This window comes from Promicromonospora sp. CA-289599, from assembly GCF_050936155.1.
Taxonomy (GTDB): domain Bacteria; phylum Actinomycetota; class Actinomycetes; order Actinomycetales; family Cellulomonadaceae; genus Promicromonospora.
On record NZ_JBNJNI010000001.1, the window covers coordinates 1 to 57,671 of the forward strand.

47 protein-coding genes (1 of these 47 running past the window's edge) are annotated in these 57,671 nt (G+C 71.5%); 14 read left to right on the plus strand and 33 right to left on the minus strand.

Annotated elements, in window-relative coordinates; all coding sequences use genetic code 11:
* Positions 1-276: cupin domain-containing protein (locus ACQEVI_RS00005; RefSeq protein ID WP_432893314.1), on the minus strand; the 276-nt coding region annotated here is incomplete at its 3' end.
* 84 nt (positions 277-360) lie between these two features.
* Here ACQEVI_RS00005 and ACQEVI_RS00010 point away from each other — a divergent pair.
* The gene (locus tag ACQEVI_RS00010; protein ID WP_432893316.1) at positions 361-1,392 is read left to right on the plus strand and encodes an ArsR/SmtB family transcription factor; all 1,032 of its coding nucleotides are present in this window, start codon (positions 361-363) and stop codon (positions 1,390-1,392) included.
* A gap of 181 nt (positions 1,393-1,573) precedes the next feature.
* A complete protein-coding gene (gene poxB, locus ACQEVI_RS00015) occupies positions 1,574-3,307 on the plus strand; it encodes a ubiquinone-dependent pyruvate dehydrogenase (protein ID WP_432893319.1) in 1,734 nt (577 codons plus the stop codon).
* A gap of 33 nt (positions 3,308-3,340) precedes the next feature.
* Here poxB and ACQEVI_RS00020 read toward each other — a convergent pair whose 3' ends face one another.
* From ACQEVI_RS00020 to ACQEVI_RS00050, 7 genes are all read right to left on the minus strand, one after another.
* Positions 3,341-4,015 (minus strand): hypothetical protein, encoded by a 675-nt coding sequence (locus ACQEVI_RS00020; protein WP_432893321.1) that lies wholly within the window; start codon positions 4,013-4,015, stop codon positions 3,341-3,343.
* Positions 4,016-4,219: 204 nt separating this feature from the next.
* Positions 4,220-8,593, minus strand: a complete 4,374-nt coding sequence (locus ACQEVI_RS00025) for a ThuA domain-containing protein (RefSeq protein ID WP_432893323.1) — start codon at positions 8,591-8,593, stop codon at positions 4,220-4,222.
* A 135-nt stretch (positions 8,594-8,728) separates the two neighbouring features.
* Positions 8,729-9,625 (minus strand): sugar phosphate isomerase/epimerase family protein, encoded by an 897-nt coding sequence (locus ACQEVI_RS00030; RefSeq protein WP_432893325.1) that lies wholly within the window; start codon positions 9,623-9,625, stop codon positions 8,729-8,731.
* A gap of 12 nt (positions 9,626-9,637) precedes the next feature.
* Positions 9,638-10,861 carry a substrate-binding domain-containing protein gene (locus ACQEVI_RS00035; RefSeq protein WP_432893328.1) on the minus strand — a complete coding sequence of 408 codons (1,224 nt, stop codon included), beginning with the start codon at positions 10,859-10,861 and terminating at the stop codon, positions 9,638-9,640.
* A 59-nt stretch (positions 10,862-10,920) separates the two neighbouring features.
* The gene (locus ACQEVI_RS00040; RefSeq protein ID WP_432893330.1) at positions 10,921-11,946 is read right to left on the minus strand and encodes an ABC transporter permease; all 1,026 of its coding nucleotides are present in this window, start codon (positions 11,944-11,946) and stop codon (positions 10,921-10,923) included.
* The gene (locus ACQEVI_RS00045; protein ID WP_432893332.1) at positions 11,943-12,977 is read right to left on the minus strand and encodes an ABC transporter permease; all 1,035 of its coding nucleotides are present in this window, start codon (positions 12,975-12,977) and stop codon (positions 11,943-11,945) included. Before ACQEVI_RS00045 ends, ACQEVI_RS00040 begins: the two co-directional genes overlap by 4 nt.
* Positions 12,974-14,524 (minus strand): sugar ABC transporter ATP-binding protein, encoded by a 1,551-nt coding sequence (locus tag ACQEVI_RS00050; RefSeq protein WP_432893335.1) that lies wholly within the window; start codon positions 14,522-14,524, stop codon positions 12,974-12,976. Before ACQEVI_RS00050 ends, ACQEVI_RS00045 begins: the two co-directional genes overlap by 4 nt.
* A 230-nt stretch (positions 14,525-14,754) precedes the next feature.
* On the opposite strand from ACQEVI_RS00050, the gene ACQEVI_RS00055 reads away from it, so the two are divergent.
* Both ACQEVI_RS00055 and ACQEVI_RS00060 read left to right on the plus strand, forming a co-directional pair.
* Entirely contained in the window at positions 14,755-15,942 is a 1,188-nt protein-coding gene (locus tag ACQEVI_RS00055; protein ID WP_432893337.1) for an ROK family protein, read from the plus strand.
* Positions 15,943-16,081: 139 nt separating this feature from the next.
* Positions 16,082-17,743, plus strand: coding sequence for a glycoside hydrolase family 13 protein (locus ACQEVI_RS00060; RefSeq protein WP_432893340.1), 1,662 nt, complete (start codon positions 16,082-16,084; stop codon positions 17,741-17,743).
* A gap of 15 nt (positions 17,744-17,758) precedes the next feature.
* Here ACQEVI_RS00060 and ACQEVI_RS00065 read toward each other — a convergent pair whose 3' ends face one another.
* On the minus strand, positions 17,759-18,685 hold the full coding sequence (locus ACQEVI_RS00065) for a hypothetical protein (protein ID WP_432893343.1): 927 nt from the start codon (positions 18,683-18,685) through the stop codon (positions 17,759-17,761).
* Between the two features lie 68 nt (positions 18,686-18,753).
* Here ACQEVI_RS00065 and ACQEVI_RS00070 point away from each other — a divergent pair, with 68 nt between their 5' ends.
* From ACQEVI_RS00070 to ACQEVI_RS00080, 3 genes are all read left to right on the plus strand, one after another.
* Positions 18,754-19,413 (plus strand): hypothetical protein, encoded by a 660-nt coding sequence (locus tag ACQEVI_RS00070; protein WP_432893345.1) that lies wholly within the window; start codon positions 18,754-18,756, stop codon positions 19,411-19,413.
* Positions 19,410-20,084 (plus strand): hypothetical protein, encoded by a 675-nt coding sequence (locus ACQEVI_RS00075; RefSeq protein ID WP_432893348.1) that lies wholly within the window; start codon positions 19,410-19,412, stop codon positions 20,082-20,084. Before ACQEVI_RS00070 ends, ACQEVI_RS00075 begins: the two co-directional genes overlap by 4 nt.
* Before the next feature lie 306 nt (positions 20,085-20,390).
* The gene (locus tag ACQEVI_RS00080) at positions 20,391-22,139 is read left to right on the plus strand and encodes a DUF222 domain-containing protein (protein WP_432893351.1); all 1,749 of its coding nucleotides are present in this window, start codon (positions 20,391-20,393) and stop codon (positions 22,137-22,139) included.
* A 213-nt stretch (positions 22,140-22,352) separates the two neighbouring features.
* On the opposite strand, the gene ACQEVI_RS00085 is transcribed toward ACQEVI_RS00080, so the two are convergent.
* The 5 genes from ACQEVI_RS00085 to ACQEVI_RS00105 all read right to left on the minus strand — a co-directional run bounded on the left by ACQEVI_RS00085 (position 22,353) and on the right by ACQEVI_RS00105 (position 28,498).
* Positions 22,353-23,597 carry an MFS transporter gene (locus ACQEVI_RS00085; protein ID WP_432893354.1) on the minus strand — a complete coding sequence of 415 codons (1,245 nt, stop codon included), beginning with the start codon at positions 23,595-23,597 and terminating at the stop codon, positions 22,353-22,355.
* Between the two features lie 106 nt (positions 23,598-23,703).
* Entirely contained in the window at positions 23,704-24,792 is a 1,089-nt protein-coding gene (lgt, locus tag ACQEVI_RS00090) for a prolipoprotein diacylglyceryl transferase (RefSeq protein ID WP_432893356.1), read from the minus strand.
* Between the two features lie 130 nt (positions 24,793-24,922).
* A complete protein-coding gene (gene der, locus ACQEVI_RS00095; protein ID WP_432893359.1) occupies positions 24,923-26,497 on the minus strand; it encodes a ribosome biogenesis GTPase Der in 1,575 nt (524 codons plus the stop codon).
* A gap of 91 nt (positions 26,498-26,588) precedes the next feature.
* The gene (locus tag ACQEVI_RS00100) at positions 26,589-27,260 is read right to left on the minus strand and encodes a response regulator (protein WP_432893361.1); all 672 of its coding nucleotides are present in this window, start codon (positions 27,258-27,260) and stop codon (positions 26,589-26,591) included.
* Positions 27,245-28,498: a sensor domain-containing protein gene (locus ACQEVI_RS00105; RefSeq protein ID WP_432893364.1), complete on the minus strand. Its 1,254-nt coding sequence runs from the start codon at positions 28,496-28,498 to the stop codon at positions 27,245-27,247. Before ACQEVI_RS00105 ends, ACQEVI_RS00100 begins: the two co-directional genes overlap by 16 nt.
* Positions 28,499-28,605: 107 nt before the next feature.
* Here ACQEVI_RS00105 and ACQEVI_RS00110 point away from each other — a divergent pair, with 107 nt between their 5' ends.
* Together ACQEVI_RS00110 and ACQEVI_RS00115 are read left to right on the plus strand one after the other, a co-directional pair.
* Entirely contained in the window at positions 28,606-29,349 is a 744-nt protein-coding gene (locus ACQEVI_RS00110) for an ABC transporter ATP-binding protein (protein ID WP_432893367.1), read from the plus strand.
* Complete coding sequence (locus ACQEVI_RS00115; protein WP_432893370.1) at positions 29,346-31,211, plus strand: FtsX-like permease family protein; 1,866 nt, start codon at positions 29,346-29,348, stop codon at positions 31,209-31,211. Before ACQEVI_RS00110 ends, ACQEVI_RS00115 begins: the two co-directional genes overlap by 4 nt.
* Positions 31,212-31,244: 33 nt before the next feature.
* Here ACQEVI_RS00115 and cmk read toward each other — a convergent pair whose 3' ends face one another.
* The 8 genes from cmk to ACQEVI_RS00155 all read right to left on the minus strand — a co-directional run bounded on the left by cmk (position 31,245) and on the right by ACQEVI_RS00155 (position 38,944).
* Positions 31,245-31,970 (minus strand): (d)CMP kinase, encoded by a 726-nt coding sequence (cmk, locus tag ACQEVI_RS00120; RefSeq protein ID WP_432893373.1) that lies wholly within the window; start codon positions 31,968-31,970, stop codon positions 31,245-31,247.
* An 86-nt stretch (positions 31,971-32,056) separates the two neighbouring features.
* Positions 32,057-32,980: a pseudouridine synthase gene (locus ACQEVI_RS00125; protein WP_432893376.1), complete on the minus strand. Its 924-nt coding sequence runs from the start codon at positions 32,978-32,980 to the stop codon at positions 32,057-32,059.
* A 102-nt stretch (positions 32,981-33,082) separates the two neighbouring features.
* Positions 33,083-33,754 carry an SMC-Scp complex subunit ScpB gene (gene scpB, locus ACQEVI_RS00130; protein ID WP_432893379.1) on the minus strand — a complete coding sequence of 224 codons (672 nt, stop codon included), beginning with the start codon at positions 33,752-33,754 and terminating at the stop codon, positions 33,083-33,085.
* Positions 33,751-34,782, minus strand: a complete 1,032-nt coding sequence (locus ACQEVI_RS00135) for a segregation and condensation protein A (RefSeq protein ID WP_432893382.1) — start codon at positions 34,780-34,782, stop codon at positions 33,751-33,753. Before ACQEVI_RS00135 ends, scpB begins: the two co-directional genes overlap by 4 nt.
* A complete protein-coding gene (locus ACQEVI_RS00140) occupies positions 34,766-35,662 on the minus strand; it encodes a ParA family protein (RefSeq protein ID WP_432905718.1) in 897 nt (298 codons plus the stop codon). Before ACQEVI_RS00140 ends, ACQEVI_RS00135 begins: the two co-directional genes overlap by 17 nt.
* A gap of 125 nt (positions 35,663-35,787) precedes the next feature.
* Positions 35,788-36,744 (minus strand): site-specific tyrosine recombinase XerD, encoded by a 957-nt coding sequence (gene xerD, locus ACQEVI_RS00145; RefSeq protein WP_432905720.1) that lies wholly within the window; start codon positions 36,742-36,744, stop codon positions 35,788-35,790.
* A 103-nt stretch (positions 36,745-36,847) separates the two neighbouring features.
* Positions 36,848-37,699, minus strand: a complete 852-nt coding sequence (locus ACQEVI_RS00150; protein ID WP_357510340.1) for an HpcH/HpaI aldolase/citrate lyase family protein — start codon at positions 37,697-37,699, stop codon at positions 36,848-36,850.
* A gap of 234 nt (positions 37,700-37,933) precedes the next feature.
* Positions 37,934-38,944 (minus strand): heme o synthase, encoded by a 1,011-nt coding sequence (locus ACQEVI_RS00155; RefSeq protein ID WP_432893385.1) that lies wholly within the window; start codon positions 38,942-38,944, stop codon positions 37,934-37,936.
* A gap of 366 nt (positions 38,945-39,310) precedes the next feature.
* Between ACQEVI_RS00155 and tkt the strand changes: the two genes are divergently transcribed.
* The 5 genes from tkt to pgl are packed head-to-tail and all read left to right on the plus strand — an operon-like array spanning position 39,311 to position 45,888.
* Positions 39,311-41,416 (plus strand): transketolase, encoded by a 2,106-nt coding sequence (gene tkt, locus ACQEVI_RS00160; protein ID WP_432893388.1) that lies wholly within the window; start codon positions 39,311-39,313, stop codon positions 41,414-41,416.
* A 37-nt stretch (positions 41,417-41,453) separates the two neighbouring features.
* Entirely contained in the window at positions 41,454-42,611 is a 1,158-nt protein-coding gene (gene tal / locus ACQEVI_RS00165) for a transaldolase (RefSeq protein ID WP_432893390.1), read from the plus strand.
* The gene (zwf, locus tag ACQEVI_RS00170; protein ID WP_432893393.1) at positions 42,608-44,170 is read left to right on the plus strand and encodes a glucose-6-phosphate dehydrogenase; all 1,563 of its coding nucleotides are present in this window, start codon (positions 42,608-42,610) and stop codon (positions 44,168-44,170) included. The genes tal and zwf overlap by 4 nt, the downstream gene beginning before the upstream one ends.
* Complete coding sequence (opcA, locus tag ACQEVI_RS00175) at positions 44,171-45,100, plus strand: glucose-6-phosphate dehydrogenase assembly protein OpcA (RefSeq protein ID WP_432893396.1); 930 nt, start codon at positions 44,171-44,173, stop codon at positions 45,098-45,100.
* Entirely contained in the window at positions 45,100-45,888 is a 789-nt protein-coding gene (gene pgl / locus ACQEVI_RS00180; RefSeq protein ID WP_432893398.1) for a 6-phosphogluconolactonase, read from the plus strand. The genes opcA and pgl overlap by 1 nt, the downstream gene beginning before the upstream one ends.
* 87 nt (positions 45,889-45,975) lie before the next feature.
* Here pgl and ACQEVI_RS00185 read toward each other — a convergent pair whose 3' ends face one another.
* The 11 genes from ACQEVI_RS00185 to uvrA all read right to left on the minus strand — a co-directional run.
* Positions 45,976-46,338, minus strand: a complete 363-nt coding sequence (locus ACQEVI_RS00185) for an RNA polymerase-binding protein RbpA (RefSeq protein WP_432893401.1) — start codon at positions 46,336-46,338, stop codon at positions 45,976-45,978.
* A 54-nt stretch (positions 46,339-46,392) separates the two neighbouring features.
* On the minus strand, positions 46,393-46,635 hold the full coding sequence (secG, locus tag ACQEVI_RS00190) for a preprotein translocase subunit SecG (RefSeq protein WP_020014806.1): 243 nt from the start codon (positions 46,633-46,635) through the stop codon (positions 46,393-46,395).
* Positions 46,636-46,890: 255 nt separating this feature from the next.
* Positions 46,891-47,661 carry a triose-phosphate isomerase gene (gene tpiA, locus ACQEVI_RS00195; RefSeq protein WP_432905722.1) on the minus strand — a complete coding sequence of 257 codons (771 nt, stop codon included), beginning with the start codon at positions 47,659-47,661 and terminating at the stop codon, positions 46,891-46,893.
* Positions 47,662-47,742: 81 nt separating this feature from the next.
* Entirely contained in the window at positions 47,743-48,942 is a 1,200-nt protein-coding gene (locus ACQEVI_RS00200) for a phosphoglycerate kinase (protein WP_432893406.1), read from the minus strand.
* Between the two features lie 132 nt (positions 48,943-49,074).
* Positions 49,075-50,079: a type I glyceraldehyde-3-phosphate dehydrogenase gene (gene gap / locus ACQEVI_RS00205; RefSeq protein ID WP_432893410.1), complete on the minus strand. Its 1,005-nt coding sequence runs from the start codon at positions 50,077-50,079 to the stop codon at positions 49,075-49,077.
* A 368-nt stretch (positions 50,080-50,447) separates the two neighbouring features.
* Positions 50,448-51,428, minus strand: a complete 981-nt coding sequence (gene whiA, locus ACQEVI_RS00210; protein WP_116675604.1) for a DNA-binding protein WhiA — start codon at positions 51,426-51,428, stop codon at positions 50,448-50,450.
* Between the two features lie 91 nt (positions 51,429-51,519).
* On the minus strand, positions 51,520-52,530 hold the full coding sequence (locus ACQEVI_RS00215; RefSeq protein WP_432893413.1) for a gluconeogenesis factor YvcK family protein: 1,011 nt from the start codon (positions 52,528-52,530) through the stop codon (positions 51,520-51,522).
* Entirely contained in the window at positions 52,527-53,465 is a 939-nt protein-coding gene (rapZ, locus tag ACQEVI_RS00220; RefSeq protein ID WP_432893415.1) for an RNase adapter RapZ, read from the minus strand. The genes ACQEVI_RS00215 and rapZ overlap by 4 nt, the downstream gene beginning before the upstream one ends.
* Before the next feature lie 19 nt (positions 53,466-53,484).
* Positions 53,485-55,461: an excinuclease ABC subunit UvrC gene (gene uvrC / locus ACQEVI_RS00225; protein WP_432893418.1), complete on the minus strand. Its 1,977-nt coding sequence runs from the start codon at positions 55,459-55,461 to the stop codon at positions 53,485-53,487.
* Between the two features lie 68 nt (positions 55,462-55,529).
* Complete coding sequence (locus tag ACQEVI_RS00230; protein WP_432893420.1) at positions 55,530-56,015, minus strand: OsmC family protein; 486 nt, start codon at positions 56,013-56,015, stop codon at positions 55,530-55,532.
* 90 nt (positions 56,016-56,105) lie between these two features.
* Positions 56,106-57,671, minus strand: the 3' portion of a protein-coding gene (gene uvrA / locus ACQEVI_RS00235; protein ID WP_432893422.1) for an excinuclease ABC subunit UvrA. The gene runs 1,380 nt beyond the window's last position; the window shows 1,566 of its 2,946 coding nt (coding positions 1,381-2,946); its start codon lies off the right edge, out of view; it ends in the stop codon at positions 56,106-56,108.

A 57,671-nucleotide genomic window follows, 5' to 3' on the forward strand; every position in this document is an offset into this window, starting at 1 on the left:
GGGTGCGACGGCGGTGTCGCCGGCCCGGGCCACGAACGTCCGGTCGCCGACGACGATGGTCGCCTCGCCCTCGAGCACCGACCAGGTCTCGTCGTAGGGGTGGCGGTGCAGGCCCGGACCCTGCCCGGGGTCCGACGTGACGAGGAAGAACGACACGTTCGACCCGTACCGGGCGCCCTCGAACCGGAGGGTGCGGCTCTCGCCGATGCGGATGTCGTCGGCGGGGATCGCCGCGGGGGCGGCGGCAGTGGCGGCGGCGGCTGCGGAGCTGTTCATGGTGGGTACTTCCTCTCGGTGAAGGCTGCGTCCTGATGAGCCCTACTCTCCGCCGCCCGCGCACCCACTGACTACGCTTTCGACGTGGATCGAAAGTTCGTCGAGTTCCGGCTCGGCTCCAGCGACATCTCAGCGGTGCGGTTCGGCATCTCCCCCGGTCATGAGCTCGTGCACGCCGTGCGCACCATCCTTCGCCCGCAGAGCGCGCCGCTGCACTGGGGCTGGTTCCGCAGCGTCCAGGCTGGCATTCAGGGCAGCGCCCAGGGCGGTGCACAGAGCAGCGGCAAGCCACCCACCGAAGCCTTTCGCCTGATGGCGGTCATCAGCGGCGTCGAGGGCTACATGCCCGACTTCCTCACCGCGACGCCGTCGGGCGACATGACTCCCGAGGAAGAGGCCGAACGGCTGCGTCAGGTCCCCGACGAACGGCTCCGGTTCGACCTGGAGAAGATGGTGCTTCGCTCGACCGGCGCCCGGCAGCAGGAGATCCGCGACCTGATCGCGGCACCGGACCACGCCCGGAGGGTGATCGTCGAGGCCTGGCAAGAGGTCTGGGACACGCTGCTCGCGCCTGTCTGGCCGCAGATGCTCCGCCTGCTGCGGGCCGACATCGGTGTCCGCGCACGCCGCAGCAGCGACGCCGGGCTCGCGGAGATGGCGAGCACCCTGCACTCCACGGTGACCTGGGCCGACGAGATAGTGCGCGTCCAGATGAGCCGGCACGAGGAGATCGTCGACTGCGGCGGCACCGGCCTGGTGCTCGTCCCGTCGGTCATGATGGCGACGCGCGGCTGCGCCGTGCTGACCGAGCGCCCCGCACAGCCGACGATCTTCTACCCGGCCCACGGGGTGTCCGAGACCTGGCACCGCGACGGCGCGGACGCCCTCGCCGCGCTCTCCGCCCTGCTCGGGCCGACCCGCGCCCGCCTCGTCCTCGAGCTCCAGCAGCCCCTGTCGACCTCCGAGTGCGCGGCACTGACCGAGCTCGCGGTGTCGACGGCGTCGCACCACCTCACCGTCCTGCGGGACGCCGGCCTGATCGACAGCCGCCGCAACGGCGTCCGCGTCCTGCACACCCGCACGCCGCTGGGCGAGGCGCTGGCGGGCATCGGCTGACCCCTGCCCCGGGCGTGTCCAGGGTCTGGGGCGACTGCGGTCCGGGCGCGTCCGCGGCTGGCCGCGTCGCACGCTTGGCACACTTTTTCTGGACAGCCCAGCCCGACATGAACAAGCCGGTCATCGCCGGTAACGTCGCACGGACGGCGCAACAGACCGAGCGGACCAGGAGGCGCACATCATGACCAATGTCGCTGACACGATCGTCGAGATCATCAAGGACGCCGGCGTGGAGCGGGTCTACGGCCTGCCCGGCGACTCGCTGAACGGCTTCACGGACGCGATCCGGACCAGCGACGGCGTCGCCTGGCAGCACGTGCGGCACGAGGAGGCGGCGGCCTTCGCGGCGGCCGCCGAGGCCGCGCTGACCGGAGAGCTCGCCGTCTGCGCAGGAAGCTGCGGGCCGGGCAACCTGCACCTGATCAACGGGCTCTTCGACGCCCACCGCAGCCGGGTACCGGTGCTCGCGATCGCGGCGCAGATCCCGGGCGCCGAGATCGGCAGCAACTACTTCCAGGAGACGCACCCGCAGGACCTGTTCCGCGAGTGCAGCGTCTACACCGAGCTGGTGAGCATGCCCGAGCAGCTGCCGCGCGTGCTCGAGATCGCCATGCGGACCGCCGTCGAGAAGCGGGGTGTCGCCGTCGTCGTCATCCCCGGTGAGATCTTCCTTGCCGAGAGCACCGGCCGCAGGAAGTCCGCGCCGATCCGGGCGGCGCAGAGCGTCGTCCGCCCGCGCGACGCCGAGCTGCGGCAGGCCGCCGAGATCCTGAACGCGGCCAAGAAGGTGACCATCCTGGGCGGCGCGGGCACCGAGGGCGCCCACGAGCGGGTGCTCGCGATCGCCGAGCGGCTCAAGGCCCCGGTGGTGCACGCGCTGCGCGGCAAGGAGTTCCTGGAGTACGACAACCCGTACGACGTCGGCATGACCGGCCTGCTGGGCTTCTCCTCGGGCTACCGCGCCATGGAGAGCTGCGACGCGCTCCTCATGCTCGGCACCGACTTCCCCTACCAGCAGTTCTACCCGGCCAAGGCGAAGATCGTGCAGGTCGACATCCGAGGCGAACAGCTCGGGCGGCGCACACCGGTCGACCTCGGGCTGGTGGGCGACGTGGGCGACACCATCGACGCGCTGCTGCCGCTGCTCGACGACCACACGAACCGCAAGCACCTCGACTCCGCGCTCAAGCACTACGCGAGGACGCGCAAGGACCTCGACGACCTCGCCGACAACGACCGCAACCGCGAGCCGATCCACCCGCAGTACGTCGCGCGCCTGGTGAGCGAGCTGGCCAGTGAGGACGCGGTGTTCATCCCCGACGTCGGCTCCCCCGTCGTCTGGGCGTCCCGGTACCTGACGATGAACGGCAGGCGCCGCCTGATCGGCTCGTTCAGCCACGGCACGATGGCGAACGCCGTGCCGCACGCCGTCGGCGCCCAGTCGGCGCTCCCGGGGCGGCAGGTGATCGCCCTGTCGGGGGACGGTGGTCTCTCGATGCTCCTCGGCGAACTGCTGACCGTCCGGCAGAACAAGCTGCCCGTGAAGATCGTGGTGTTCAACAACTCCTCGCTCAACTTCGTCGAGGTGGAGATGAAGGCAGCGGGCTTCGTGAACTTCGGCACGCAGCTCGACAACCCGAGCTTCGCCGACGTCGCCACCGCGATGGGCATCCACGGCCAGCGGGTCGAGCAGCCGGACGACCTCGAGGGCGCGCTGCGGGCCGCGTTCGAGCACGACGGGCCGGCGCTGGTCGACGTCGTCACCGCGCAGCAGGAGCTGTCGATCCCGCCCGCGATCACCGCCCAGCAGGTCAAGGGCTTCACGCTGTACGCGATCCGCACGATCCTGTCGGGGCGCGGCGACGAGCTGGTCGACCTGGCCGACACGAACGTGTTCCGGCGGCTGTTCGACTGATCGCGGCGGCCCGTCTCACCCCGCGCGGACAGTTCAGTGGTCGCCGTGCGACACCTCCGCCTCGCCCTCGGCGCTCATGCCCGAGTGCAGCGGCAGGAACGCGTGCAGGTGCCCGCGGTCCGCCTCGATGTGCTGCAGGTCGAGCTGGACCGCGGCCACCGCCCAGGCGTCCACCGCCCGCGTGCGCAGGTCGCCCGCGACGGCGTACAGCCGCGCCGAGTCCCGCCCGTCGCCGTCGGCACCTGCCGCCAGCACGAGGACGTCGAGCGTGTCGCCCAGCAGCCGGGTCGAGAGCATCAGCCCGTTGCGGACGATGTTGTGCTCGGACGATCCGGTCGGCAGCGCCTCCGTCTCCGCGGCTACCTCGTCGACGACGGCGCGCCACTCGTCCAGCTCCGCCGACGTCGGCGGCGCCGCCTCGTCCGACGTCGGCTCGCCCTCCGACCCGTCACGGGCCGGCAGAGTCTCGTACAGCCCGTCCATCACGGGTAGGAGCCGCTCCTGGGCGGAGACCGCGAGCTCGCCCGCCGCCGACAGGTTCTCGACGGCCCGCTCCGCCTCCGCGGCCTCCAGCTCCGCCACGCGGGCGGGGTCGACGTCGAACCCGCCCGCCGACGACGCCTCGCCCTCCCACGGGCGCAGCGCCATCAGCACCACCAGCAGCACCATCAGCAGGGCCACGGCGACAGCCGCCAGTACGGCTGCCACCACGGCTCCCCGGCCCAGCCGCCGGCGCCCCGTGGGCACCGGCGACCGGGTTCCGGGGCGGCCGGCACCGCCCCGGCTCGACGGACGTGCCGCGGCGTTCGGCGCGCGGCGCGGTGTGTTCCGCGGTCTGCTCCTCGTCCTCGGCACGTCCTTGCTCCTCATCTCTCAGCGGGATCTCTCAGCGGGCAAACCGGTCAGCTACAGCTACGAGCCACAGCTCGCGGCCTCGTACCCCTCGCCGACGACCACCTCGTGCGGCCCGTTGACCGCGGTGACCGTGGCGGTCCCCGCCTGGATCGCCCTCGCGCCCGCGCGGAACTGGCGGGAGACGGTCTCCCCGGGCAGCACGTTCCGGTACGTCTTGCTCCCGTACGGGGTGCTGAGCTCGACAAGTGCCGGGTCAGCGCCCGCATTGGTCGCGCTCACCCTCACGCGTGCCTGCGGGCCGGTGCACCGGCTCGCCGCCGCGACCTCGATCTGCGGCGGGTCCGGCTGGTCGTCGAACGTGAGGTCCTGGAACTCCACGGCGCTCCTGTTCGACCCGTGGTGCGCGGTGACGAACAGCCCGACGTCCTGCACGTCGGCGGCGCCCGCGAGCGCCTCCGCCTCCCCGATCTGCGTGAACGTCTCACCGTCGGAGCTCCGGTAGGCCGAGTACAGGTCGCCGTCGCGCACGAGCCGCACCCAGGCCGGGTATGCCGTCGAACCGCCGCTCGACGACGTGACGAGCTGGCCGGCGTCGTTGCCGCGCAGCCACTCGAACCCGCCGCTCGGCCGGATGCCGAGCGCCGCGTAGCCCGGCGACGAGCCTGGCAGGGTCACGTCGTTGCGGACGATGATCCCGGCCTTGGCCGACCCGTGGGAGTTGCCCTGGCTGTTGATCCGTACGGTGGCGGTCCAGTGCCGGTCGGTGCCCTCGCGGTAGATCGCCGAGTACTGGTCGACGCCCTGCCACATGTTGGCGCCGCCCGACTCGATGACGTACCGCCCCGTGGACAGCTGCTCGAACTCGCCGTCCGCGTTGCTGAAGGTCCGCATCCCGGCGAACACGTCGCCGACCTGTGCGACGACGATCCGTGAGGTGGTCGCGAGCCCCTGGTCGTTGGTCGCCACGGCCGTCAGCTCGTAGTAGCCGTCGGCGGCGACGTCCCACTGCGCCGTGTAGGGCGCCGTCTCGTCGACGCCGATCGACGTGTCGTCGGCGAAGAACTCCACCTGGCTGACGGCGTTCTCCGCGTCCGTCGCGTCGGCGGTGACGTCGACCTGGCCGGGTTCGAGCTCGACCCCGCCCTCGGGTGCCGTGACGGCCACCTCCGGCCGCGTGGTCTCTGCCGCGCCCTTGCCGTTGGCCTCCAGGAAGTTGAGCCGCCGCTCGCCCGGGCCGGGGAAGACCAGGAAGAGCTCGAAGCTCTCCCCCGGGTCGTCGACGACTACCCGCACGTCGCGGAAGTCGCTGACGCCGGTGGCCACGATCTGAGCGGTGCCGAGCAGGTCGCCGTCCGGGGCATCGCGCCGAAGCTCGATGGTGCCCGCGGACGCCGAGGCCACCCGGAGGGTCAGGGCGTCGACACCCCGCAGGCTCACGGGGTCGTAGGACGCCCAGGCGCCCTCGGCGCCGACGAGGACGGACCCGCCGCCCTCGACGTCCCGGCTCGGCGCCGACGTCGTGCCCTCCTGGGTCGTGTGGAACTCGGCCTGCCGCTCCCGGGGGAACAGGAGGGTGGTGTCCGAGCCGGTGAGCGCCGGGATGTCGCCCGCGCCGCCGTCGTCCTCGTAGCGCGCGTCGAGCACGTAGAAGAGGTTGGTGCCCTCGCCGTGCCCGCCGCCGAGCTCGGTCACCACGGAGCCCGTGCGGCCGTGCAGCGGCTCGGACGGGTGCGCGTGCGCGTCGTGCCCCAGGGCCGGCTGGATGACGACGCGCTGGTCGTCGATCGCCGAGCCGTCCGGCGAGTCCTCGGCGTCGGTCACGGAGACGTCCCACGGGACCGTGTCGCCGAACTCGAAGAACGAGCCCGTCGGCGGGAGCCCGAAGTCCACCTCCGGCCGGGTGTTGCCCACCGTGATCGGCACTGTGGCGGTCCCGTCCTTGCCCGCCGGGTCGGTGACGGTGAGCCGGGCGTCGTAGACGCCGTCCGCGGTGTACGTGTGCGACGCCGTCGGGTCGGTCGAGTCGGTGGTGCCGTCGCCGTCGAAGTCCCACGCGTAGGCGAGGTTCTCGCCCTCCGGGTCGGTGCTGCCCGTCCCGTCGAACTCCACCTCCAGCGGCGCGGTCCCGGAGTCGGGCGTCGCCTTCGGTACCGACTCGGGCGAGCGCGAGCCCGACACGTAGTCGACGCGGTGCAGGCCGGAGTTCGGGTTGTCCCTGCCGAAGCCGCCGCCCCAGTCGAGCACGTACATCGCGCCGTCGGGCCCGAACTTCGCGTCGATCGGCGCGAGGAAGTCCTCGTCCGGCAGGAACCGGTTGACCTTCTCGACGTCCGTCTCGCCAGCTCCCGCCTCCGGGTCCGTGGTCTCCACGGTGAACACCTGGTTCCGCGCCCACTCGTAGAAGAACGCCTTGCCCTCGTAGTACTCGGGGAACTTGGTGTCCGAGTCGAGCTCCGGGTCGAAGTCGTAGAACGGGCCGCCCATCGGCGCCAGTCCCCCGCCCTGGTTGATCCCACCCGGCACCGACGACCGCTGGTAGCCGTACCAGAGGTCCGCCGGCTGGGCCGCGGGCAGCTCCGTGAGGCCCGTGTTCCGCACCGAGTCGTTGACCGGCGCGTCGCAGTCGAAGAACTCGCCGACGGTGACGGGACTGGTCCGGTAGTCGACGTCCCGGAACGGCTCGTTGTCGCCCATGCAGAGCGGCCAGCCGAAGAAGCCGGGCTCCTTGATGAGGTTCCACTCGGCGATGCCCGCGGGGCCGCGCTGCGCCAGGTTGTCGGTGTTGCTGTCCGGCGAGTAGTCGGCGACGCCGAGGTTGCCCGTGGCCGGGTCGATGGCGAACCGGAACGGGTTGCGGAAGCCCATCGCGTAGATCTCGGGCAGCGTCTTGTCCTGCGTGTCCTCCGACTCCGGGAACAGGTTGCCCTCCGGGACGGAGTAGGTGCCGTCGTCCTCGGGATGGATCCGCAGCACCTTGCCGCGCAGGTCGTTGGTGTTGGCGGACGTCGCCCGCGCGTCGTGGAAGGTGCCGTCCCGCTCGGAGATGGGTGCGTACCCGCCCGACGGCTCCGAGTGCGGGTTCACGTCGTCGCCGACGCCGAGGTACAGGTCGCCGCTGGTGTGGTCGACGACGACCCCGCCGCCCGTGTGCCCCGGCTCGTCCGGCAGGCGCCGGGCCGGGACCTCCAGCAGCACCTTCTCGGACGCCGGGTCGATGGTCGTCGCCCCCGAGGCGCTCGTCGTGACCGTGAACCGGGAAAGCCGGTTGTGGAAGCTCGCGGGGTCCGTGTCGTCCTCGCTCGCGGGCGACCAGTACTGGTACAGGTAGCCGTTCTCCGCGAAGTCCTCGTCGAGCGCGATGCCCAGCAGGCCGTCCTCGCCGCCCGAGTACACCGGGAGCGTCACGGCGGTGGTCGTGGTCCGCGCCTGAGGGTCGAACACCCGGATCTGCCCGCGCACCAGCTCGGTGAAGAAGACCCGGCCGTCGGGTGCGACGTCGATCCCGAAGGGCGCGCTCGTGTTCGTGTCCAGCGCCACCTTCTCGAACTGGCCCCAGTCGGTGCCGCCGCAGTCGCCCGCGGCCAGCCCGGCCGCCCACTGCACACCACCGACGATATGCGCCACCAGCTCCGGCTCCCCCGTGTAGTGCGCGCCGAAGTGGCCCATGCCAGTCATCCACGCGCGGCCGCCGTCGTAGTACTTGCACCACGAGATCTGGTGGTCGTAGCCCATGGCGTTGCCGCCCGGGTCGTAGGTCGACTCGTCCATCGTGGCCAGCACGTGGGCGTCGCCGCGCACGTTGGCCGAGTAGTTGTACCACTCGTCGGCGCGGTCCCAGCGCTGCGGCAGGTGCTGCGTGGAGGGGTGCTTGCGGTCCTCCACGCGGACCGTGCCGGGCAGGCCGGGGCTCGAGCCCGTGGCGGCGTGGCCGGGCATCAGCGCCCCGATCATCTCGTCCCACCAGGCGTAGCTGCCGCGCATGTCCGTCGCGTTGTGGATGGCGACGATGCCGCCGCCCGCCTGCTGGTACCGCTCCATCGCGGCCTTCTGCTCGGCGTTCCACGGGTCGCCGGACGCCTGGAACATGACCAGCGCGTCGTACTGCGCCAGGTCGGCGTCGTTGAAGACCGTCGGGTCCTCCGTGTGGTCGGACTCGATGCCCGCCTCGGCGAACGCCGCCTCGAGCACCGGGGTGCCCTGCGTGATCGCCTCCTCGTGCCGGTACTGGGTGGTGGCCGTGAAGATGAGGACTCTGCCTTCTTGCACGACCTCGGCCTGGACCTCGGCCGGCCCGGCAACGGCTCTCTTGTCCGCGGCGGCCCGGTGTCCGACGGCGGCAGTGGCCGGGACGGACGCGAGCGTGAGCGCCAGCGCTCCGATCGCGAGCGCCGCGATGGATCTCCCCCAGCGGGGACGTCGTGGTGCGGTCATCGTGTTGCCTCCTGGCAGATCGGCGTGGCAGATCGACGTGCGGTCCCGCCGGGAACTCCCGGCGGAGCGTGTTTCGTTGACCAGCCCGGCGTGCCGGCGCCGAGCGCTCGCGAGCGCGTGCGGTTCAGACGGGTGTCAGGGCATCAGTCCTCTCAGGTGTGCGAGGCCGTCGGTCGCGAGGGTGTCCTGGCTCGCGGCCAGCGGCCGCCAGATCGACGCGGCGGTGGCGATGGTGGCGTTCTCGCCGGTGAACGACTCGATGACGAGCGGCCCGGCGTATCCGGCCTGCTCCAGCGCGGCGAGCAGCGCCGGCCAGTCGATCCCGTCGCCGCCGGGTGCGCCGCGGTCGTTGCCGCAGACCTGCACCGCCGCGATCCGCGCACCGGCGCGTTCGACCGCGGCGGGCAGGTCCCGCTCCTCGATGTTCATGTGGTAGACGTCGAGCATCAGCCCGATCCCCTCGGCGGGCAGCGGGGCTATCGCCTCCAGGCCCTGATCGACGGTGTTGACCAGGCTCGTCTCGTAGCGGTTGAGCGGTTCGAGACCGATCACGACGCCCGCCGCGATCGCGTGCTCGACCACCGGCGCGAGGTGCTCCGCGAGCTCGGCGTACGCGTCGGCCCGCTCCTGCGGCGTCGTCCGCCAGGTGCGCCCTACCGAGGCGTACGCCGGGCCGCCGATCACCCGCGCGCCCACCGTGTGCGCGGCGTCGACCACCGCACGCAGGTAGTCCTGCGTCGCCCGCACCGTGCCGGCGTCGGCCGCGACGAGCTCGCGGCCCTCGCCCATGACGAGGGACACGCTCGCGCCGAGACCGTTGTCCGCCAGGACCTGCGCCGCGCGGGGCGGGTCCCAGTCACCGAGGCGTTCGACGGGCAGCTCGAGGACGTCGAACCCCCAGTCCGCCACGCGGGGCGCGAGGTCGGCGAGCGAACGGTCGGTGAGCGGCGACGTCCACACCCAGGTGTTGACGCCGATCGGCCAGGTGGTCGCGGGCCCCTCCGGGACCGTCCATGGCTGCACGTTTCTCATCGGCACAGCCATCTAGCGGTCCGTCCAGGCTTCGGGGTAGCCGGGCAGGTCCTCGCCGCCGAACTTCGCGTAGTGCAGGGAGGGCATGTCAGCGTTGGCCTCGAGGAATCCCGCGAGGTCAGCGGAGGTGACCGGCTCCTGGGGCAGCACCCACTCGGCCGGCACCTCCTCGCCGGCCCAGATCTTCTGCGCGGCCAGGATCGGGGTGCGCCACTGGAAGTTGGAGTAGACGTTGCCGATCGCCGTCATCCCCGTCTCGTCCCACTTGCGCAGGAAGCTCATCTCGTCCTCGCCGACGAAGACCGGGTACGGCTTGCCGGCGTCCTCGAACGCCTCGACCGCCGCGACGGCGCCGTCGCCCGCGTCCATCCAGATGCCGTCGACCTCGCCGCGCTGCAGGTACTGGGTGACGAGGTCCTTGATCTTGGCGCCGTCACCGCCGGTGAACTCGACCCCGACCACCTCGATGTCGCTCTCCGAGAAGACCTTGTCGGCCGCGGCCCACCGGTGCTCCAGCACGTCGACGCCGGGCAGGATGCGCAGCGCCAGGACCGTCGAGCCGGGGTCCAGGTTCTCGGCCAGGAACTCCGCGCCCACCGCGCCGTACGCGTACCCGCCGATCGGGTGGATGAACGTGACCATGCAGTCGGTGTTCACGCCGCGGTCGAACACGATGACCGGCTTGCCGCTCTCGCAGGCGGCCTCGACGGCGGGGGTGAGCGTCGCCGTCGTCGACGGGGAGATGACTATCGCGTCGCAGTCACCCGCCTCGACGAACGCCTGGATGTCGGAGATCTGCTTGTTGTCGTCGTCGGCGGCGTCCGAGACCCGGAACTCGCCGATCACGCCCTCCTCCTGGAGCACCTCCACCTGCTGCTGCATGGTGATCCAGCCGGTGACGCGCCAGGGGTTGGAGACCGAGGCGTTGGAGAAGCAGAGCGTCTTGTCGCCGCCCTCGCCGGCGAGGTCGGCGGTGTCCACCCACTCCGGCTCGATGGCCTGGAGCCAGGGCTCGTCGGCCGGGCCCTCCGGCTCGACGTCGCGCTGGGCCAGCTCCCGGTCGTAGTCCGCCTGGACGAACCACTCGCTCCCGGCCCCGGAGTCGGCGGGCGCCTCCTCCGCCGCGCTCGTCTCGGTGGACGGTGCCTGCTCGGTAGGGGTGTCGGTGGTGCAGGCCGTCAGCAGGAGCAGCGTTCCCGCCGCCGCGCTCGCCAGCAGTGCTCGGGTCGATCGCATGTCCATCCCCTTTGATGAGTGCGGTTCGTGCTGAGTGCGGTTCTTTCGATCAGTGGTGGTCAGGTGCGGCGCCGACGTGCCGCGTAGGCGACGGCGGCGATGAGGATCACGCCCTGCACGGCGGGCCGGATGGTCGACGGCAGGGCGAGCTGGTTGAAGAGCGTGAACAGGGCCTCGAGCGTCAGCGCGCCGACCATGGCGGCCACCACCGTCCCGCGGCCGCCCCCGAGGGCGACACCACCCAGCACGACGGCGGTGATCGCCATGAACTCCAGCCCCTGACCCACCTGGGCGGTGACCCCGGCGAACCCGCCGATGAGCACCGCCGCGACGGTGGCGAGGAACGAGGAGAGCAGGAACGCCCGGGTGCGCAGCCACCACACCGAGGCGCCGCTGTACGCGGCGGCGACGGCGTTGTCGCCGACGGCGACCAGGGACCTGCCGAACGGGCGGCGCATCAGCAGCACCGCGAGAGCGACGACGACGAGGGCCACCAGCAGGGCGTACGGGACCTGGAACTGTCCCGGGACGTCCGGGAAGCCCTTGCGGCCCAGCACCCGGAAGCTCTCGCTCAGCGCACCCGTCGGCGCACCGCCGGTCCACAGCCGGATGGCGCCGAACAGCACGAGCATCATGCCGAGCGTGGTGATGAAGGACGGGACCCGCAGCAGCGTCGTCACCAGGCCGTTGACGAGCCCGACCAGCAGCCCGAAGACGAGCATGAGCCCCACGACCGGCCAGGTCAGTGCCTCGTCGCCGTCCATCAGCCGGGCCGCGATCACCACCTGGGCGCCGACGAGCGAACCCACCGACAGGTCGAACTCACCGGAGACGATGACGAAGTACTGGCCGATCGCGAGCACCACCAGCGGCGCGGCCTTCTTCGCGAACGCCATGAGCGACACCGGCTCCGCGAAGGACGGGTTGATCACGACGATCACGGCGAGGACCAGCACGAGCAGCGCGAGCACGGTCCAGCTGCCGCCGGACAGGAGCCGCTCGCGCCAGCGTCGTGCGGTGCTGCGCGAGGTACCGCGTGCGGTGCTGCGTGCGGTGCTGCGTGCGGTGTCTTCGGTCCGGGTCATGCGACGTCGCCTCCTCGGGCGGCCGAGACCTTGGTGCCGAACCGGACCCGCCGGCTCGCCGGGTCGATCTGGCGCCGTGCGTACAGGGCCACCGCGGCGATGATGACGACGCCGCGCAGCACGTCCTTGAAGAACGGGTTGACGTCGAGCACGTTGAACGCGGTGTCGAGCACCGCGAGGATCGCCACCCCGCCGACCGTGCCGACCACCGAGCCCCGGCCGCCGAACAGGAGCGTGCCGCCCAGCACCACCGCGGCGATCGAGTCGAGGTCGAGGCCGTAGGAGTAGACCAGCGCGTTCCCGGTGCCGAACCGGGCGGCGATGAGCAGGCCCGCGATGCCGGCACACAGGGAGCACAGCACGTGCGCCAGGACGAGGGTGCGGCTCGTGCGCACACCCGAGAGCCGGGCGACGTCGAGGTTCCCGCCCACCGCGAACATGTGATAGCCCGCCCGGGTCCGCGTGAGCAGCACGAACGCCGCCGCGGCGACGAGCAGCATGACGATCGTCGAGACGGGCACCGGGCCGACGCGGGTGTACCCGAACGTCTGGAAGGCGAACGGCACCTCGCCCTCCGGCCCCTTGAACCGCGTGTCGAGGAAGCCCTTGACGATCAGGCCGATGCCGAGCGTCGCGATGAACGGGTTGACGCTCAGCGCCGAGATGATCAGGCCGTTCACGAGCCCGACGCCGGCCGCGACCGCCAGCGCGGCCACCACCCCGAGCCAGACGCGCGCCGGGTCGCCCGCCATCGTCGTCGCCCCGATCAGCGAGCACAGCGCGACGACGTATCCCACCGACAGGTCGAGCGAGCGGCACAGGATCACCAGCGTCTGCCCGACGGCGACGAACCCGAGCAGGCTCGTCTGCGTGAGCATGTAGCTGACGTTGCCCTGCGCGAAGAGGTTGCCGCCGCGGGCCGCCACGAGCGCGCCCGCGACCAGCAGGATGCCGACCAGCGCCAGGTAGACGATCTCGGTGGACCCGAGGCGAAGACTGCGCACGGTGCTGGTCGTTGTGCCGGTCGTCATGCCGCCCCCGTCGCCAGCGCCATGATGGTCTCCTCGTCGCTGCCGCCCGGCAGCTCCCCGGCGATCCGGCCGTCGCACAGGACGAGGATGCGGTCGGCCATCGCCACCACCTCCGGCAGCTCGGACGAGATGAGCAGGACGGCGGTCCCGTCGGCGGTCAGCGTGCGCATCAGGTCGTAGACGGCGCGCTTGGCGCCGACGTCGATCCCGCGCGTCGGCTCGTCGAGCACGATCACCCGCGGCTCGGTCACCAGCCACTTGGCGAGGACGACCTTCTGCTGGTTGCCGCCGGACAGGTACTGCACCTCGGTGTCCTGGGCGGCAGCGACGGTGCTCGCGGGCACGGCGAGCGACCGCAGCACCTCGGTGATGCGCCGCGCCCGGCGGTCCGACACACCCGGCAGGACGGCGTCGAGCACGAGCCGCGCGTTCGCGAGGACCGACTGGCCGAGGGCCAGGCCCTCCGACTTGCGGTCCTCGCTGACCAGCGCGAGGCGGTGCCGTACGCCCTGCCGCGGCGTGCGCACGTGGACGGGCTGCCCGTCGACGGTCATGCTGCCGCGCGTGAACGGCGCGATACCGAACACCCCGTGCGCGACCTCGGTGCGGCCCGACCCCTGCAGGCCCGCCAGCGCGACGATCTCACCGGCCCGCACCTCGAGGTCCACGCCGTCCACCATCGTGTTGCCGGAGCCCGCGAGCGCCAGCCGTACCTCGCCGGACACTTCGCCGGACATCTCGCCGGGTACCTCGCCGGAAACTGTGGCGGCGGGCTTGTCCGGGAAGAAGCCGGCGAAGTCGCGGCCCACCATGGTGCGCACCAGCCGGTCGGGGCTCACCTCGGCGGCCGTCGCGGTGAGCACGTGGTTGCCGTCCTTGAGGACGGTGATCGTGTCGGCCAGGTCGTAGATCTCCTGGAGCCGGTGCGAGACGTACAGGATGGCGACGCCGCGGTCGCGCAACTGCCGGACCAGGTCGTAGAGCAGCGCGACCTCCTGGTCGGCGAGCGCCGCCGTCGGCTCGTCCATGGAGATGATCCGGGCGTCGTACGAGACCGCCTTGACGATCTCGACGATCTGCTGCTGCGCCACGGACAGGGAGCCGACCCGGTTCCAGGACGCGATGCTCGTCAGCCCCAGGTCGTCGAGGAGGCGGGTGGTGTCGGCGTGCAGCCGGCGGCGGTCGACCATGCCGCTGGATCTGCCGCCGAACATACCGCCGAACATGCCGCGCCTGGTCGGCTCACGGCCGAGGTAGACGTTCTCGGCGACCGACCGGTCCGGCAGCAGGTTGAACTCCTGGAAGACCGTCGCGACACCGGCACGCTGCGCGTCGAGCGGCGTCGGGAAGGAGACGGGCGAACCGTCGAGCTCGATGGTGCCGGCGGACGGGCGGTGGACGCCGGCGACGATCTTCATCACCGTCGACTTGCCGGCGCCGTTCTCGCCCACGAGGGCGTGGACCTGCCCGGGATACAGGGTCAGGTCGATCTCTCGCAGCACCGAGGTGCCGAAGAACTCCTTGCCGACGCCGTGCAGGCGCAGCACCGGGCCGGGTGCTTCCGGCTCTCGTTCCGAACTCGATTCCGAGGTTTTTTCCGGGTCGGGTACTGGAGTGTGCGCGTCGTCATCGGCTCGCATATCCACCAATGTAGGGACCTTTTGGTCTATGTCAAGCAAAAGATGCTTGTCGTTTACGCGGCTTCTGCGACCGGCAGCACATATGGGCTATCTTTTGCCGATACGCAGCCATAAGTTCACCCGGGAGGCGATTGCCCATGCTGATCGACGACCCTCCGAGGGGCGTGCCGCTGTCCCTGGGTACCGGCGAGTTCTTCCAGCTGCTGCGCGACCGCGAACCCCGTACCCGCGCCGATCTGGTGGCCATCACCGGCCAGGCCCGGTCGACCATCGCCTCGCGGATCGACGCGCTCATGAGCACCGGGCTCATCGCCCCGGCGGGCATGGCGGGATCCACCGGAGGCAGACGGCCAGCGACGTTCGCGTTCCAGCCGGGGGCCCGGGTGGTCCTCGCGGTCGACCTCGGCGCGACGCACGCCCGGCTGGCCGTCACCGACCTCGCCTCCACGGTGCTCGCGGCGAGCGACGAACCCCTCTCGATCGCCGCGGGGCCCGACGTCGTCCTGCCCTGGGTGGTCCGGGCCGGCCGTGACCTGCTCGCCGCCGCAGGCCGTGACACCGCCGACCTGGCCGCCATCGGTATCGGGCTGCCGGGCCCCGTGGAGCACTCGACGGGGCGCCCGATCAACCCGCCGATCATGCCCGGCTGGGACGACATCGACGTCCCCGGCATCCTCGGCGCCGAGCTCGGGGTCGCCGTGCTGGTCGACAACGACGTCAACATCATGGCGCTCGGTGAGCACCGGACCGCCTGGTCCGACGTCTCCGACCTGCTGCTCGTCAAGGTCTCCACCGGTATCGGCGCGGGCATCATCGCCGACGGCGCCCTCCGCCGCGGCGCCCAGGGCGCGGCGGGCGACGTCGGGCACATGTCGGTCCCGGGCGCCGACCACGTGCCCTGCCGGTGCGGCAACACCGGCTGCCTCGAGGCCGTGGCGAGCGGCCGGGCGGTCGCGACAGCGCTGGCCGCCCAAGGGCTGGAAGCCGCTGACAGCGCTGACGTCGTCGCGCTCGTCCGGTCCCGGGGCACCGCGGCGAGCCAGGCCGTACGGCAGGCCGGCCGCGACATCGGCGGCGTCCTGGCCTCCTGCGTGAGCGTGCTCAACCCGTCGGTCATTGTGATCGGCGGGGTCGTGGCCGACGCCGGCGAGCACCTCATCGCCGGCATCCGCGAGGCCGTCTACCGCAGGTCCCTGCCGCTGGCCACGCAGCACCTGCGCATCGTCACCTCCCGTGCGCGCGAGGGCGCGGGCGTCCTCGGCGCGAGCGCCATGGCGGTGGACCACGCCCTGTCCCCCGCGGCGGTCGATGCCCTGACCGCCTGACCCCGGCCGGCCCTGCCGGCCCCCTGCCAGCCCCTGGCCGGGCTGCCCCGCCGAGCCCGCACCCATACGCTGGTGGGCACGGCATTCCTGCGCACGAGTGACCGGCAACCAGTCCCCCACCGCAAAGGATCCAGCACCAGTGACCAGCAACACCGACACCCACCAGCCCCTCGCGGTCGACCCCACCTGGTGGCGGCAGGCGGCCGTCTACCAGATCTACCCGCGCAGCTTCGCCGACGCGAACGGCGACGGCATCGGTGACCTGCGCGGCATCATCTCCCGTGTGCCGTACCTCCGGGGGCTCGGTATCGACGCGATCTGGCTCAGTCCGTTCTACCCCTCCGCGCTGGCCGACGGCGGGTACGACGTCGCCGACTACCGCGACGTCGACCCCAGGATCGGCACGCTCGACGAGTTCGACGAGATGGTCACCGCACTGCACGCCGCGGGCATCCGCGTGATCGTCGACATCGTGCCGAACCACTCCTCGGACCAGCACGTCTGGTTCCAGGAGGCGCTCGCCGCGGGTCCCGGCAGCCCGGAGCGCGCACGCTACGTCTTCCGGGACGGCCTCGGCGCGGACGGTTCCGAGCCCCCGGCCGACTGGGAGAGCATGTTCGGCGGGCTCGCGTGGACGCGCGTACCCGACGGCCAGTGGTACCTGCACCTCTTCGCCAAGGAGCAGCCGGACTTCAACTGGGACAACGAAGAGGTCCGCGCGGACTTCCGCAAGACCCTGCGGTTCTGGTCGGACCGGGGCGTCGACGGGTTCCGCATCGACGTCGCGCACGCCCTGACCAAGGAGCTCGGCGACACCCTGCCCACGCAGGCGGAGATGGACGCCATCACGGAGCCCGGCGCGCACCCGCTCTGGGACCGCGACGAGGTCCACGAGATCTACGCCGACTGGCGCAAGGTGTTCGACGAGTACACGCCGCCACGCATCGCCGTGGCGGAGGCCTGGGTCTCGACCCCGCGGCGTCCCCGGTACGCGAGCGCCGAGGGGCTCGGCCAGGCGTTCAACTTCGACCTGCTGGAGGCCGACTTCGACGCCGAGCAGTTCCGGACGATCATCGCCGACAACCTCGCGCTGTCCGCGGCGTCCGGGTCCTCGACGACCTGGGTCTTCTCGAACCACGACGTCGTGCGCCACGCCACCCGCTACGCGCTGCCGCCGCGCGACGGCGACCCGGCGAAGCAGGGCAGTGCCTGGCTGCTCTCGGGCGGTACGGAACCCGCCGCCGACGTCGCCCTGGGCCTGCGCCGGGCACGTGCCGCGACACTGCTCATGCTGGGCCTGCCGGGCAGCGCCTACCTCTACCAGGGCGAGGAGCTCGGCCTGCCGGAGGTCGCCGACATCCCCGCGGCGGAGCGTCAGGACCCGGCGTTCTTCCGCAACCCCGGCGTCGACGTCGGACGCGACGGCTGCCGCGTGCCGCTGCCGTGGACCCGGGAGGGCAAGTCCTTCGGCTTCGGCGAGGGTGGCGCGCACCTGCCGCAGCCCGCGACCTTCGGGGCGCTGTCGGTAGAGGCCGAGGACGGCGCGCCCGGCTCGACGCTGGAGCTCTACCGGGCGGCGCTGGCGCTGCGCCACGAGCTGCAGACCGACGAGACGCTCGAGTGGGTGCCCGGACGCGCCGACGTCGTCCACTTCACGCGCCCGAACGGCTGGCACGTCGTGACCAACTTCGGTCCGGACGCCGTACCGCTGCCGGACGGAGAGGTGCTGCTCACGAGCGAGCCGCTGCCTGGCGGCCTGCTGCCCGGCTCGACGACGGCGTGGGTGCGCGCCGCGGTGTGACGCGCGGCCGGCCGGTCAGCCGTCGGTGTTCGGGGACACCGGGGCGCCGGTCGGCGTCGGCGTGGGCGACGCGGTGGGGCTCGGCGTCGGCTCGGGGGTCGGCTCGTCGGACGTAGTGGGCGTGGGCTCCGGAGTCGGCTCCTCCGTCGGGTCGGTGGTCGGGTCCGACGTCGGGGGTGGTGGGCCGTCGGTCGGCGTCGTGCCCCCGCCCCCGCCGCCTCCGCCGGAGCCGGAGCCGGAGCCGGAGCCGGAGCCCGGGTCGGATCCTGATCCGCCGGAGCTGCCGGAACCACCGGTGCCTGTGCCTGCGCCCGGTGTGCCTTCGCCGGTGGCGCCCTGATCGGGCCCGGCGCCCGACGACGCCGTCCCGTCCCCCAGCAAGCCCGCGTCCGCGCCGCCCGCGCCGTCATCGCCGTCGTCGCGGGGTTCGCCCGCCTCCGTGTCGTCCGCATCGCGCGGGCATGTCTCCGCACGCTCGCCGGTGTCAGCGTCGTGGATGTCGTCGGCGGGGACGAGCGGCAGGTCGAGGGCCGTGCGCTCGACCGGGCCCGTGGTCTCGGTGTCGGGGCGGTCCGCCCACAGCATGGTCAGGCCACCGATCCCCAGGGCGAAGGCCGCGAGCACCCCGCACCCGACCGCGACCATGGTCAACCTGCGCACGCCGGTGCCGGGCGCTGGAGGCGGTGTGACCGACTCAGCTGGTGCGGCTGGTGGGGCTGGTGCGGCTGGTGCGGCTGGCAGGACTGGTGAGGCTGGTGAGGCTGGTGGGAAGCCGTGCGCGACGGCGTCGACGTCCGACGCTTCCGGCGCACCGTCGTCCGGCAGGCCGGGCAGCGCGACCAGGTCCCAGGCCGGCCCGCTCACCGAACCTGGGGCGAGCTTGCCGAGCTGCGCTGTCTCGAGCTGCTCGAGGTGCCGTGTCGGCCGCGGGTTCTCCCTCACGCGGGAACGATAGCGCCCAAGGGTGAAAAGCCGGAATCTCGACAGGCCCGCTGTGGGACGATCCGCCGGTGACGACGACATGGCGGTCCGGACTGGAGCAGTGGCTGGACGACCCAGAGGGTGACGAAGGCCCCGCACCGGAGACGAGCCATCCGGCATTCGCCGAGGTGGCGCCGCCTCAGTTCTACGACAAGGGTGACGAGTTCGCGCCGTTCGGCAACGACTCGGGGTCCGACATGCTGGGCTCCGAGCAGGACTGGTATCGCGACGGAATGACCGACGCCGACCTGCCGCGGATCGTGATCGGCCCTCTCGGCGACTGGGACACCGAGAGAATCGCGGACGGGCTGTGGTCAGGCGAGTCGGACTTCATCGACGACTGGTTCGCCGCCTGGGGTGACTCGGATGCCGCTCATCACGTGTATCACGAGACCAACGGGGTGATCGCTGCGACTGTCGGGCAGTTCAAGGTTCGCGGCCTGCTGAACCCGACCATACGGAGGGTTGGTCTTTTCGCGCTGGCCGTCAAGCAGGGCAGCCTCGACGACGGCGACGTACGGTACCCGCACTGGGAACACAGAGCCCGAGCCCGAGCCGGCGCCGAGGCCGTGCGCAGGGTGCTGATCGCCGCCCCCGTGGTCGGCTCGCCCCTACATCGGGGTGAACCCCTGCCCACCGGCCTCGACCGGAAGGCGCTGGACACCCTCGGCGGCGGCCCAGCCGCATGAGCGCGCAACAGGAGCGGAGCGGCATACCCCCGGCCCTGCAACGCGCGAAACGCATGGCGATGGCGTCGATGCTGACCGGCGTCGCCGCGGCGCTTGTCGGCGCCGTCGTCTGGCACGCCGGCAGCAAGGGCCAGCTCCTCCTGGTCGCGGGCATCATGAGCGGCCAGACCCTCGCCTTTCTGTTGTGGCTCTTCACCGGCTTGTCCGTCATCGTGCTGGGGTTGGTCGGGTTCCGGCTGTTCGTCATCGGGTACGAGGCGTTCACCGCGACCATGGCGGCGCTCTTTCTCTGCGCGGTGATCCTGGCTGCCGCCGTCGGCGTCCTCATCACGGGCCTCCTCTCGCTGCTGAGCGCGGAGGTCACGTACAAGACACTGCACGAACTCGACCGCCCCGCCGGGAGGCAGGTAGTCATCGAGGAATCCGTGTCGTTGCGCGGCAGCACCTCGTGGCGGTTCTACGTGGGCGGGCCGTTCCTCTACGACGAGATCACGGCGCCGACGACCACCGTCGAGTGCGCGGAGCTCAGCAACGCAGGGCAGACCACGTTCGAGTACGGCGAGTACCTGCTGCGGACCGGCAGGGAGGGCAGGGATGTCATCACGTACGCCCCCGAGGGACACCTGAGCTGCCACCACGGCGACGTATCGCGGATGGTCCTCCCGGACTGACCGCCGGTACGAGAACCTAGCCGAAGCCAACATCTCGCCGTACGACCAGGTGTCGCGCAGCCAGGCGAGCGCCATCAGGGGCGGGCTTGGACCCCCTCAAGGCCGATCCTCGCGGAGCGCTCGGTGCGGACGCGGCCCGGCCGCTGGCACTTCTCGAACAGGCCACGCGACATCTGCATGACGCTCTGAAGAGTTATCCACAGATTTGAAATCCAGCAAGCGGATCGCACGCGTGTTCGACATAATAGATGCACTGAGGGAGCGAGAACTAGAGACCAGCAGCGATCAAGATGGGCGGGGGTGGGCATGGTGGAGCACACGACGAACAGCGGTCCCGCTGGTGACCCGCCTCCTGCTGCGGCCTCGATCGAGGAAACCCTCGCCCGGATCGAGAACGAGATCGACCACCTCACCACCCAGACCAGCCCGGAGACCCTGACCGGGTGGGATGCGCCGAGCATCGGCCGCCTGGTCGAAGCGCACACCCGGATCCGTCGGCTGACCGGCCGCCTGGACGGGGTCCGGTACACGCTGCTACCGAGGATCGAAGCCGAGGGTTCCTGGCGCTCCGGTGGCATGACGCGTACGTTCACGTCCTGGCTGAGGCTCCGTGAAGGCATCTCCGCACACACGGCAGGCAAGGACATGACGATCGCGCGGCGTCTCGCGACGGCGCTGCCCGCCACCCGGGAGCGCCTGGTCGCCGGAACCCTCGGTGTGGACCACGCGAGGGTGATGACGGAGGTCGCGCCCACGAGCGAGACGCGTACGGATGCGTTGGCGTGGTTGATCGATACCCGTACCGGGCACACCACCACCCCGGAACAGTTCGTGCAGACCGTTGCCGTCGACCTCCCCGACCCCGCAGACGACCCGGACGGGGCACGGACCCGGGAGCTGGTCACCCAGGTCCTGGAAGGCGCGGTCACGGACGGGACCCTGGTCACGGGTGAGGGCATCGTCCTACGTGAGGCGGGTGTGTTGAACGCGGACCAGTTCCGCACGGTCGCGCGCCGGTTCGCGACCGTGACCGACCCGGACACCGACGACCTCGATGACGACAAGGCGGCCCGCGGTGAGTTCTTCGACCTGGCCAAGACGTTCGGCGGGTACCACGTGGCCGGGTTCCTCACCGACGAGCACGGCCTCCTGGTCAGCACCGCGATCAACGCGGTCCTGGGCGCCCCGTCCGCGGACGACGGTCGCACCACGACGCAGCGCCGCGCACAAGGCCTCGCCGACATCGCCCGGGTCGTGCTGGACACGAACCAGGCCTCCCCAGGGGCCGCGATCGCCCCGCACCTGAACGTGACCGTGTCCTGGAACGAGTTCGTCACCCAGGTCACCCGCACCCGCGACGGCCTATGCCTGTCCTGCGGACAGACCCGACCCGGGCGCGGCAACCGCCCGGGCGCGGGTCCGAACGTCCCGAGCACCAGCACCGGTAGCGGTAGCCCGACCGGCAGCCCCACCAGTAGTCCGGGTGGAGACCAGGGTGGCTGGAGTACCGCGGGAGCAACAGTGTCCGGGTTCTTGTCCTCCGGTGGTCCGGTATTCACCGAGACCGGCGGCCGTGCCCCACGCGCCCTCGTGCGCCGCCTGGCGTGCCACAGCGCGGTCACCCGGATCGTGTTCGGACCCGACGGCGCCGTCCTGGACGTCGGACGCGCGCAACGCACCGTGACAGGACAGATGCGACGCGCCGTCATCGCCAGAGACCAACACTGCGTCTGGCCAGGGTGTGACCAACCACCCTCACGCTGCGAGGTCCACCACGCCATCACCCACTGGGCCGACGGCGGAAACACCTCCATCACCAACAGCGCCCTGCTGTGCTGGTACCACCACCAACTCGTCGACACCAAGAACATCACCATGCACTGGACCGGCAAGACCACCACCACCGACAACGACGCGACCACCGGTGCCCTGCTGGAGACCGGGTGGGCCTTCACCGACGCCTACGGACACCGCATCCGACTACCCGAACCCATCGAAGCCCCACCACCCAGCACGAACCCGAGCCCGGATCCACCAGACGCCGAAGCCGCCTGACTTACGGGGCGTGGTGGCGGGACCATCACAGCGCACGCTCAGAGCTGGACTGCCGAGTCAGGCACCGACGGATCGCTACGAGGCATCCGCGCCCGCCGAGGGCCGCTTCGCGCTCGGACCTGGCAGTCGCAGGACCACGTGGCACCTCGCGCGCCACTCAGACCTGAACTCCTGCCACCGGATTCAACGACTCAGCTTGATCGGCTTCAGGCCTTACCGCCGGATCCCGTCCGGGAGCGCCGTCCGTGAGGAGACCGCCACGATCGTCAGGCACAGCGCGACGGCGACCGCACCGAAGCCGAACATCTCGCCGTACGACCAGGTGTCGCGGAGCCAGGCGAGCGCCATCGGGACGAAGAACCCGATGTAGGTCAACGAGTAGAAGACGGCGGTCAGTCCGGCGAGCTGGCCCGGCCCGGCGATCCGCGCGACCTCGCTCAGCCCGGCCACCAGTGCGAGGCCGTAGCCGGTACCGAGGACCACTGCCGCCACCACGCCGATCGGCAGCGACAGCGCGGTGGACGCCCAGCCGGCGAGCGCCATCCCCGCACCGATGATGGTCAGAGCCACGATGGAGGCACGGGCCGACGACGGCGTATCGATCCGGCGGGCCACGACCTGGATACCGATACCGCAGCCGAGCGCCAGGATGGCCATGACGCCCGCGAAGGCGATGGGGAAACCGCCGACCTGGTCGGTGAGCAAGCTCGGCAGCACCGCGAACGCGCAGCCGGCACAGCCGAACACCCAGGGCGCGAGGGGCACGACCACCCGCAGGAACCTGGGGTCCCGGACGGCGGTGATGCGCAGGTCGTCGAGCAGCGGGGCCCGCTCGTCACGCGGGAGGCGCCGGCGGGTCTCCGGGACGCGGAGCAGCACCAGGCCGGCGACCAGGGATCCGGCCGCGTGCAGCACGTACGACAGGAGAGTGGGCCAGGGGGCGAACTGCGCGAGCATGGCGGCGATGCCCGCCCCGGAGAGGAATCCCGCGGTCAGGGAGAGCGATCCGCGACGAGGCCCGGCGGCACGCTCGCCGGTGGCGGCACTGAGCTCCGTGAGCCAGGTGGATCCCACGGCCATGGCCAGCCCGAGCGCGACGCCGCAGAGCAGACGGCCGATGGAGAGCACCACGGGGCTCGCCGGGTCCAGCGCGAGGACGAGCGACCCGAGCGCCGAGAGCGGCGCCGCGGGCAGCAGCAGCGGGCGGCGGCCGAACCTGTCGGACAGCGGCCCGCCCAGCAGCAGCGCGGGAACGAGACCGAACACGTAGACGGCGAGGAGCGCGTCGACGGTGACGGGCCCCATGACGCCCTGCTCGCGGTACATCACGAGCAGCGGGGTGAACTCGTTGCCGCCCCAGGCCACGGCCAGGAGCACGGCGGCGACCGGCCACCAGGTGCGCCGTCCCACGGAGAGCGGGAACGAGGCAGAGGTCTCCCCGGGGCGCGAAGGTGGCATGACCTCATCCTCCGTAATGCGCACCGGGTGGAACAACCCGTGGGGCTGTGAGCGTGCGCACAGGCACGTCACAGCCCCACGGGGTCACGGCAGGAGAAGCTACGGGCTACTTGCTGTCGGAGGAGCCGTTCGCCTCGGCAGGCTCGGCGGTGGCTGCCTCCTCGGAGGCGGTGCTCGCCGAGCCGTCGTCGTCGGTCGAGCCTGCGGGCTCGGTGTCGGACGCGCTGTCGGACGCGGTCTCGGACGCGGTCTCGGCGTCGTCCTCCTCGGGCTCCCGCCCCGGCTGGTACACCGAGGGCTCGGGCTCCGGGTGACGCCGGCCCTGCACCACGATGATCGCGATGCCCACGAGGATCGCCACCCCCGACGTCCAGATGTTCGCCGGGACGCCCAGCGGGGCGTCGCTCGTCGGGTCGATGCGGATCGCCTCGAGCCAGCTGCGGCCGAGGCCGTACCAGATCAGGTAGAGGCCGAACATGCGGCCCCAGCGCAGGCCGGCGCCAGGCGTGCCGCCGTCGGCCAGCAGCGCCTCGTTCCGGCGGACCACCCGCCGCTCGATGACGAGCAGCAGCGAGATCCCGATGAGGTTCCAGATCATCTCGTACAGGAACAACGGGTGGAACAGCGTGCCCTCCGGAGTCCCGACCGGGAACATCGGAGCGTCCGACCGGATCTCCAGGCCCCAGGGCAGCGTGGTCGGCAGGCCGAACAGCTCCTGGTTCACGTAGTTGCCCAGCCGCCCGATCGCCTGGGCGGCGAGCAGGCCGGGTGCCAGGGCGTCGGCGAACGACCAGAACCGCAGGCCCGTCAGGCGGCAGCCGATCCAGACGCCGACGGCGCCGCCGAGGAGCGACCCGAACAGGGCGTTGCCACCCTCCCAGATCCGGATCCAGGCCCACGGGTCGACACCGGGGCCGGTGAAGTCCCCGAGGTGGGTGAGCACGTGGTAGATCCGGGCGCCGACGATGCCGATGGGCACTGCCCACATCGCGATGTCGAGGGCGAGACCGGGGGCGGCACCGCGTGCGCGGAGACGCCGGTCCGTGATGTACGCGGCGGCGGCGATGCCGGCCAGCAGACACAGGGCGTAGGTGTGGATGGTGAGCGGACCCAGGTGGATCTGGGACCACACCGGGTCGGGGCTGGGGATACTGGCCGGAAGCACGACACCGAAGGTACCGCGCCTGACCGACATCGTGGGCATCGAACTCGGCGCGCACAGAAAAATCCGCCGCAACCCAGCGATTCGGCCCGGAAGTCGCGTGACTTCCGGGCCGGATCACTGGGTTGCGGCGGAGCGGGGTCGTGGCGGAGTCGCCGGGGACTCAGCGCTTGCGCTTCTCCCGGACGCGCACCGAGATCTCGATCGGCGTGCCCTCGAAACCGAACGTCTCGCGCAGGCGGCGCTCGATGAAGCGGCGGTAGCCCGCCTCGATGAACCCCGTCGCGAAGATGACGAACCGCGGCGGACGGGTCGAGGCCTGCGTCGCGAACAGGATGCGCGACTGCTTGCCGCCACGCAGCGGGTGCGGGTGCGCGGCCACGAGCTCGCCGAGGAACGCGTTCAGCTTGCCCGTCGGGACGCGCCGGTCCCAGGACGCGAGCGAACGCTCGATCGCCGGGACCAGCCGCTCGCTGTGCCAGCCGGTGCGGGCCGACAGGTTCACGCGCGGCGCCCAGGTGATCTGCACCAGCTCCTTCTCGATCTCACGCTCGAGGAAGGGGCGCCGGTCCTCGTCCATGAGGTCCCACTTGTTGTACGCGATGACGAGCGCGCGGCCCGCGTCCACGACCTGCTGGATCACGCGGATGTCCTGCTCGGTCAGGGGCTCGGACGCGTCCACCAGGACGACGCCGATCTCCGCCTTCTCGATGGCGGCCTGCGTGCGCAGCGAGGCGTAGAAGTCGGCGCCCTTGGTCTGGTGCACGCGGCGGCGGATGCCGGCGGTGTCCACGAACCAGTACGGGATGCCGCGCAGCTCGATGAGCTCGTCGACCGGGTCGCGCGTGGTGCCGGCGACCTCGTCGACCACCACCCGCTCCGCGCCGGCGATCTTGTTCAGCAGCGACGACTTGCCGACGTTCGGCCGCCCGACGAGCGCGACGCGGCGCGGGCCGGCGGGGCGCACGGTGCCGTGCTCCGACGTCGTCGGCAGGGCCTTGACGGCGGCGTCGAGCAGGTCGCCCGTACCCCGGCCGTGCAGGGCGGAGACCGGGTGCGGCTCCCCCAGGCCCAGCGCCCACAGGTACGTCGCGTCCGCCTCGCCCGAGGCGCCGTCGACCTTGTTGGCGCACAGCACCACGGGCTTCCCGGAGCGGCGCAGCATCTCCACCACGCGCTCGTCGGTGGCGGTGGCGCCCACCGTGGCGTCGACGACGAACACCACGGCGTCGGCGAGGGAGATCGCCACCTCGGCCTGCTCGGCGACCTTGGACTCGATGCCGGCGACGTCGACCTCCCAGCCGCCCGTGTCGACGAGCATGAAGGGGCGACCGGCCCACTCTGCCGGGTAGGACACGCGGTCGCGCGTCACGCCCGGCTTGTCGGCCACCACCGCCTCACGGCGGCCGAGGATGCGGTTGACCAGCGTCGACTTACCGACGTTCGGACGCCCGACGACGGCCAGCACGGGCAGCGCCTGCTCCGCCTCGGCCTGCTCGTCGCTCCACTCGGACTCGAGCAGCGCCTGGTCCGACTCGTCGAGCTCGAACTCCTCGAGGCCGACGCGCAGCGCACGCTCGCGCGCGACGTCGTCCTCGGTCTCGGCGAGGGCGTCGGCGAGATCGAGATCGGGTGCGGCCGGGCCCCCGGCGTCCAGCGCAGTGGCGTCCAGGGCAGCATCATCTCGGGCCGTCGCGTCCAGCGCAGCAGCCTCCGATGCAGAGGGGTCGTGGGTCATGCCCTCATTGTCGCAGGCCTGACGCGCTCCGGCCGACTCGCGGCCATATGACCTGCGTCGCTCCCAGCCGCCGGCCCGACAGCCCTCCGGGTCAGCCGTCGCGCAGGTAGGCGAGCACCGCTGAGACGCGGCGGTCGGACTTCGGGTCGAGCGGCAGCTTGGCGAAGATGTTCCCGACGTGCTTGCGCACCGCGGCCTCGGACACGAACAGCGCGGCGGCGATCGAGCCGTTGGTCCGGCCCTCCGCCATGAGGCCCAGGACCTCCCGCTCGCGCTCGGTCAGGGAGGCGAGCGGGCCGTCGTCGTGCCGTCGACCGAGGAGCCGGCGCACCACCTGCGGGTCGATGACCGTCTCGCCCGCGGCGACCCGGGCCAGGCTGTCCAGGAACTCACGCACATGGCCCACGCGGTCCTTGAGGAGATAGCCGATCCCGCCGCCCGGCGCGGAGTCGAGGAGCTCGGCGACGTAGGCGTCGGCGACATACGCGGACAGCACCAGAACCGCCAGGTCGGGGTGCCGGCGCCGCAGCTCGGCCGCGGCCCGCAATCCCTCGTCGGTGTGCGTGGGCGGCATCCGGATGTCGGTGATGACGACGTCCGGCAAGGTGTGCCCGGCGTACGCGAGCAGCGCCTCGGCGTCCTCGACCGCGGCGACCACCTCGTGGCCCGCACGTTCGAGGATCGCCCGCAGCCCCTCACGAAGCAGAGCGGCGTCCTCGGCGAGCACTACTCTCAGCGGCACGACGCTCAGGGAACCGGGCACGTCGCTCTCACCTCCGTCGGGCCGCCGACGGGGCTCGTCACGCTCAGCTCGCCGTCGAGCGCCTCGAAGCGCAGGGCGAGCCCGGCCAGCCCGCCGGCGGGTGGCACGGTCGCCCCGCCGACGCCGTCGTCCAGCACCGTCAGCACGAGGCGGCCGTCGGTGACGCGGCCGTGCACCCGCACGGACCGGGCACGGGCGTGCCGGACGACGTTCGTCAGCGCCTCGCTCACCACGAAGTACGCCGCGGCCTCGAGTGGCCCGGGCAGTCGCTCGGGCAGGCTGACGTCCACGGTGACGGGGACCTCGGCCGCATCGGCCACCTCGTGCACGGCTGCCTCGACACCGTGGTCCACCAGGACTCGTGGGTGGATGCCGCGCACCGTGCTGCGCAGCTCCTCCAGCGCCGTCTCGGCCTGGCCGTGTGCCTCACGCACCAGGTCCAGGCCAACACCCTCCGGAATCTCAAGCTCGGCCCGGCCCAGGGTCATCGTGAGGGCCATGAGGCGCTGCTGGGCGCCGTCGTGCAGGTCACGCTCGATGCGGCGGCGTTCGGTCTCGAAGGCGTCGACCAGACCGACCCGCGAGCGCCGCAGCTCGGCGAGAGCCTCCGCGAGGCGGGCGTGCGGCGGATCGAGGAGCAGACGCGCGAGGCTCGCCTGGGCGGCCGCGAGCAGCGTCGCCCCGTAGAGGCCGGCCGCGAGGAGCAGCAGACCAGAGCCGACGGCGAGCCATGCCTCGGCCGCCGTGTCGACCTGCCACGGACCCATGTTGACGGGTTGGTCGGCCCGGACCAGGACCGGCGCGGCGAGCAGAACCCCCGGAATGGTGACGAGCAGGGTGAGCGCGACCCCGTCGACGACCCAGAGCACGACGGTGAGCAGGACGGTGTAGCCGACCTCCGGCCAGGCGACCGGCATGCTGCGCAGCGCCCGAAGCCTCGTCCGCCACGGCACGCTGTCGGACGGCGGCCGACGGCCCAGCACGAGCTGCATCCGGCTCCGCTCGACGACGGCGACCACCGAGGCGATCAGCGGGAGAGCGGCGAGCAGGAACACCCCGACCACGAGCACGGCGGTCAGCAGGCCGACACCCACCGTCACGAGGAGCACCACCGCGACGCCCAGCGCCACGGGCAGGGTGCTGACCAGGTACGCCAGCGCACGCCACGGCCAGGCCGAGCCCAGGAAGCGCCAGGGGCGCCCGCGCAGTGCCGTCCAGACGTCGGGAGGCGTGGTCACAGGACGACAGTAGGCGCACCTGGGCACCGCGCGGGGTAGCGCGCACGCTACCCGGGTGTGGCGTGCGGGCCCGGGTGCGGTGCCCGTCCTGACGGTTCGCTCGTGTCATGACCATCACCGGCACCACTCCTGACGCGGCCGTCGTCCTCGACGGCATCACGCGCACCTACCGGTCCCGGTCGGGGAAGGTGGACGCCCTGCGGGGTGTCACCCACGTGTTCCCCGCCGGGACGTTCACCGCGGTCATGGGCCCGTCCGGCTCGGGCAAGTCCACGCTCATGCAGATCGCCGCGGGACTGGACCGGCCGACGAGGGGCGGCGTCACGATCGCGGGCACCCCGCTGAAGGGCCTGGACAAGACCCGGCTGACGAAGCTCCGCCGCGCCACGATGAGCTTCGTGTTCCAGCAGTACAACCTGCTGGACGCGCTGACCGCCTTCGACAACGTCGCCCTGCCCGTCCGGCTCGCCGGACGGCGGGCCGATCGTGCCGCGGTGCTCGATGCCCTGGACCGGGTGGGACTGCGCGGCCTGGAGCGGCGCCGCCCGCCCGAGATGTCGGGCGGCCAGCAGCAGCGCGTGGCCATCGCCCGCGCCCTGCACGCCCGCCCCGCCGTGCTGTTCGCGGACGAGCCGACCGGCGCCCTGGACCGGGCGACGGGCCGTGACGTCCTCACGCTGCTGCGGGCGCTCGCGGATTCCGGCCAGACCGTCGTCATGGTCACGCACGACCCGCTCGCCGCGTCCTACGCCGACACGGTGCTGTTCCTCGCGGACGGCCTGGTGGTGGGGCAGATGCGGCGCGGCGACCCCACGCAGATCGCGGCCCGGATGACGGAGCTGGAGCGATGATGGTGGCCCACAGCCTCATGACGTTCCGCGACTCGTGGCGGGCGTACGCCGGCGCGGTGGTGGCCCTGGCCGGCGGTACAGGACTGATCGGCCTGGCCGTGAACCTGCTGGGGTCGCTCGGCACGACGTCCGACCAGGCGGAGGTCACGGCCCGGGTCCGCGCGCAGCTCGACGACCTGGGGTCGCTCTTCGGGTTCATGGCGAGTGTCTCGCTGTTCATGGCGCTGTTCGTGGTGGCGAGCACCTTCGGTTTCGTGGTGGCGACCCGACGCCGGGAGCTCGGCCTGCTCCGCCTGATCGGTGCCACGCCCTGGCAGGTGCGGCTGCTCCTGCTCGGCGAGGCGGCGGTGGTGGCCGTCCTCGGTACGACCCTCGGTGCGGTCCTGGCGACGGCAGTCACGCCGCTGGTGTTCGCCGGGCTCGACATGGCCGGGGTGACCCCGGTGCACCTGGCGGCCCCCGGGCCGGGCACCGCCTGGGCGACCGCTGCGCCCCTCGGCGCCGGCGTGGCGCTGGTCGGTGCGTGGCGAGCGGGCGGGCAGGCCGGCCGCACCCAGCCCGCCGAGGCGCTCCGTGCGGCGGTCCTGGAACGACGACGGCCGGGGGTGCTCCAGGCGCTCGGCAGCCTCGTCGCCCTCGCCGCGCTGGTCGCCTCGGCCGTCCTCGCGCCCGGGATGGAGCTGCTCTTCGCGCTGCTGGTGGGAATGCTCCTGCCGATCGTCGCCGTGGTCGGGGTCAACGGCGTGGGGCCGCTGGTCTACCCGGCACTCACCGGGCTGGTCGGCCGGGCGATCGCGGGCCGCGACCCCGCGGCGCGGCTGGCCCGCGACCACGCCCGCACGTCGGTGCGCATGACCGCCGCGGTGGCGGCGCCCGTCGTCGCGATCTTCGCCATGGCCGGCTCCCTGCTCGTGACCGTGAGCTTCACCGCGGACTGGACCGAGGGCGCCGACCGGGCCGCGCTGGCCGCACCGCTCGTGGCCGAGGTGCCGGGAGACGCCCAGGACATCGCCACGGCGCCGGGCGTCGCGACGGCCGACGTCCGGCGCACCGCGCAGGTCCGCCTCGGGGACGGCCCGGCCGAGGCCGAGGTGGTCGACGTCGCCGCCATGGCCGAGACCCGTGGCCTGCGCGCCGTACGCGGCTCGCTCGACGACCTGCACGGTGCGGCGATGGCGGTGACCGAGTCGTTCGTGACCGATCTCGGCGTCCAGGTGGGCGACACCCGGACCGTGCACGTCGGGGGCACCCGGACGCGAGCCACCGTCGTCGCCGTCGTGCCCGACGCCCCGGACCTGTGGGCCGACGTCCTGGTCCCGGGCGACCTGCCGGGCGTCACCGCTGCCGCACGCCCCGTCGGCACCGTGTTCGTCGTCCCCAAGACCGGCACGGACGTCGCGGCGGTCGCCGCTGCGCTGCGCGGGACGGGCGCTGGCGTGGAGACGGCCGAGGACTGGCTCGTCCGGGTCACCGGCGAGACCCGAGAGATGAACGCGCTCGTGCTGTGGGTCATGCTCGGACCCGCAGGCGTCTACGCGGCGATCGGCGCGGTGAACGCGATCCTCATCGGCTCCTCGCAGCGCCGCCGTCAGCTCGGCACGGCCCGCCTCCTGGGCGCGACGCCCACGCAGGTGCGCCGTGCCGCCGTCTGGGAGACGTCCTTCACCGGCGTCGCGGCCCTGCTGGTGGGCGGCGCGATCGTCGGCTTCGTCGGGTGGATCGTCCGCCAGGCGGTGGTGCGCGACGTGCCTGCCGCGCCCTTGACCATCCCCTGGCTACCGCTCGCCGGGATCGTCGTGACCTGCGTCGTCGTGGTGGTCGCGGCGGGCGTGGCGGGAGCCCGCGCGGCTACCCGGGAGTAGTCCCCCGGGCAGCTCGGGCGGACGGCGCCGCCTTCAAACGGACGGCGCCACCGCGCGTCCCGTCACCTGCGCGACGACGGCGAGCACGGCGTCGACCGTCTGCTCGAGGTCGAGGTCGCTGGAGTCGACGGTCGCCACACCGTCGGCGGCGACGTGGAACTGCGTGACCTTCGCGTCGTCCTGGTCGCGGCGCAGCACCTGGTCGCGCGTGGCGTCGACCGCTGTGGCGTCGGCCGCGCCGTGCACCTCCAGCGACCGGCGGCGCAGGCGCGCCTCCTCGGAGGCGGTGAGCAGCACGCGGACGTCGGCGTCGGGCGCGACGACCGTGGTGATGTCGCGGCCCTCGGCCACGATCCCCCGGCCGCCCGAGAACACCGCGTCAGCCGCGCTGGACTCCTGGTCGATGATCTCGCGCTGGAGCCGCTTGAGCTCGGCCCGCACGTCGAGGTTGGACGCCACCTTCGAGACGTTGGTCGTGACCTGGGTCGTGCGGATGGTCACGGCGACGTCCCGCCCGTCCAGCTCGACGCCGGGCGCGACCGGGTCCAGGCCCATGACCAGCGGCATCGCACGGACCGCCGTGGCGACCGATGCGGCGTCGTCCAGGTCTGCCGTCTCCATGCTCCACACCGTGGCCGCCCGGTACATGGCCCCCGTGTCGAGGTAGGCCAGACCGAGCCGCCCGGCGACCGCCTTCGACACGCTCGACTTGCCGGACCCGGACGGCCCGTCGATCGCTACAACAACAGGGCTGGTCACAGTCCCGCTCGCTTTCCGTTGAGTGCTGGGTATTTGCTGCCGGAGTGCGTCCCAGGGCACAGATACCCAGCACTCAGCGGTCGAGGTTACAGGTCGACCGCACCCATCAGGGTGCCTAGCTCGGTGCGGCCCAGGACGCGGGTGCGGCCGGACTTCAGGTCACCGAGCGGGATCGGGCCGATCCGGGTGCGCACGAGGCGCGTCACCGGGTGCCCCACGGCCTGGAACATCCGGCGCACGATCCGGTTGCGTCCCTCGTGCAGCACGACCTCCAGCATCGCGTAGCCGTCGATCTGCTGGATCACCTGCACCGCGTCCATCTTGGCGATGCCGTCGTCGAGCTCGATGCCCTTCAGGAGCTCACGTCCCACGCGCGGGTAGATCTCGCCCTCGACGGTCACGAGGTACGTCTTCGCGATCTTGTACTTCGGGTGGGACAGACGGTTGGCGAGCTCGCCGTCGTTCGTCAGGAGCAGCAGGCCCTCGCTGTCCGCGTCGAGCCGGCCGACGTGGAAGAGCCGCTCCTCGCGGTTCTTGATGAGGTCCGCGACGGTCGGCCGGCCCTTGGGGTCGTCCATCGTGGAGACCACGCCCAGCGGCTTGTTCAGCGCGATGGTCACCTTGGTCTGGTCCAGCTGGATGCGGAGCCCGTCCACGTGGATGACGGCGGTGGCGGGGTCGACCCGCACGCCCAGCTCGGTGACGATCTGGCCGTCCACCTCGACGCGGCCGTTCGCGATGAGCTCCTCGCTCGCCCGGCGGGACCCGAGCCCGGCCTGGGCGAGCACCTTCTGCAGCCGCACGCCGCCGTCGACGTGGACGTCGCGGCCCTGTTCGACGGGCTGCGCGGGCCTGCGGCGCGGCGCGTTCGCCTGCGCACGGCTCTTGGCCGAACTGCCGCCCCGGAAGTTCTTGCCGCCCTTGCCGGCGTGGCCGGAGTGGTCGGATCGGCGCGGCTGCTGGCCACCACTGGATTCGCGGCGGCTCCCGCCGCGGCGTTCGTTGCTCATGATTCAAGTCTCTCGGTGAGTCGGGAAGGGCACTGCGACCTGCCTGCGGGTCGGACCGGAGTCCGGCCAGGATTCCAGTGCGGAGTCCGGCTAGGAGTCCAGCTAGGAGTCCAGCCCGTCGAGGCCCTCGAACGTGTCGAGGTCGGGCAGGTGCGGAGCCAGCGGAGGCAGCTCGTCGAGCGACGAGAAGTCCATCCGCTCCAAGAAGTATCCCGTGGTTCCGAACAGAACCGCACCCGAGCTCGGATCCTGACCGATCTCGGCGATCAGTCCGCGCGTCAGCAGCGTCCGCACGACGCCGTCCACGTTGACCCCGCGCACCGCGCTGACCTGGCCACGCGTCACCGGCTGACGGTAGGCGACCACCGCAAGCGTCTCCAGTGCGGCCTGGCTCAGCTTGGCGGACTGGCCGTCCAGCACGAAGCGTCCGACGGGGTCCGCGTGCGCCGCCGACGAGTAGATGCGCCAGCCGTCCACGGTCCGGCGCAGCTCGAAGCCGCGCGGACGGGAGCCGAGGTGGCCCGCGTACTCGTCGGCCAGCTCGTGCAGGATGTCGTCGGTCTCGTGCTGCGGCAGGTTCAGCGCCGCGGCGATGCGATCCGCGCCGATCGGCGCGTCGGCCACCATGAGCACCGCCTCGACCGCCGCGTGCGCGCCGCCCGGGAGCATGTGCACGTCGACGAAGGCCAGCTCGTCCTGCGTCGAGCCCTCGGCCGGGGCGTCCACCTGCACCTCCACCTGCACTGCCTCCGGGGCCTGTTCTTCGACGGTCATGCTGTTGTCGCCTCCGTTCCGGGCTCCGCGGTCTCTATCCGTTCTGGACCGGCCGACTCCCCCACCACCAGGTCACCTTCGTCGAACTCGCTCGGTCCCGCCTGCGGATCGAGGTACTTCTCGCCGTCGTCCGGCCCGGCGGTCCAGCGCACCGTGAGCTCGCCCAGCGGGCTGACCTGCTCGAACGACACCAGGGAGTCGCGGAACAGCTCCAGCAGCGCCAGGAACCGGGCGACCGTCACGAGGCGTTCCGTACCCGCCGTCAGCGACCGGAAGGTCAGCGAGTGCTCCGCGCGCAGGCGGTTGACGATGACGCCCGCCTCCTCGCGCACGCTCACCGCGGAGCCGTGCAGGTGGGCCAGGCCCACCACGGGTGGCGGCTTGGGGGCGAGCACCCGGGCGGCCAGCTCGGCGAGCTGCTCCCCCGTCGTGTCCCAGACCAGCTCCGGCAGGATCGCCGCGAGGTGCGGCTCGAGCGGCGTCAGGCGCGGCACGCGGCGTCCGGCAGACGCCATCTGCTCCGCGATGACCTTCGAGACCTCCTTGTACGCCCGGTACTGCAGGAGCCTGGCGAAGAGCAGGTCGCGGGCCTCGAGCAGCTCGAGGTCCTCCGCGTCCTCGTCGACGACGCCGGGCAGCAGGCGGGCGGCCTTGAGGTCGAGCAGGGTCGCGGCGATCACGAGGAACTCGCTGGCCACGCCGAGGTCCCAGGACGCGTGCTCCTCGCCGCGCGCGGCGGCCTCGCGGGACGCCCGCTCCGCCTCGCGGATGTGCGCGACGAACTCGTCGGTCACGACGGCGAGCGCCACCTCGGTGACGTCCATCTTGTGCTTCGCGATCAGCGAGAGCAGCAGGTCGAACGGGCCCTCGAAGTTGTGCAGGTGGACCTGGAAGGTCCGGGAGCTGCGACGCTCGTCGACGGGAGCATCCGCTTCGACAACTTGGGCCTCAGGGGCGGAACCCTCGAGAACGGGCTCCGCCTCCAGGACGCCGGGCCGTTCCACCGCCGCCTCAGGCAGCGTCGCCACGGGCCACGAGCTCCCGGGCGAGCTGACGGTACGCGGCAGCGCCCGGGTGTCCCGGGGCGTAGTCGGTGATCGGCTCGGCGGCGACCGTGGCGTCCGGGAACTTCACGGTGCGCCCGATGATCGAGTGGAGCAGCGTGTCGCCGAAGGCCTCGTAGACGCGCGCCACCACCTCGCGGGAGTGCAGGGTGCGCGAGTCGTACATGGTGGGGAGGATACCGTCGATCTCCAGGGCCGGGTTGAGCCGGTCCCGCACCTTCTCGATGGTCTCCACCAGCAGCGCGACGCCGCGCAGCGCGAAGAACTCGCACTCCAGCGGGATCAGCACGCCGTGCGCCGCGGTCAGCGCGTTCACGGTGAGCAGGCCGAGGCTCGGCTGGCAGTCGATGAGGATCACGTCGTAGTCGTCGAGCACCGGACGCAGCGCGCGGGACAGCACGGACTCGCGGGCTACCTCACCCACGAGCTGCACCTCCGCGGCGGACAGGTCGATGTTCGCCGGCAGCACGTCGAGGTTCTCGATCCCCGACGAGATGATGACGTCGTTGATGTCCACGTCCCGCTCCATGAGCAGGTTGTAGACGGTCAGGTCGAGCTCGTGCGGGTTGACGCCGATGCCTACCGACGCGGCTCCCTGCGGGTCGAAGTCCACCAGGAGCACCTTGCGGCCGTACTCCGCGAGACACGCGCCGAGGTTGATGGTGGTGGTCGTCTTGCCGACCCCGCCCTTCTGGTTGCACATCGCGATGATGCGCGCCGGACCGTGGCTCGTCAGCGGTGCCGGCTCCGGGAGCTCCGGCATGACGCGTCCGACGACGTCGCGCACGATGTCCGAGTCCGTGGGTGCGCCGACGACCGTCTTGCCGAGAAGAATGTCGGTCATCGTGTTCGCTCCCTCCTGGCTGGGTGCCTCGCTCACGCCCGCCACGCTATACCAGAGTGTGGGCGCCGCTCCGCGAAAGCCTCGGCGTGGCGTCGTTCGGCCGTCGGGCCCGCTACCGGGTGCGACTAACGGGCCCGCGGGTGGGCCGCCGCGTAGACCTCGCGCAGCGCGTCGGGGGTGACCATGGTGTAGATCTGCGTCGTCGTGACCGACGCGTGGCCCAGCAGCTCCTGGACCACCCGCACGTCGGCCCCGCCCGACAGCAGGTGGGTGGCGAACGAGTGCCGCAGCGTGTGCGGCGACACGTGCTCCTTGAGGCCCGCGCGTGCCGCGGCGGCCTGCAGCGCGGCCCACGCGGTCTGCCGCGACATCCGGGCGCCGCGCGTGTTGAGGAACAGGGCGGGCGTGCCCCGGCCGGCGGCGGACAGCGCCGGGCGCGAGCGGACCAGGTAGCCCTCGAGCGCGTCCCGCGCGAACGAGCCGACGGGCACCACGCGCTCCTTCGCGCCCTTGCCGAGCAGCCGCACGGCGGTCCGGTCGCTCACGCCGTCGACGTCGAGCCCCACGATCTCGGAGATCCGCGCGCCCGTCGCGTACAGCAGCTCGAGCAGCGCCCGGTCGCGCAGGGGCAGCGGGCCCTCACCCGTGCCCGCCGCGTCGAGCAGGGCGGCGACGTCGTCGACGGACAGCGCGTGCGGCAGCCGGCGCAGCTGGGTGGGTGCGCGCACCTCGGCGGACGGGTCGCCCACCGCCATGCCCTCGGCCTGCGCGAACCGGTGCCAGCCCCGCACGGCAGCCAGCGCACGGGCGGTGGACGATGCCGAGAGCGGGCGTCCGCCGTCGGTCCCCTGGCGCACCGCCTCGACAAAGCTGGTGACGTCGGCCTCCGTGACGTCGCCGAGGCCGGGCCGGCCGGACGTCGCGAGGAACGCCTGGTAGCGCACGAGGTCGCGACGGTAGGCCGCGACGGTGTTGGTCGAGAGGCCGCGCTCCACGCTCAGGTGCGCGAGGTAGTCCTGCAGGGCACGGTCGAGCCGGGCGCTGACGTCCGCACCCGGTGCGGGCTCACGGAGGGTCTGCAGGTGGGCCTGGGCGGTTGACACCGCCCCATCATGCCGAGCGTGGCCTGCCGTTCGGGCAGGCCACGCCGGGTGACCGCTGTGCGAGGTTGCTCCCGCGCGAAGATCAGGAGGGGTTGATCCCGAACAGCTCGGCGCGCGAGCGGATCACCTGTGCGCGCGCGAGGCGCGGCTTGTCGCTGCCGTCGCGGATGACGGAGCCGGCGGCCTCGAACTCGGCGAAGAAGTCGACGGCCCAGGCCACGTCCGAGGACGTCGGCGCGAAGGACTCGTTGATGACCGCCGGCTGCTCGAAGTCCAGGCAGAGCTTGCCCGTCATGCCCAGGATGACGGCGTCGGCGGACTGCTCACGGAGCAGCGCGTGCGACGAGCCGACCGTGGGGCCGTCGACAGGGCCGGGCAGGCCACCGATGCGGCTGGCGACCACGAGGCGCGTGCGCGGGTATGCCATGGCCATGGGCTCGTTGGCGGTGCCGGTGTCGCGGCGGTAGTCACCGGAGCCGAACGCGAGGCGGAACGCGCCGCGGGCCCGGGCGATGTTGACGGCCTCCTCGATGCCGAGCGCCGACTCGACGAGCGGGATGACCGGCACGTCGCCGCCGAGGCGCTGGGCCGTGTCGATGACGTCGTCGGCGCTCTCCGTCTTGGCGAGCATGACGCCGTTGAGACCCTTGAGGCCGCGGAGGTGCGCGACATCGTCGGCCCATGACGACGCCTGGCGGTCGTTGATCCGGACCCAGGCGCTGCCACCGTTCTTGATCCACCGGATGACGTTCTCGCGCGCCTCATCCTTCAACGAGTCGTCGATGGCGTCCTCGCAGTCGAGGATCACCTGGTCCGCCCGGGAGAGCTGCGCCTTGTCGAAGAGCTCGGTCCGCATCGCGGAGAGCAGGAGCCAGGCACGCGCGTAGTCGGGGGCCACGCGGGACTTCTCGCGGGCCGCCCGGCGGGGAGCCAGGTCGACCTCGGGAACTGCGGAGGCCGACGTCGGCAGGCCCGCGGAGTAGCTCCCGGACTGCTGGGCAGGCCGATCGGCAGGCTGATCGGCGGAGTCGGTGGTTCGGTCGGCTGGGGTCTCGGTCACACCCTCAGCCTAGGCGCGCACACCGACACGGGCCGAATCATGAACCACTACATGGGCGCGAACAATATGAACAGAAGACCGCCTTGACAAAGCAGCGGACAAAGCGCGTCAGAACGGCAGGAAGACATCCACCGCGACGGCCACGAAGAGCAGCGACAGGTACGTGATCGACGCGTGGAACACCTTCATGGCGCCCAGCTTGCCGCTCGCCCTGCCCTGCGCCCTGCGCAGCATCGCGATGGTCGCCCAGAGGAACCACGCGCCGAGCGCCGCGGCCACCGCGGTGTACACCCACGACATGCCCGCGAGCGGCGTCAGCAGGAGCGAGCAGGCGATCATCGCGAGGGTGTAGCCCACCATCTCGGCGGCCACGCGCTTGTCGTCGCTGACGACCGGCAGCATCGGGACGTTCGCGTTCGCGTAGTCCTTCTTGAACTTGATCGACAGCGGCCAGTAGTGCGGCGGCGTCCAGAAGAAGATGATGCCGAACAGCGCCAGCGCGGCCCAGCTCAGCTCGCCCGTCACCGACGCCCAGCCGATGAAGACGGGCATGCAGCCCGCGATGCCGCCCCACACGATGTTCTGCGGGGTACGGCGCTTGAGGATCATCGTGTAGCCGACGACGTAGATGGCGATCGCGGCCAGCGTGAGCCACATCGCCGCCCAGTTGATGACCAGCGCGAACCACGTCAGCGACAGCAGGCCGAGGATCGAGGCGAACACCAGGCCCGCACGCGGCGTGATCTCCCCGGTGGCCATCGGACGCTTCTTGGTCCGGTTCATGACCTGGTCGATGTCCCGGTCCCACCACATGTTGAACGCGTTGGCGCTCCCGGCGGCACCGGCACCGCCGATGAGGGTGGTGAGGATCAGCCAGAAGCTCGGCATGCCGTCGTTCGCCAGGATCATCGTCGGCACGGTCGTCACGAGCAGCAGCTCGATGACGCGCGGCTTGGTCAGCGCGACGTACGCGCCGGCCCGGCTCAGGAACCATCCCCCGGGACGCGGTCCGACGTCGGCGACAGGCTGCTCGGTCCCGGGCTGCTCGGCCCCGGAGTCTTCCGTGCCGGACGTCTGGGGACGCGCGGTCTGGCCGGTCGTCGTGTGGCTCGTTCTCACGCGCGTCGCAGTTCCGTTCGGGAGTGTCTTCGTAAAAGAGTCCTGGATCGATGACGCACCTGGTGGCGGTGCTGGTGGCAGTGCTGCCGGCAGCGTCGCCTCACGGGTGCGTGCCCATCGTACGTCGCGGCCTGACGTGGCCGCGCACCGCATTCCCGGACGGCCGTGTGAGATTTGTCCCCGGTCCTGTGATCCACAGGACGTGGACAGGCCTGCGCGGGTGCTGGGGTGCGCGTATAGGGTTGATTTCGCAATCGAACGAAGGGCGGCCGGCATCCCGCCGCCGCCGCACGCACGCTGCGCGGCTCTCCGGCCCGTCCGCTCTCCGGGCAGGGCGAGGGCCTGTGGCGGAGAGAAAGAGGACTCGTGAACGCTTTCGACCCCGTGCTGAAGCCCTTGGAGTGGTCGGAGCTCGACGAGCGAGCGGTCAAGGCCATCAAGGCACTGGCTGCGGACGCCGTCGAGAAGGTGGGCAACGGACACCCCGGAACCGCGATCTCGCTCGCACCGGCCGCCTACCTCCTCTTCCAGAAGGCCATGCGCCACGACCCGTCCGACCCCGACTGGCTGGGCCGCGACCGGTTCGTGCTGAGCGCCGGCCACTCGTCACTGACGATCTACCTCCAGCTCTTCCTCGCCGGCTACGGCCTCGAGATGGACGACATCGCCGCTCTGCGCACCTGGGGCTCCAAGACCCCCGGCCACCCGGAGTACCGCCACACCGCCGGCGTCGAGATCACGACCGGCCCGCTCGGCCAGGGCCTCGCGTCCGCCGTCGGCATGGCGATGGCCTCCCGCCGCGAGCGCGGCCTGCTCGACCCCGCCGCCGCCCCCGGCGAGTCGCCGTTCGACCACCACGTGTACGTCATCGCGTCCGACGGCGACCTGCAGGAGGGCGTGACCTCCGAGGCCTCGTCGCTCGCGGGCCACCAGCAGCTCGGCAACCTGATCCTGATCTGGGACGACAACAAGATCTCGATCGAGGACGACACCAACATCGCGTTCACCGAGGACGTCCTGGGGCGTTACGAGGCGTACGGCTGGCACACCCAGCGCGTGGACTGGACCTCGGGTGGCGAGGGCTACGCGGAGGACACCGACGCGCTGTCCGCCGCGCTCGACGCCGCCAAGGCGGAGACCGGCAAGCCCTCGATCATCGCGCTGCGCACGATCATCGGCTGGCCCGCGCCCACCAAGCAGAACACGGGCGGCATCCACGGCTCGGCCATGGGCGCCGACGAGGTCAAGGGCCTCAAGTCCGTGCTCGGTCTCGACCCCGAGGCGACGTTCGCCATCGACTCCGAGGTCCTGTCCTACACGCGCTCCGTCGCGCAGCGTCAGGCCACCGAGCGCGAGGCGTGGGAGTCGGCCTTCGCCGCCTGGAAGGAAGCCAACCCGGAGCAGGCCGCCCTGCTGGCACGCCTGCGCGCCCACGAGCTGCCCGAGGGCTGGACCGCCTCGCTCCCGGAGTTCGAGGCGAGCGAGAAGGGCGTCGCGACCCGTGCGGCGTCGGGCAAGGTGCTCTCCGCCCTGGCGGACGTGCTGCCCGAGCTGTGGGGCGGCTCCGCCGACCTCGCCGGCTCCAACAACACGACGATGGACGGCGTGCCGTCGTTCGTGCCCGCCGAGCACGCGACCAAGAAGTTCCCGGGCAACGAGTACGGCCGCACGCTGCACTTCGGCATCCGCGAGCACGGCATGGGCTCCATCCTCAACGGCATCGTGCTGCACGGCCTGACCCGCCCCTACGGCGGGACGTTCCTGCAGTTCGCCGACTACATGCGTGCCTCGGTCCGCCTGGCGGCGCTGATGGGCATCCCCACCACGTTCGTCTGGACGCACGACTCGATCGGCCTGGGCGAGGACGGCCCGACCCACCAGCCGGTCGAGCACCTCGCGGCGCTGCGGGCCATCCCGAACCTCGACGTCGTCCGCCCCGCGGACGCGAACGAGACCGCCTGGGCCTGGCGCGGCATCCTCGAGAACCGGGACAACCCGGCAGGCATCGTGCTGACCCGCCAGAACGTGCCCACCTACCCGCGCGGCACCGAGGGCTTCGCCTCGGCCGAGGGCACCCTCAAGGGCGGCTACACCCTCCTGGACACCGACGGCACGCCCGACGTCGTCCTCGTGGGCACCGGCTCCGAGGTGCAGCTCGCCGTCGAGGCGCGCGCGATCCTCGCCGCCGACGGCGTGCAGGCCCGCGTCGTCTCCATGCCCTCGCGCGAGTGGTTCGACAAGCAGGACGACTCCTACCGCGAGTCGGTCATCCCGGCCGGCGTGAAGGCACGTGTCTCCGTCGAGGCAGGCGTGGCGCAGGGCTGGCGCGAGGTGGTCGGCGACGCCGGCCGCATCGTCTCGCTCGAGCACTACGGCGCCTCGGCCGACTACAAGAAGCTCTACGCCGAGTACGGCATCACGGCAGAGGCCGTCGCCCTGGCCGCCAAGGAGTCGATCGCCGCGGCCTCCTGAGCCACGACGGGATCACGGACACGAGAGGAAGGGCATGATGACCGACAGCACGACAGACAGCACAGACGAGCACGTCAGTCCCACCCAGCGGCTGTCCGAGGCGGGTGTCGCCATCTGGCTGGACGACCTGTCTCGTGAGCGTCTGCGGACCGGCAACCTCGCCCAGCTCATCAGCACCAAGAACGTCGTCGGGGTCACGACCAACCCGACGATCTTCGCCGCCGCCCTCGCGCAGGGCGACGCGTACGACGGCATCCTGGCCGAGCTGGCCGGGCCGCCGAACAACGGCGACGTCGAGGCGGCGGTGGAGCGCATCACCACCGACGACGTCCGCGACGCGGCAGACCTGCTGCGTCCGGTCTACGACGCCACCGGTGCCGTGGACGGCCGCGTGTCCATCGAGGTGGACCCGCGGCTGGCCCGCGACACGACGGCGACGGAGGCCACCGCCGTCCGCCTGTGGGAGACCGTCGACCGGCCGAACGTGATGATCAAGATCCCGGCCACGGCCGAGGGCCTGCCGGCCATCACGTCCACCCTGGCCAAGGGGATCAGCGTGAACGTGACGCTGATCTTCTCGCTTCCCCGCTACCGGGCGGTGATGGACGCGTTCCTGGCCGGCCTCGAGCAGGCCAGGGCGGCGGGCCACGACCTGTCCGTCATCGGTTCGGTCGCGTCGTTCTTCGTGTCCCGCGTGGACGCCGAGATCGACAAGCGTCTGAGTGCGATCGGCACGGACGAGGCGCTCGCGCTGCGCGGCCAGGCCGCCATCGCGAACGCCCGGCTGGCCTTCGCGGCCTACGAGGAGGTCTTCGCGTCGGAGCGGTGGGCGGCCCTGCAGGCCGCGGGCGCCCAGCCGCAGCGTCCGCTGTGGGCGTCGACCGGTGTGAAGGACCCGAGCTACCGCGACACGATGTACGTGGACGAGCTCGTCGTGGCCGGCGTGGTCAACACCATGCCCGAGAAGACGCTCGACGCGTTCGCCGACCACGGCATCGTGCTCGCCGACACCGTCACCGGTTCGGGCGAGCAGGCCGCCACGGTCATCGCGGCGATCGAGGCGCAGGGCATCTCGATCGACGAGGTAACCGCACAGCTGGAGGACGAGGGCGTGACGAAGTTCGAGGTCAGCTGGGACGAGCTCCTGACGACCACCAAGACCGGCCTCGCCGGTGCTGGAGGCGTCGAGCGGTGAGGCCGGCAAAGATCGCGCAGGGGGTCAATCCCCTGCGCGACCCCCTTGATCTGCGTCTGCCCCGCATCGCGGGGCCCAGCGGCCTGGTCATCTTCGGCGTGACGGGCGACCTGGCGCGCAAGAAGCTCATGCCCGCCGTCTACGACCTCGCCAACCGTGGCCTCCTGCCGCCTGGCTTCGCCCTGACGGGCTTCGCCCGGCGCGAGTGGGAGGACCAGGACTTCGCACAGGTGGTGCACGACGCCGTGAAGGAGCACGCCCGCACCCCGTTCCGGGAGGCGACGTGGCGCCAGCTGGCCGAGGGCATCCGGTTCGTGCAGGGCTCCTTCGACGACGACGAGGCGTTCGAGCGTCTTCGTGAGACCGTCGAGACGCTCGACCGGGAGCGCGGCACGGGCGGCAACCACGCGTTCTACCTCTCGGTCCCGCCCTCGGCGTTCCCCGTGGTGTGCGAGCAGCTCTCGAAGCACGGGCTGTCGCACCCCGACAACGACGCCGACGGCGACGGTGTGGACGCGTGGCGCCGGGTGGTCATCGAGAAGCCGTTCGGGCACGACCTGGCCAGCGCCAAGGAGCTCGACGCCGTGGTCTCGAAGGTCTTCGACCCGGAGTCCGTGTTCCGCATCGACCACTACCTGGGCAAGGAGACCGTCCAGAACCTGCTGGCCCTGCGCTTCGCGAACACCATGTTCGAGCCCATCTGGAACTCGAACTACGTGGACCACGTGCAGATCACCATGGCCGAGGACATCGGCATCGGTGGCCGCGCCGGGTACTACGACGGGATCGGCGCCGCGCGCGACGTCATCCAGAACCACCTGATCCAGCTCCTGGCCCTGGTGGCCATGGAGGAGCCCGTCAACTTCGACGCCGCCGAGCTGCGCGCCGAGAAGATCAAGGTGCTGTCCTCCGTGCGTCTGCCGCGTGACCTCGGCAAGCACACCGCCCGCGGCCAGTACGAGGCCGGCTGGCAGGGTGGCGACCAGGTGCCCGGCTTCCTCGAGGAGGACGGCATCGCGAAGGACTCCGCCACGGAGACCTTCGCGGCCGTCCGGGTCGACGTCGACAACCGCCGCTGGGCGGGCGTCCCCTTCTACCTGCGCCACGGCAAGCGCCTCGGCCGCCGCGTCACCGAGGTGGCGGTGGTGTTCAAGAAGGCGCCGCACCTGCCCTTCGAGTCGTCGCTGACATCAGACCTCGGCAACAACGCCCTGGTCATCCGCGTGCAGCCCGACGAGGGCGTCACCCTGCGGTTCGGCGCCAAGGTGCCGGGCACCGCCATGCAGGTGCGCGACGTGACCATGGACTTCGGGTACGGGCACTCGTTCACCGAGTCCTCGCCCGAGGCCTACGAGCGGCTCATCCTCGACGTGCTGCTCGGCGACCCGCCGCTCTTCCCGACGCGCGAGGAGGTCGAGCTCTCCTGGAAGATCCTCGACCCGATCACGTCGTACTGGGCGCGCAAGGGCAAGCCCGAGCCGTACGCGTCGGGCACCTGGGGCCCGGCGTCGGCCGACGCCATGATGGAGCGCGACGGCAGGACCTGGAGGAGGCCCTAAGTGATCATCGACATGCCGGATACCACGACCAACCTGATCAACAAGCGTCTGGTCCGCCTGCGCGACGAGGGCGGCGCGGTGGCCCTCGGCCGCGTGCTCACCCTCGTGGTGCTGGCCGACGAGCAGGACGTCGAGGAGTCGGTGGAGGCCGCGAACGACGCGAGCCGGGAGCACCCGTGCCGGGTCATCGTCGTCGCGCCGGCGAAGCCCGGTTCCGACGCCCGGCTGGACGCCCAGATCCGGGTGGGCGGTGACGCGGGCGCCTCCGAGGTGGTGGTGCTGCACGCCTTCGGCCCGCTCCTGGAACGGACCGACACGCTCGTGATGCCGCTCCTGCTGCCCGACGCGCCGATCGTGGCCTGGTGGCCCCGTGAGGCGCCCGCGGTGCCGTCGCAGGACCCGGTGGGCGCCATGGCGGCCCGCCGGATCATCGACAGCACCACGGCAAAGGACCCCGCGGGGTTGCTCGAGTCGCTCTCCGGGGCGTACGCACCCGGTGACACCGACCTCGCCTGGGCGCGGGTCACGCTGTGGCGGGCGCTCATCGCTGCCGCCGTGGAGCAGCCGCCGTTCGAGCCCGTGCTCTCCGTGACGGTCGAGGGGCAGAAGCGGCACACGTCGCTCGACCTGCTCGCCGCCTGGCTCGGGACCCGGCTGAACTGCCCGGCCGAGGTGGTCCGCACCAGCAGCGACGACGCGATCACGCGCGTGACCCTGGAGCGCAAGAGCGGGCCGATCGTGCTGGACCGGCCCGACGGCCGCACCGTCACGATCACGCAGCCGGGCAAGCCCGCGCGGCGGATCGCGCTGCCGATCCGGGCGCTGAACGAGGCCCTCATCGAGGAGCTGCGCCGGCTCGACCCGGACGAGATCTTCGAGGAGACCCTCATCCGGGGCCTCAAGCAGGTCACCACGCGGACGGCGGCCTGATGAGCGGGTCGGCGTCCGGGCAGGCGCCGGGGGTGCGGCTCGTCGTCGTGCACCCCGACAAGGAGGTGCTCGCACAGGCCGCTGCAGCTCGGCTGCTCACGCGGGTGCTCGACGTGCAGTCGGTCCGCTCCCCCGTGCACGTCGTGCTCACGGGCGGTTCGGTAGGCATCGCGACGCTCGCGGCGGTGGCCGCGAGCCCGCTCGTGCCGGCCGTCGACTGGTCGGGCGTCCACCTCTGGTGGGGCGACGAGCGGTTCCTGCCGGACGGCGACCCGGACCGCAACGAGACCCAGGCGCGGGAGGCCCTGCTCGACGGCCTGGTCGCCGAGCACGGGCTCCCCGCCGCCAACGTCCATCCCATGCCGGGGCCGACGTCGGTGGCGACGCCCGAGGAGGGCGCGGCCGCCTACGCCGAGCTCCTGCGCGAGCACGCGGGCGAAGGGACCGTCGCGGTCCCCGCGTTTGACGTCCTGCTGCTCGGTATGGGTCCCGACGGGCACGTCGCCTCCCTGTTCCCCGGACACGAGGGCCTGGCCGCGCAGGGGACGACGACGGGGGTGCACGCCTCGCCGAAGCCGCCGCCCGAGCGCGTCTCGCTCACGTTCGACGCGATCCGGTCCGCCCGCGAGGTGTGGATCGTCGCGGCGGGGGCCGAGAAGGCGGAGCAGGTGGCCGCCGCGCTGGCCGACGGCCCGGTGACCGAGGTGCCGGCGGCGGGCGCCGTCGGCCAGGCCCGCACCCTGTGGCTCCTGGACGCGAAGGCGGCGGCAGCCACGACGCCGAGGTAGGCATCCGGCGAGGTAGTCACCCGGTTCGTGCTGGGTGACTACCTCGCCGCATGTCTACCTCGCCAGATGTTCGTCTGCTGAAAAGCCTTAGCGCGCTACGCGGCCGCCACGGCGGGTCCGCAGTGCCTCGAGCGCCTCCTCCAGGAGGGCGGCGCCGTCCTCTTCGGACCGGCGCTCCTTCACGTAGGCGAGGTGCGTCTTGTACGGCTCGTTCCGCACGGGCGACGGCGGGTTGACCGGGTCCATCCCCGCGGGGAAACCACAACGCGGACAGTCCCACTGGACGGGGGCCTCTACGTCCTCGCCCACCGAGAAGCTCGGTGCCGTCTCGTGCCCGTTGGCACACCAGTAAGAAACTCGGATACGTGGCGCGGTGTCGCCCCGCTCCGTCTCGCCGAGAGGGCCGGCGCCTACCCGGCTCCCCCGAATCGCATGACCGCCTGATGCCACGTCTGTCGTCCCCTCTGTGTGTGGCCGTCAGCTGCTAGGCGCTTGGCGACCGGTTCAGCTGACCTTCTGGATGAGTCCGAGCAGGACGATCACCACTGCCCACACGAGGGCGAAGGCGATGGTGATGCGATTGAGGTTCCGCTCGGCGACACCGGAGGAACCGGCGCCCATCGAGATACCGCCACCGAACATGTCGGACAGTCCGCCACCCTTGCCCTTGTGGAGCAGGATGAGCATGGTGAGGAAGCCGCTGGTCAGGACCAGCAGGACTTCCAGGATGATGCGGAGCGCGTCCACGGGTTCACGTCCTCGGTTGTAGGTGGTGCCGGGGCGTTTTCCCGGCGGCGGATCGGTCAAGAGTAAGCGAGACGCACCTCACAGTGCGAACCCCCTGTTCAGAGCGCCTAGTGCCCTGAGCAGGAGTCACACGCGGAACATCACGCCCGAGCGAGAGTACATCAGCGAGGTTGCGGGAGTGTCTCGGAACCATACGTGTCAGACGCACAGGTCACTCGGGTGGCCTGTGCGTCTGACACGTGCAGGAGGGGTGACTCAGGCGGTGACGTGGGACTGGTAGCGGGCGATCCGTGCGAACTCCTCGGGGTCGAGGCTCGCCCCGCCCACCAGTGCGCCGTCGACGTCGGGCTGCGCCATGATCTGCGCGACGTTGCCCGACTTCACCGAGCCGCCGTACAGCACGCGGACGCCGGCGGCGATGTCGGCGTCGCACAGCTCGCCGAGCACGCGGCGGATCGCGCCGCAGACCTCCTGCGCGTCCTCCGGCGTGGCGACCTCGCCCGTGCCGATGGCCCACACGGGCTCGTACGCGATGACGATCTTCGCGATCTGCTCGACCGGCACGTCGACCAGCGCGGCCTCCACCTGTGCGAGCGTGTACGAGACCTGGTCACCGGCCTTGCGGACGTCGAGGCCCTCGCCGACGCACAGGATCGGCGTCAGGCCGTGCGCGAAGGCGACGCGCACCTTCGCGTTGATCAGGTCGTCGGACTCGCCGTGGTGCTCGCGACGCTCGGAGTGCCCGATCGCCACGTAGGTGCAGCCCAGCTTCGCGAGCATCGCCCCGGAGATCTCACCGGTGAACGCGCCCGACTCGTGCTTGGAGATGTCCTGGGCGCCGTAGACGAGCTCGAGCTTGTCGCCGTCCACGAGCGTCTGCACCGACCGCAGGTCGGTGAACGGCGGCAGCACGGCCACCTCTACCGCGTTGTAGTCGTGCTTGGCGTCCTTCAGGGACCAGGAGAGCTTCTGGACCGTGCTGATCGCCTGCTGGTGGTCCAGGTTCATCTTCCAGTTGCCCGCCATCAGCGGCGTGCGGGTGGTAGCCACGTGTCTTCTTCCTTCGTTCTGAGTTGGTTCTGAGTTCTGGGGGGTAGGTACGGCAGGTCAGTCGGCGAGGACCGTGAGGCCCGGGAGCTCCTTGCCCTCCAGCAGCTCGAGGCTCGCGCCGCCGCCGGTCGAGATGTGGCTGAAGCCGGCCTCGTCGAAACCGAGCGCGCGCACGGCCGCTGCCGAGTCGCCGCCACCCACGATGGAGAACGCGCCGACGGACGTCGCGTCGATGATGCCCTGCGCCACCGCGGTGGTGCCGGCGGCGAACGCCTCGAACTCGAAGACGCCCATGGGGCCGTTCCACGCGATGGTCTTCGCGTCGGCGAGCTTCGCGGCGAACAGCTTGCCCGACTCGGGGCCGATGTCGAGGCCCATGGTGCCGTCCGGGATCGCGTCCGCGGGGACGACCTGGTGCGGCGCGTCGGCGGCGAACGAGTCAGCCGCGACGATGTCGACGGGCAGCACGATCTCGACGCCGTTCTTCTCGGCGGTCTCGATGTACCCCTTGACGGCGTCGATCTGGTCGTCCTCCAGCAGGCTGTTGCCCACCGACAGGCCCTTGGCCGCGAGGAAGGTGAAGACCATGCCGCCGCCGATGAGCAGGCGGTCCGCCTTGGTCAGCAGGTTCGCGATGACGCCCAGCTTGTCCGACACCTTGGACCCGCCGAGGACGACGGCGTAGGGGCGCTCGGGGTCGCCGGTCGCCTTCGACAGCGACTCGACCTCGCCCAGGACCAGGTCGCCGGCCGCGGCGGGCAGCACCTGCGCGACGTCGTACACCGACGCCTGCTTGCGGTGCACGACGCCGAAGCCGTCGGAGACGAACGCGTCCGCGAGCTGGGCCAGCTCACCGGCGAGCTCGGCGCGCTCGGCGTCGGCCTTGGAGGTCTCGCGGGCGTCGAAGCGGACGTTCTCCAGCAGGGCCACCTGGCCGTCGGCCAGGGCGTCCACCGTCTTCGCGGCCGAGGGACCGACGAGGTCCTCGGCGAGCGCGACGTCCTGGCCCAGCAGCTCGCCCAGGCGGGCGGCGACGGGCGCGAGGGAGTACTGGGGGTCCGGCGTGCCCTTGGGGCGGCCGAGGTGGGCCAGCACGACGACGCGGGCGCCGGCGTCGGTCAGCCGCTTCAGCGTCGGCAGGGCGGCGCGGATGCGGCCGTCGTCCGTGATGGTCGTCCCGTCGAGCGGGACGTTGAAGTCTGAGCGAACCAGGACGCGCTTGCCGCGCAGGTCGCCGAGGGAGTCGATGGTCTTCATAGGAGCACTCCAGATCGAGGGACCGGCATGCGGGGCGTCGCCAGTCGGGTTCCGGGACATGACGACGTCCGCGTGCGCGCCGGCTGGCCGATGCGCACGCGGACGTCGGGGTTCACGCTGGGGCGAAGAAGGTCAGAGCTTCTCGCCGACGAACACGGTGAGGTTGACGAGGCTGTTCGAGTAGCCCCACTCGTTGTCGTACCAGGCGACGACCTTGACCTGGTTGCCGATCACCTTGGTGAGCTTCGAGTCGTAGATGCTCTGGTGCGGGTTGGTGACGATGTCCGAGGAGACGATCTCGTCCTCGACGTACTCCAGGACACCCTTGAGCGGGCCCTCGGCGGCAGCCTTGACGGCGGCGTTGACCTCGTCGATCGTGACCTCGCGCGAGGCCTCGAAGGTCAGGTCCGTGGCCGAGCCGGTGATGACCGGCACGCGCAGGGCGTAGCCGTCCAGCTTGCCCTTGAGCTCCGGCAGCACCAGGGCGACGGCCTTGGCGGCACCCGTCGTCGTGGGGACGATGTTCTGCGCGGCCGCACGGGCGCGACGCAGGTCGCCGTGCGGGCCGTCCTGCAGGTTCTGGTCACCCGTGTAGGCGTGGATCGTGGTCATGAGGCCACGCTCGATGCCGATCGAGTCGTTCAGCGCCTTCGCCAGCGGGGCAAGGCAGTTCGTGGTGCACGACGCGTTCGAGATGATGTGGTGCGCGGCCGGGTCGTACAGCTCGTTGTTGACGCCCATGACGAACGTGGCGTCCTCGTTCTTGGCCGGGGCCGAGATGATGACCTTCTTGGCGCCGGCGTCGATGTGCGCCTTCGCCTTGGTGGCGTCCGTGAAGAAGCCCGTGGACTCGATGACGATGTCCGCACCCAGCTCGCCCCAGGGGAGGTCCGCGGGGTTGCGCTCGGCGAGGGCGCGGATCTTCTTGCCGTCCACGATGATGTTCTCGTCGTCGAAGTCGACCGACTTGCCGAAGCGGCCCAGGACGGTGTCGTACTTGAGCAGGTGCGCGAGCGTCTTGTTGTCGGTCAGGTCGTTGACCCCGACAATCTCGATGTCTGCACCCGACTCGACGAGAGCCCGGTAGAAGTTCCTGCCGATACGGCCGAAGCCGTTGATGCCGACGCGGATGGTCACAATGCCCTCCTCAGGGGGCGCCGGCCGTCCCGGCGCACACGTTTCCTTGTATCTGTCGCCGCTGCCGTCGATGCCCGACGGAGCGTGCGTTGCAGGGTGATCCGGGCGCCGCGACCCCACGACGACCCGAACGGGAAACGCGATGGTCACGGCGTCGTCACCTGACGATTTCGAGCCTATACCCGAACCCGGCCGAACCGTGACCCGAGCCCAGACAGCGTGGAACTCAGGGTTCTGTTCGATCTCACAAGACGGATCGGGCGGTCAAGTCCCAGAGCCGGGTGTCACGTCAGAACACGCCGGACGTGTCAGACGTACAGGTCACCCGGGTGACCTGTACGTCTGACACGTCCGGCGGTGTCTGACAGTCAGAGGTCCAGCAGGTCAGCGGGCAGCCCGGCCTCGGTGTCAGGGATGCCCAGCTCGAGCGCGCGCTTGTCCGCCGTCGACAGCAGACGGCGGATCCGGCCCGCCACCGCGTCCTTGGACAGCTGCGGCTCGGCCAGCCGGCCCAGCTCCTCGAGCGACGCCTGCTTGTGCGCGAGCCGCAGCTCACCGGCCTGGCGCAGGTGCTCCGGCAGCTCGTCGCCCAGGATCTCGAACGCCCGCTGGACCCGCGCGCCCGCGGCTACGGCGGCCCGCGCGGAGCGGCGCAGGTTCGCGTCGTCGAAGTTCGCCAGACGGTTGGCCGTGCCACGCACCTCGCGGCGCTCGCGCCGCTCCTCCCAGACCTTGAGGGTCTCGGGTGCGCCGATGCGCTCCAGCATGCGGCCGATCGAGTCGCCGTCGCGGATCACCACGCGGTCGATGCCGCGCACCTCGCGAGACTTGGCCGCCACGCCCAGCCGGCGCGCCGCGCCGACGAGCGCGAGCGCCGCCTCAGGTCCGGGGCTGGTGATCTCCAGCGCCATGGACCGGCCGGGTTCCGTCAGCGAGCCGTGCGCCAGGAAGGCGCCACGCCACACGGCCTCCGCCTCCTGCACGCCCGCGGACACGACCTCGGGCGCCAGTCCGCGCACGGGCCGTCCGCGGGCGTCGAGCAGCCCCGTCTGCCGGGCGAGCGACTCCCCCTCGCGCACCACGCGCACCACGAACCGCGAGCTCTTCCGCAGGCCGCCCGCCTGGACCACGATGAGCTCGCTCGTGTGCCCGTACAGGTCGTGGATGGCATGCCGCAGCCGGGTCGCGGCATGCTCCGTGTCGAGCTCTGCCTCGATCACTACCCGACCTGAGATGATGTGGAGGCCGCCGGAGAACCGCAGCGTCGCGGAGACCTCTGCCTTGCGGCAGGACGTCTTCGCCACCCTCACCCGCGCGAGCTCCTCCTTGACCTGTGCCGTGAGCGCCATGGCGTCATCCTGCCATGGTCGAGCGCGGGGGCACCCGGTGGAATCGCGGATACTCGGGCGAATTGTCCCGGCGTGTCGCCCCAGCAGTCGCTCAGACGTCGCCGTAGACGCCCTCGAACACGTCACGGTAGGCGGCGGCCAGCCGCAGCCCGTCGTGCTTGGTCGTGTCGTCGCCGCGCCGGACCTGGCGCATGATCACGCGCGCGCCCATGGAGGCGGCGGCAGCCTCCAGCGCCGTGACGTCCTCGACCGCCGACGGGTCGGCCAGCACCGCGTCGATCCTGAGGCCGGGCGCGTGCTTGTGCAGGGCCTCCAGGTGGTCGACGGCGGTGAGGCCCTCCGTCTCGCCGTTCTCCGCGGACAGGTTGAGCGTCACGCAGCGCCGCGCCTTCGTGACGTGCAGGGCTTCGGCGATCGCGGGCACCAGCAGGTGCACCAGCACCGAGGAGTACCAGGACCCGGGGCCCAGAACCACCCAGTCGGCGTCGAGCACCGCCTGGACCGCCTCCGGAGGCGCCGGCGGATCCGCCGGGAGCAGGCGCAGCTGCTCGATCCGGCCCTCGGTGACGGCCACGCGGCTCTGCCCGACCACGGTCTCCAGCACCGGCTCGGGCTCTCCCGGCGTGGCGGCGTGCCGTACGTCCGCCTCGACCACCAGCGGCACCGACGCCATCGGCAGCACACGGCCCCGGGCACCGAGGAGCCGGCCGACCCAGTCCAGGCCCTCGACCTCGTCACCGAGCAGCTCCCACAGCGCCACGATCAGCAGGTTGCCCATGGCGTGGTTGTCCAGCTCGCCCGACGACGCGAAGCGGTGCTGCAGCATCGCGCTCCACGTACGGCCCCACTCGGAGTCGTCGCACAGGGCGGCGAGCGCCATCCGCAGGTCACCGGGTGGCAGCACGTCGAGCTCGTCGCGCAGGCGTCCGGAGGAGCCGCCGTCGTCGGCGACCGTCACCACCGCCGTGAGGCGGTCGGACATGAGCCGCAGGGCCGACAGGCTCGCGGACAGGCCGTGGCCGCCGCCCAGAGCGACCACCGAGGGGTTCTTGCTCCACTCCGGTACGGGGACGTCCGGCGCTCCGGGCGCGTGCGGGATCATTCGCGGCCCAGATCACGTGCCGAGACGGAGACGAGCTGGCCTCGGGCACGGAGCCGGTCGGCGATGGCTTCGGAGATGGCGACGGAGCGGTGCTTGCCGCCCGTGCATCCCACGGCGATGGTCACGTAGCGCTTCTCCTCGTTGAGGTAACCGGAGAGCACCGGAGCCAGGGCGTCGACGTAGCGGTCGATGAACTCGACGGCGCCCGGTCGGGCGAGCACGTAGTCGCGTACCGGCTGGTCACGCCCCGTCAGGTGCCGGAGCTCGGTGATCCAGTAGGGGTTGGCCAGGAACCGTACGTCCACCACGTGGTCGGCGTCCAGGGGTATGCCGTACTTGAACCCGAAGGAGATGACGTTGACGCGCAGCACCTCGTTGATGTCGTGCGCCAGCCACGCCCGGATCTCCCTGGCGAGGTCGTGCACGGACAGGTCGGAGGTGTCGATCCGCAGGTCGGCACGGGCGGCCAGCGTCGCGACGACGGACCGCTCCTCAGCGATGCCGTCGAGGATGCGCCCCTCGCCCTGCAGCGGGTGCGGCCTGCGGACCTGCTCGAACCGGCGCACGAGCACCTCGTCGCTCGCGTCCAGGAACAGGATCCGGTAGGCGACCCCCGCCTCCGTCATGTGCACGAGCACCTTGTCCAGCTCGGAGAAGAACTGCCTGCCGCGAACGTCCACGACGACCGCTACGCGTTCGATGCTCGACCCCTTGGCCATGAGATCGACCAGCGGTACGAGCATCATCGGGGGCAGGTTGTCGACGACGTACCAGTCGAGGTCTTCCAGGACGGCCGCCGCTCGCGACCGGCCGGCGCCCGACATTCCGGTGATCACCAGTACCTGCGGCTCGCTGCGCTCGGGACCGTGCGTGGCAGCCTCGACCTCGGCGATGCCGTCCGGCGCGGTGATGGGTGACGGCTCGGTGTTGCTCATGGAACCAAGCATGCCAGCGTCAGGCCTTGAGAGCCGCGACCACCGCCTCCGCCGTCTTGTCCCCCATGCCGCGCACGCTGGCGATCTCCTCGACGCTCGCGGCCTTGAGCCGCTTGAGCGAGCCGAAGTGGGTGAGCAGCACCTTCTTGCGGGCCGGGCCGAGCCCCGGGACGTCGTCGAGGACGGAGGCGGTCATGCCCTTGCTGCGCCGCCTGCGGTGCTGCGTGATCGCGAACCGGTGCGCCTCGTCCCGGACCCGCTGCAACAGGTACAGGCCCTCGCTGGAGCGCTGCAGGATGACGGGGTAGTCCTCCCCCGGCACCCACACCTCCTCCAGGCGCTTGGCCAGGCCGCAGAGCGCGACGTCGGTGATGCCGAGCTCGTCCAGCGCCCTCTTCGCGGCGGCGACCTGGGGCGGTCCGCCGTCGACCACGACGAGGCTCGGCGGGTAGGCGAACCGTGCCTTCTCCTCCGGTTCGTCGGCGGGGACCTCGCCGCCGGTCAGCTCGCCACCGGACAGCCCGCCACCAGACAGCTCAGCGGCCATCTCGACGTCGTTGGACCTCAGCCGGTCGGCCAGGTAGCGCTTGAAGCGGCGCGTGATGACCTCGTGCATGGCCTCCGTGTCGTCGCGGGCGCCGTCGCCGTCCGACCCCCGGATGCTGAACGAGCGGTACTCGCTCTTGCGGGCCAGGCCGTCCTCGAACACGACCATCGACGCCGACTGGTAGGTACCCTGCGTGTGCGAGATGTCGTAGCACTCGATACGCAACGGCGCCGAGTCCAGGTCGAGCGCCTCCTGGATCTCCGCGAGGGCCTGGCTGCGGGTCGTGAGATCACCCGCGCGGCGCGTGCGGTGCACCATGAGCGCGTGCTCGGCGTTCTTGCGGACGGTGGCCGCGAGCTCCTTCTTGTCGCCGCGCTGCGGTACCCGCACGTCGACGCGCGCGCCGCGCAGCCCGCTGAGCCAGGTGCCGACCTGTTCCAGGTCGGGCGGCAGCACCGGCACGAGGACCTCGCGCGGCACCGCGTCGCGAGCCTCCACCCCGTCCACCTCGTCGGCGGCGCCGTAGACCTGCTGCAGCAGGTGCTCCACGAGCTCGCCGTCGGTGATGTCCTCGACCTTCTCGACGATCCAGCCGCGCTGGCCGCGGATGCGGCCCCCGCGGACGTGGAACACCTGGACGGCGGCCTCGAGCTCGTCGCCCACGAGGGCGAACACGTCGGCGTCCGTGGCGTCGCCGAGGACCACCGCGTTCTTCTCCGTGGCACGCCGCAGGGCCTCGATGTCGTCGCGCAGGCGGGCCGCCTGCTCGTACTCCATCTCGGCGGCGGCCTCCTGCATGCGCTTGGTGAGCCGGCGCTCGAACTTGGCGGTGTCGCCCGCCATGAAGTCGCAGAAGTCCAGGACGAGCGCCCGGTGGTCGTCGACGCTGATGCGGCCGACGCAGGGCGCCGAGCACTTGTCGATGTACCCGAGCAGGCACGGCCGGCCCGACTGGCCCGCCCGCTTGTAGACGCCGGCCGAGCACGTCCGGACCGGGAAGACGCGCAGCAGCAGGTCGAGCGTCTCCCGGATGGCCCAGGCGTGCCCGTACGGGCCGAAGTAGCGGGTGCCCTTGCGCTTCGCACCCCGCATGACCTGGGCGCGCGGCACCTCCTCCCCCAGGGTCACCGCGAGGTACGGGTACGACTTGTCGTCCCGGTACTTCACGTTGAACCGCGGGTCGTACTGCTGGATCCAGGTGAACTCCAGGGCGAGCGCCTCGACCTCGGTGCCCACCACAGTCCACTCGACGGACGCCGCCGTCGTCACCATCCGCCGGGTGCGCTCGTGCAGGTTCGCGACGTCCTGGAAGTAGTTCGCCAGGCGCTGGCGCAGGTTCTTCGCCTTGCCGACGTAGACGACCCGGCCGTGCTCGTCACGGAACCGGTAGACACCGGGCGAGGTCGGGATCTCTCCCGCCTTGGGTCGATAGGTAGCTGGATCCGCCATGCCCCAAACCTATGCGGTGCCACTGACACGCGGGCGCACCCACCCCAGCGTTGAGTGCTGGGGTGGGGTCAGACGGTGACGTGGACCGGGGTCGGCTCCACGCGAACCGGGAAGTTCACCGAGCGGGAGATGAAGCACATCGCGTGCGCCTTGTGGTGCAGGGCCGCGAGGTGCTCGTCCGTCGAGAGCTCGCCTGGGTCGACGACGACCCTCGGGTGCAGCGTCACGTCGGTGAACGCGCCCTCGCCCCGCGCCTCGACCCGCATGGTGCCGGTCGCCGAGTCCCGGTACTCACGCACGATCAGGCCCGACTCCGCGGCCAGGTGCAGGAACCACAGCATGTGGCACTGGCTCAGGCTCGCGACGAAGAGCTCCTCCGGGCTGTTCCGCGCCGGGTCGCCCCGGAAGGCCGGGTCGGCCGACCCGAGCAGCGGCGGCTTGTGCGGCAGGTCGATCTCGTGGTCCCGCGAGTACGACGTGTACGACGAGGTGCCCTTGTCCCCGGCGCCCGTCCACCGCACCGTCACGGCATAGTCATGCGTGGCTCCGCTCATGTGCTCCACCCTAGGGGTGACCAGGACGGGAAGCCATGGCTGGCATGCGACTCCTGCCGGTCCCCGCCGGGGTCGTCGGGGACCGGCAGGTCAGGCGGAGGCGCCCGCCTTCGCCTTGGTCGCACTCTTCGCCGCGGGCTTGCGCTTCGGCTTGCCCTTCGCCGGCGGCAGCACCGGGACCTCGCCGGCCTGGGCGTGTACCTCGAGGATCTCCGCGAGGTACGTGCCGGTGTGGCTCTCCGGGACTGCCGCGACCACCTCGGGCGTACCCTGCGCGACGACGAGACCGCCCCCGCTACCGCCCTCGGGGCCCATGTCGATGACCCAGTCGGCACTCTTGATGACGTCCAGGTTGTGCTCGATCACGATCACCGTGTTGCCCTTGTCGGCGAGCGACTGCAGCACACCGAGCAGACGTCGCGTGTCCTCGAAGTGCAGGCCGGTGGTCGGCTCGTCCAGCACGTAGGCCGAACGACCCGACGACCGCTTCTGCAGCTCCGCCGCCAGCTTGACGCGCTGCGCCTCGCCGCCGGACAGGGTGGGCGCCGGCTGTCCGAGCCGCACGTACCCCAGGCCGACGTCGACCAGCGTGGACAGGTGCCGGGAGATCGCCGGGAACGCCTTGAAGAACTCCGCGGCCTCCTCGATCGGCATGTCGAGCACGTCGGCGACCGTCTTGCCCTTGAAGTGCACCTCGAGCGTCTCGCGGTTGTACCGCGCGCCGTGGCAGACCTCGCACGGCACGTAGACGTCCGGCAGGAAGTTCATCTCGATCTTGATGGTGCCGTCGCCCGCGCACGCCTCGCAGCGGCCGCCCTTGACGTTGAACGAGAACCGGCCCGGACCGTAACCACGGACCTTGGCCTCCTCGGTCTCCGCGAAGATCTTGCGGATCCGGTCCCAGACGCCCGTGTACGTGGCGGGGTTCGACCGCGGCGTACGCCCGATCGGACCCTGGTCCACGTGCACCACCTTGTCGAGCTGGTCCAGCCCTGTCACGCGCCGGTGCCGCCCGGCGACCCGCCGCGCACCGTTGAGCTGGTTCGCCATGACGGTGTACAGGATCGAGTTGACCAGCGTGGACTTGCCCGAGCCGGACACGCCCGACACGACGGTCAGCACCCCGAGGGGGAACGACACGTCGACGTTGCGCAGGTTGTTCTCGTGCGCGCCGATCACCGTGACCTGCCGGTCGTGGTCGATCGGCCGCCGCACGGCCGGCACCGGGATGGAGCGCCGCCCGGCGAGGTACGCGCCGGTCATCGACTCCTTCTTCTCGAGCAGGCCCGCGTAGTCGCCCGAGTGGATGACCTCGCCGCCGTGCTCGCCGGCGCCCGGGCCGATGTCGACGATCCAGTCGGCCGCGCGGATCGTGTCCTCGTCGTGCTCGACGACGATCAGCGTGTTGCCCAGGTCCCGCAGGCGGGTGAGCGTGTCGATCAGGCGGCGGTTGTCCCGCTGGTGCAGCCCGATGGACGGCTCGTCCAGCACGTACAGCACGCCGACCAGCCCGGAACCGATCTGGGTGGCCAGCCGGATGCGCTGGGCCTCGCCACCGGACAGGGTGCCGGCCGGGCGCTCCAGCGTGAGGTAGTGCAGACCGACGTCGAGCAGGAAGCCGAGCCGCGCGTGGATCTCCTTGAGGACCTCGGTCGC

Bases quoted from the DNA above. Each gene is read 5' to 3' on its own strand.
- poxB (WP_432893319.1), top strand. From the start codon at position 1,574: ATGACCAATGTCGCTGACACGATCGTCGAGATCATCAAGGACGCCGGC.
- ACQEVI_RS00025 (WP_432893323.1), bottom strand. From the start codon at position 8,593: ATGACCGCACCACGACGTCCCCGCTGGGGGAGATCCATCGCGGCGCTC.
- ACQEVI_RS00030 (WP_432893325.1), bottom strand. From the start codon at position 9,625: ATGAGAAACGTGCAGCCATGGACGGTCCCGGAGGGGCCCGCGACCACC.
- ACQEVI_RS00035 (WP_432893328.1), bottom strand. From the start codon at position 10,861: ATGCGATCGACCCGAGCACTGCTGGCGAGCGCGGCGGCGGGAACGCTG.
- ACQEVI_RS00040 (WP_432893330.1), bottom strand. From the start codon at position 11,946: ATGACCCGGACCGAAGACACCGCACGCAGCACCGCACGCAGCACCGCA.
- ACQEVI_RS00045 (WP_432893332.1), bottom strand. From the start codon at position 12,977: ATGACGACCGGCACAACGACCAGCACCGTGCGCAGTCTTCGCCTCGGG.
- ACQEVI_RS00055 (WP_432893337.1), top strand. From the start codon at position 14,755: ATGCTGATCGACGACCCTCCGAGGGGCGTGCCGCTGTCCCTGGGTACC.
- ACQEVI_RS00075 (WP_432893348.1), top strand. From the start codon at position 19,410: ATGAGCGCGCAACAGGAGCGGAGCGGCATACCCCCGGCCCTGCAACGC.
- ACQEVI_RS00080 (WP_432893351.1), top strand. From the start codon at position 20,391: ATGGTGGAGCACACGACGAACAGCGGTCCCGCTGGTGACCCGCCTCCT.
- ACQEVI_RS00085 (WP_432893354.1), bottom strand. From the start codon at position 23,597: ATGCCACCTTCGCGCCCCGGGGAGACCTCTGCCTCGTTCCCGCTCTCC.
- lgt (WP_432893356.1), bottom strand. From the start codon at position 24,792: ATGTCGGTCAGGCGCGGTACCTTCGGTGTCGTGCTTCCGGCCAGTATC.
- der (WP_432893359.1), bottom strand. From the start codon at position 26,497: ATGACCCACGACCCCTCTGCATCGGAGGCTGCTGCGCTGGACGCGACG.
- ACQEVI_RS00110 (WP_432893367.1), top strand. From the start codon at position 28,606: ATGACCATCACCGGCACCACTCCTGACGCGGCCGTCGTCCTCGACGGC.
- ACQEVI_RS00115 (WP_432893370.1), top strand. From the start codon at position 29,346: ATGATGGTGGCCCACAGCCTCATGACGTTCCGCGACTCGTGGCGGGCG.
- ACQEVI_RS00125 (WP_432893376.1), bottom strand. From the start codon at position 32,980: ATGAGCAACGAACGCCGCGGCGGGAGCCGCCGCGAATCCAGTGGTGGC.
- scpB (WP_432893379.1), bottom strand. From the start codon at position 33,754: ATGACCGTCGAAGAACAGGCCCCGGAGGCAGTGCAGGTGGAGGTGCAG.
- ACQEVI_RS00140 (WP_432905718.1), bottom strand. From the start codon at position 35,662: ATGACCGACATTCTTCTCGGCAAGACGGTCGTCGGCGCACCCACGGAC.
- tal (WP_432893390.1), top strand. From the start codon at position 41,454: ATGACCGACAGCACGACAGACAGCACAGACGAGCACGTCAGTCCCACC.
- pgl (WP_432893398.1), top strand. From the start codon at position 45,100: ATGAGCGGGTCGGCGTCCGGGCAGGCGCCGGGGGTGCGGCTCGTCGTC.
- tpiA (WP_432905722.1), bottom strand. From the start codon at position 47,661: ATGGCGGGCAACTGGAAGATGAACCTGGACCACCAGCAGGCGATCAGC.
- ACQEVI_RS00200 (WP_432893406.1), bottom strand. From the start codon at position 48,942: ATGAAGACCATCGACTCCCTCGGCGACCTGCGCGGCAAGCGCGTCCTG.
- whiA (WP_116675604.1), bottom strand. From the start codon at position 51,428: ATGGCGCTCACGGCACAGGTCAAGGAGGAGCTCGCGCGGGTGAGGGTG.
- ACQEVI_RS00215 (WP_432893413.1), bottom strand. From the start codon at position 52,530: ATGATCCCGCACGCGCCCGGAGCGCCGGACGTCCCCGTACCGGAGTGG.
- rapZ (WP_432893415.1), bottom strand. From the start codon at position 53,465: ATGAGCAACACCGAGCCGTCACCCATCACCGCGCCGGACGGCATCGCC.
- uvrC (WP_432893418.1), bottom strand. From the start codon at position 55,461: ATGGCGGATCCAGCTACCTATCGACCCAAGGCGGGAGAGATCCCGACC.
- ACQEVI_RS00230 (WP_432893420.1), bottom strand. From the start codon at position 56,015: ATGAGCGGAGCCACGCATGACTATGCCGTGACGGTGCGGTGGACGGGC.